Genomic DNA, 57,671 nt, shown 5'->3' with positions numbered 1-57,671 from the left:
CTTAGGGATAATCTTCTCTTAAACGCCTCTTCCTGCTTAGTCCATGATTTTTCCCTGATCGCTTCCTTCTGACTTGCGAAGGCATATAATTTGAGATAAGGTCTTATTCTTCGCAAGCGAGTTATCAAGATGCTCAACTCATTACCTGAACTCATTCACTCATTGCAGGCCAGTCAGCAAATGATGGTCGCACAATTACATCAATTTTGTGAAATTAACTCAGGCACTGATAATCTTGCAGGATTAAAAACAATGCATCAAGCGTTGCATTCTGCGTATATTCCTATAGCAGATGAAATCCAATCACGACGCATGCCTCCCATGACCACCATTAACATGGCTGGTGAAACAACCACAAGCGTTTTTGGCAATGCTCTTTACATACAAAAACGGCCTGACCTGAAACGACGCATCCTTTTAAGCGGCCATATGGATACAGTGTATAACGCACAGCATTCTTTTCAAGCGTTAACCTATATCAATGAAAACCATTTGAATGGCCCTGGAGTAGCCGATATGAAAGGTGGGCTCGTTGTTATGTTACATGCTTTGGGTGCCTTCGAAAAAACACCATTTGCAGATAAATTGGGCTGGGATGTTATTATTAATGCTGATGAAGAAACTGGTTCAGCAGCCTCTAGCATTCTACTTGATGAAATGGCGCCAAATTATCAAGCAGCGCTCGTCTATGAACCTGCTATGACCGCAGATGGCCTATTGGCAAAAAACCGCAAAGGCAGTGGTAAATTAACGCTCATCGCCACTGGCAAAGCTGCCCATGCAGGTCGAGCATTTCACGAAGGACGAAACGCTATTTGTTATCTGGCTGATGCAATTACTGCCATCCATGCCTTGAATGGCAAAAAAGAAGGTGTAACCATTAACATTGGTAAAATTGCTGGAGGAGAAGCGTTAAATGTAGTTCCGGATAAAGCCGTTGCCAAACTGGATATACGCATTAGTCAGCCAGAAGACGAACAATGGATTCGTGATCAACTGGATCAAATTATTAATAAATTACAGCAGGACGATTATTCACTAACAATCCATGGCCATTTCGGCAGACCCGTTAAACGGGTCACTTCTGCAACTGAACGCTTGTTTAAACGAATTCAGCATGTTGGCAAAGAACTCAACTTAGTTATTGACTGGCAGGACAGTGGTGGTTGCTGTGATGGCAACAATCTCGCACGTCATGGCTTGCCTGTTATTGATACCTTAGGGGTGCGGGGCGGACATATCCATAGCACTAACGAATACATATTGCTTGACAGTCTTGTGGAGCGCGCTACATTAAGTGCTTTATTACTTGTTGACCTGGCACAGGGTGGACTTGAAGAACTGACAGGAAAACAAAACATTTAAATAAGGCGTGATGACAATGATGTTATTTCGCAGCGCAAAAAATACTGATTTACCGGCCATTTATCATTTGGCTAAACATAGTGGCATTGGATTAACCACATTACCAAATGATATGGGCTTATTAAGTAAACGACTGGAATGGTCAACGACTTCTTTCTCCAGGGCAGTCAGTCATCCTGATAATGAATACTATTTATTTGTGCTGGAAGACCCGTCAACCCATCAAGTCGTAGGAACATCAGCCCTTGAAGCGTTTACTGGCCACGACAATCCTTTTTACTCTTACAAATTATCAAAACGTACTCGCGTATGCCATTCTCTGGATATTCGTACGGACTATGAAGTATTAAGTCTGGTTAATGATAACCAAGGATGCAGTGAAACTTGCACACTTTTTCTAGATCCTGATTACCGCCACAGCAGCAATGGTTTATTACTTTCACGCGCCCGTTTTTTATTTATGGCCCACTACCCTTTTCGTTTTACTTCCACAGTCATTGCTGAAATGCGTGGTATTTCAGACGAAGCAGGGCATTCTCCTTTCTGGGATGCAGTAGGTCGTCATTTTTTTCATATGTCTTTTGCAGAAGCAGATAGACTGACTATATCAACCAACAAACAATTCATTGCTGATCTCATGCCAAGAAATCCAGTCTATGTAAAATTAATCGATCCTGCAGCCCAGGCAGTCATTGGCAAGCCACATCAATCAACCGTTCCCGCAATGAATATCCTAATGCATGAAGGGTTTCGTTATAATAATTATGTGGACATCTTTGATGCTGGTCCAACGCTTGAAGCGCCTCGAGAAAAAATTCATAGCGTTGCTGCAAGTCAGGTCATGACCGTTAAAAATATTATTGATGAAGTCAGCAGCAAACGATTTATTTTAGCCAATACCCGACTCGATTTTCGTGCAACAATTAGCCAGGTGATTGTTAATCAACACCAGAATTCCTGCATTGTCAGTAAAGAAACTGCTGAACTACTGCAGGTAGAGAGAAATGATTGCATACGGATTGTTCCCCTCCAACTCGATCAAGCGAGGTTTTAAAACAAACACTATGGACAATGATTCAAAAAAAAATAATTCTTGTCATTATTACGATGGGCATTGGATAAGCGGCTCCGGTGATGCATTCATGTCGATCAATCCGGCCGAAGGCACTTGCGTATGGGAAGGTAGAAACGCTACAACGGAAGAAATCGCTGCAGCAGTTGCTGCAGCACAACATGCCTTAAAACTCTGGAGCAGATTTGATTTCGCCACTCGTACAAATTATTTACAAAATTTTGCCAAACAAGTTGAAATGCGGCGCCAAGAGCTGACCTATTTAATAGCACTTGAAACAGGAAAACCATTATGGGAAGCGGAAACTGAAGTCAATGCGGTGATTGGTAAGATTGGGCTGTCTGTTCAAGCTTATCAAGAGCGCACCTATGAGAAAAAAATAAATACCCCAGACGCTATTGGCCATCTGCGTTATAAGCCGCATGGTGTTGTTGCTGTCCTAGGACCCTTTAATTTCCCTGCGCATTTAAGCAATGGCCATATTGTACCCGCTTTATTAGCCGGAAATACGGTTGTTTATAAGCCCAGCGAATTAACGCCTGCCGTCGCAGAGTTAATCATTCAATGCTGGCATGATAGCGGTTTACCACCTGGTGTTCTTAATTGCATTCAGGGTGATGCCTCTTGTGCTAAGACATTGTTGCAGAAAAATATTCAAGGTGTGTATTTTACTGGCAGCTACAAAACTGGTTTAGCCATCCATCAGCAGTTTAGTGACCGTCCAGGCATTATTCTTGCCTTGGAAATGGGTGGAAATAATCCTTTAGTGATCGATGCCGTAAAAGACCTGCAAGCCGCTTTGTATCATACTTTACTATCTACCTTGATAACCGCAGGCCAGCGTTGTACTTGCGCCAGGAGAGTCATAATTCCGGACACTAAATTTGGTGATGAATTTCTTGAATGCTTCATTCGATTATGTAAAAAAATTCGTGTAGGAACGTTTAAGGATGTGCCTGAACCATTTATCGGCCCTGTGATCCGCCATTCTCATGCTTTGATGCACCTTAAAGCTCAAGAGCAATTGCGAACACAAGGAGGTAATTCATTGCTTGCCATGTCCTTGCTCGCAGATAATACTGGCTTGCTTTCCCCAGGCATTATAGATATGAGTGGTGTTGAAAATCCTTCTGATGAAGAAATTTTTGCACCCTTGGTGCAAATCTACCGTTATCATAATTTTGAACAAGCTCTCGTCCTTGCCAATCAAACCCAATATGGCTTGGCAGCAGGTATTATGACGGATAACGACCAACACTACGAACAATTTTATCAAACCGTTCGTGCCGGAATAATCAACTGGAATCGACCAACGACTGGCGCAGCAAGTAATATGCCGTTTGGCGGCATCGGCCATAGCGGCAACCACCGCCCTAGCGCTTACTATGCCGCCGATTACTGTGCCTATCCTATTGCGAGTCTGGAACAGCCACAATTATCGACTCCCCCCAAATTATTACCTGGCATTGAATTATATTAGAGTGTAAAAGATGTATAAAAGAGACAGGTGCTACAGGAGAGCCCCATGAAAGTATATGAATTAAATATGGATGGGCTTGTTGGTCCCACCCACCATTATGCCGGACTTTCGCTAGGAAATATTGCATCAACGTTTAATGCCTTTACCGTTGCCAATCCCAATTCTGCAGCCTGTCAGGGACTTGCAAAAATGCGCTTATTGCATCACTTGGGAGTAAAGCAGGCTCTGCTACCACCCCATCAACGACCTAATCTTCATTTACTCCATCAATTGGGGTTTTATGGTTCGCCAGCTGAGCAAATAAGCCAAGCGAAAAAAACCGACCCCAATTTACTCAGTGCCTGTTATTCGGCATCAAGCATGTGGACCGCTAATGCAGCAACCATCTCTGCAAGCCTAGATACCCGAGATCATCGTGTGCACTTTACCGCAGCCAACTTAGTAGGAAATCTGCATCGATATCAGGAAGCCGACTATTCTCACCAACTGCTAAAAAAGATATTTGCTAATGAACAATTTTTTCACCATCATGAGCCTTTGCCTAAAACCTTAGTGACTGGCGACGAAGGAGCAGCCAATCATAACCGTTTATGCGCCTCTCACAATACCCCCGCCATTAATCTATTTGTATATGGCAAGCGAGCCTTGCCAGCAAATAACTCCTGTCCTTGTCCACGTCGTTTTCCAGCGAGACAAACATTGGAAGCATCACAAGCCGTCGCACGTAAGCATCAGCTTAACCTGCAACAAACCTTATTTGTTTGCCAGAATCCTGAAGTGATTGATCAAGGCGTATTTCACAATGATGTGATTGGTGTGGCCAATGAATCGCTCTTCTTCCTTCATGAAGAAGCTTTTTTACATCAAGCGGATGTTTTAGCAGCGCTGCAACAGCTTGCCAATTTTCCTTTGCATATTATTGAAGTCCGCACTAATCGGATTTCAATTGCAGACGCGGTAAACACCTATTTGTTTAACTCGCAATTGATTACCTTACCTGATGAGCATGGCAAGAAAAAAATGGTACTGATAACACCGATTGAATGTCAACATCATCAACAAATCAAATCATTCATTGATGAAATGCTCGCTGACGACACTAACCCTCTTATTGAAGTCCATTATCTCGATCTTAAACAAAGCATGCGCAATGGAGGAGGACCTGCTTGTCTACGTCTACGTGTTCCATTAAATGAACAAGAATTAGCAGCCATGCATCAAGGTGTTTTGGTTAATGATACACTGCTCGATGATCTGGAAAGCTGGGTACAGCGGCATTACCGCACGCAATTACACGCCGACGATCTGGCTGACCCGACATTAATTGATGAGTGTTTTTCAGCACTGGATGAATTAACAGCTATACTTAATTTGGGCAGTATTTATCCGTTTCAACTGGAAAACACCGTTAAAAGCTGTTTTTAATTCGTTGCTTGCTTGAATATGGTCATCATGAACAAGATGAGGTGGAAAACACTGGGCGGACGATGCATTTATCATTCTCCGAATGGAATTAACGTTTATCAAAATCCATTATATCGTTGGCTAACTTTGGACAGTAATGCAGTACAAACTTTAATCAATCGTCGTCATCCCGAAAGACCTGCACTTGATTATATTAAACCATTGACCATCAGTGTGCGTGCCCAACCAGCCAATTGCTGTTTATTAGGATTAGGAGGTGGAGGCGTTGCTCATGCTTTGTCCTCTTGCCTTATTGATTATCATCTTGATGTGGTAGAGCATAACCCTGAAGTTATTAGGCTTGCCAAAACATACTTTATGATGGATCGATTAGCTAACTTAAACGTTATTCGGCGGGATGCAAATATATTTATGCAGCAAAACCAAAAAATCTACAATCATTTAATGGTTGATCTGTTTGATGCTCATTCTTTTCCCCAACATTGCAATCACAGTCATTTTTTTGCCCACTGTCGAAGACTCTTACTTCCCCACGGCACACTTGCCGTTAATTTAGCAAACCTACGTGAACAATGGCCGATATTTCAACATATTCGCACGCATTTCAATCAATCAGTCCTATCCCTACCGGTAAAAGGAACAGCAAATATGGTGATCCTCGCATCTTGTGCAAATACTATTCTTCCACTGATAGATCTGCTAAAAAGCAGCCAACGATTAAAACAATTATCATGGGATTCAAATTGGGGATATGTTGCCGACATTTAAAAGCTTCCTTAATTCCGTGGCAACACGTTCTATATTTCCATTAAATCTTTTTCTTTTTCTGCTAAAATCACGTCTACATCGGCAATGTATTTATCCGTCAATTTTTGGATTACCTCATTCCCACGACGCTCATCATCTTCAGAAATTTCTTTTTCTTTAACCAACTCTTTAAGTTGATTATTTGCATCTCGTCGAATATTACGAATAGAAACTCGCCCCTGCTCCGCTTCGCCTCGAACCACACGAATCATTTCTTTGCGTCGTTCTTCGGTCAAAGGAGGCATAGGTACCCGAATTGCAGCCCCAGCCGTCGCGGGATTTAAACCCAAATCTGAAGTTAAAATCGCTTTTTCAACCGCCGCTACCATGGATTTATCCCAGGGTGTAACCAATAAAGTTCGCGCATCACTAGCAGTCACATTCGCAACCTGATTCAACGGCGTGAGACTGCCGTAATATTCAACCTGAACATGGTCCAACAAGCTGGCATTAGCCCGGCCAGTTCTAATTTTAGTCATTTCATGTCGTAATGACTCAATGGTTTTCTGCATTCGTTTTTCCGCATCCTGTTTGATCTTATTGATCATGATTTGCTCCTATTATGGTTCCAATGCGCTCACCGGTAACAATTTTACTTAAAGCATTTGGTTCTGACATGTTGAAGACTTGTAATGGCATGCCATGATCTTGACATAAACAAATAGCGGTAGCATCCATAACTTGCAATCCTTGACTTAATACGTCCCTGTAAGTCAAAAAATCATAACGAATCGCTTGAGGATTTTTAATTGGATCAGCTGAATAAACTCCGTCTACTTTCGTTGCTTTCAATACAACATCTGCACCAACCTCAATCGCGCGTAGACAAGCGGCAGAATCCGTTGTAAAAAATGGATTTCCAGTTCCTGCAGCAAAGATCACGGCATGGCCATTACGTAAATGAGTCATTGCTTTGCGGCGATGATAAGGATCAACAACACCTAGCATAGGGATTGCCGACATAATTCTAGCCGGTAAATCAATGCGCTCAAGAGAATCTCGTAAAGCCAACGCGTTCATCACTGTGGCCAACATCCCCATGTGGTCGCCCGTTACCCGGCCAAGACCAGCTTCTGATAACGCTTTACCACGGAATAAATTTCCACCACCAATCACCAAACCAACTTCTACACCCATTTGAATAAGTTCTGCAACATCATTGGCTATCTTATCCAAAATGGATGGATCAATACCAAATTGCGCCTTACCCATTAATGCTTCACCACTGCATTTTAAAATAATACGCTTGTATTTCAGGGTTGGTTGATTGTTATTTATCATTGTTCACGAACCTGAGCCATTACTTCAGCAACGAAGTTATCTTCTTTCTTTTCAATGCCTTCACCCACCTCATAACGGGTAAATGAGAGAACTTCAGCATTTTTTTCTTTAAGCAACTGACCCACTTTTTTGTTCGGATCTTTAACAAAAGGCTGGCCAAGCAAACTGACTTCATCAATAAACTTACTAATACGTCCCTCAATCATTTTGTCAATGATTTCTTGTGGTTTGCCACTTTCACGTGCTTGTGCGGTGAAAATTTCACGCTCATTTGCAATGGCATCTTCTGGAACCTGATCACGACTTACCACCAAAGGACGACTGGCAGCAATGTGCATTGCAATGTCTTTAGCCAAAGATTCATCACCATGTTTCAACGCAACCAACACACCAATACGAGTTCCATGTAGATAACAGCCAATAACCCCATCACACTGCATTTGTTCAAGGCGACGTAATTTAATGTTCTCGCCGATTTTTGCTACCAATGCTTGTCTTGCTTCTTCAATCGTATTTTGACGCCCAACAAGCATTTCTTTAGCTAAGGCATTGACATCTGAGACTTGCGTACTCAATGCGGTTTCGGCAACCTGGTTAGCAAATTGTGTGAAATTATCATCGCGTGCAACAAAATCTGTTTCACTATTCACCTCAAGCATTGCCGCCTTTTGTCCGTCGGCAGAACGTGCAATAACAATCACCCCTTCGGCAGCCACTCGATCAGCTTTTTTATCCGCTTTGGCTTGCCCGGCTTTACGCATTTCAATGATTGCTTGCTCAATATCCCCATTGGTTGCGACCAGGAATTTTTTACATTCCATCATTCCTGCGCCAGTACGTTCACGTAACTTCATTACCAATGCAGCACTAATTGTCATATTCATTTCTCCATAGATTATCATGGGTCAACCTGGATTAAGGCACATGCAAAGGCCTTCTGTTTGGGAAATAGGGGTTGCTCAATAAACCCAATCTGCATAGTATTCAGGCTGAACTGCTCTCGCAGTTAATAACTGCGAGAGATATATAAAGGGCGCAATCAATCATGTCCCTCATTTAAAATTATTTAGCCGCTTCTTTCGAATCTTTTTCGGTCGGGACTTCAATGAATTCCGCATCAGAAGACAAGCCACCAACCGTATTACCTCGTTGAGCGTCAATGATAGCATCTGCTACACAACGAACATAAATTTCCACAGCCCTCATGGAATCATCATTAGCAGGAATAATGTAATCAATGAGATCTGGATCATTATTGGTGTCAACGATACCAATGACTGGGATTCTTAATCGTCGTGCTTCTTCAACAGCAATATGTTCAAATCCTACATCAACAATAAACAGCGCATCGGGCAAACCACCCATATCCTCTATACCACCCAAACTGCGCTCCAGTTTTTCCAACTCACGAGATAACATCAAGGCTTCTTTTTTAATCATGGTTTCAAAAGCACCATCATCTCGCATTTTTTTTAATTCTTTCAGACGAAAAATAGATTGGCGAACGGTTTTATAATTCGTTAGCATTCCACCCAACCATCGATGGTCCACATAGGGCATTCCACAACGTTTTGCATGTTCACGAATACTATCTTGTGCAGCTCTTTTTGTGCCAACAAACAGAATTTTTGCTTTATTTGCTGCCAAACGACCGATGAAATTCAACGCATCGTTCATCATCGGCATGGTTTTTTCCAGATTAATGATATGGATTTTATTTCGAGAGCCAAAAATATACTCAGCCATTTTTGGGTTCCAAAAACGGGTGCGGTGGCCAAAATGAGCACCGGCCTCTAGTAATTCGCGCATACTTAAATTCATTCTAATTTCTCCAGGGTTAAGCCTCCACGCTTCCCATACGGCACCCATCTTAATTAACAGGATAATTAATCAGGCGGGACCCTACCGCATGTGCCGAAACGTGTGTGTCGTTAAAAAGCGCAGGAATAATATCATAACTACCAATTATCATCAATTTACTTTGAATAATAATAAGCAACTTGTAATGATCTGGAAACTTGGAAAATTTTATAAAATGTCTATACTCTAGTGAGTGCCTATTTCAGGACAGTAACACTTACTAACTAAGTTTAAGGAAGATTAAAATGATTAAAAAAATGATTTTGTTACCTGCGTTGGCGTTATCCCTAACATTCAGCGTCCCCAGCTTTGCTGATCAACATGAAAACGGTCAATGTCCTTGCATGCGTATGCAAAAAATAAGCCAAGAGCTAAATCTGACTGCTGATCAAAAAGAAAAGATCAAAGCCATTAAAGAAGAAGCTCGAAAAAGCCTGCAAGCAAATAAAGAAGAAATGATATCCATTCGTACCCAAGTAAAAGAACTTATCAAATCAGACAAGATAGATGAAGCAAAGCTCAACAAGCTGCTTGAGCAAAAAAAAGAAATTCTGGCCTCTAAAATGAAAACAAAAATCATGATGAAGAACCAGATCTATAATGTCCTTAATGCTCAACAAAAAGCCAAGTTCTCCGCTATGATGGATAAGTGGGAAAACAAGTGGAAAAATAAAATGAAAAAAATGAATGAAGAAGAGATGGATGACTAAATGATAAATTTGTTCATCGTTTTAACAAACGATGAACAAACGCCTCCTCCATGTTATTTGCCTTAAATTTCAATTTTTTGAAAAAACATACCCTTTAGAGCTTGTTAACAACTCCGCTGATTATGCTATTATTTAAGAATTTATGGATCCCACTCATGGCTGTCACAATAAAAACCCCTGAAGAAATTGAAAAAATGCGGATTGCTGGTCGTCTTGCCGGTGAAGTTCTTGAAATGATAACGCCTCACGTGCAAGAAGGCATAACGACGGATGAGCTTAACTCAATATGCCATAACTACATCGTTCATGAACAGCAAGCTATCCCGGCGCCCCTAAATTATAATGGATTTCCAAAATCAATATGCACTTCCATTAACCATGTTGTTTGTCATGGTATCCCTGGAAAACGAGCATTAAAAAATGGTGACATCATCAACATTGATGTCACCGTAATAAAAGATGGATACCATGGAGATACCAGTAAGATGTTTTTTATTGGCTCACCCTCTGTGAAAGCAAAACATGTGGTTAAAGTTGCACATGAGTGTCTTTTTATTGGAATCAACATGGTAAAACCCGGGGTACGTCTAGGAGATCTTGGACATGCCATTCAGCAACATGCGGAAGCTCATCGTTGTTCTGTGGTTCGTGAGTATTGCGGCCATGGCATTGGGCGTATCTTTCATGAAGATCCGCAAGTATTGCATTATGGAACACCAGGAACGGGAGAAATGCTGCGACCTGGCATGACATTTACTATAGAACCAATGATTAACGTGGGTAAACCCCAGACTCGTTTATTGCCTGACAACTGGACCGTAGTCACTAAAGATCACAGTTTATCGGCACAATGGGAACATACTTTATTAGTCACGGAAGATGGCGTTGAGATTTTGACCTTGCGTAATGAAGAACGGGAATCGTTACAATTGGCTTCACTGTCTTATGAAACATGAGGCTCGTTTATTAAAACAAGACATCAAACGGCTTAAGGATGAGCTAAGTGTTAATTTTTATCAAAAAATACATATTAAGTCGATCACCAATAAACTGGTTACCTACCTTGATAAATTATTATTAATCCTTTTTCAAAAACATAAACTCGATAAAGAAGGACATTTTTGTCTTCTTGCTCTAGGCAGCTATGGTCGTCGTGAATTACAGTTGCACTCCGATATTGATTTATTGTTGTTACACCCTATCCATATTTCTGACATGCAGTTACAGCAAGCGCAATCATTCATCCAGGACTGTTGGGATATTGGCTTGGAAGTCAGTCACCAAATGACCACCGTAGATGCCTGTGCTCATCTTGCAAGTGGCGATCTTACTGTGATTTCCAGTATCCTGGATATGCGTTTGATTTGTGGTCGGGGCACCCTCATGGAAGAGTTAAGGTATCAAACACACCCACTTCATATGTGGACCAGTCATGATTACTTTTTTGCCAAAATGCAAGAACAAGCGCAACGTTATGAAAAATATGGTGAAACAGCCTACAATCTGGAGCCCAATGTTAAAAACGGCGCTGGGGGATTACGTGATATTCAAATCATATCCGGCATTGGTAAGCGACATTTCGACATAAAAAAACTCAAGGATGGTATTCACTATGGATTTATAACGGCAAAAGAATATGAAGAATTAATGTATTGTCAGCATTTTCTCTGGCGAGTTCGCTTCGCTCTTCACATCTTAGCCGCTAAAAAAGAAGATCGCTTATTATTTGACCATCAAATTAAATTGGCAAGTTTGTTTAACTATAAAGATAATTCTCACTCCTTGGCCATTGAACAATTCATGAAAGCCTATTTTAAAGTAATCAAGCGCAGTCGAGAACTGAACGAAATGCTGTTACAGTGGTTTTCTGAAACCATTGTTCATCAACAAAAACAAAAACTAGTACCACTGGATGATAACTTTCAATTATCAAATAATTACATTGAAGTTCGTCACACCAAACGATTCAGTCAAAAACCAGAAACTTTACTACAGATTTTCTTGTGGATTGCAAGAAATCCAGCGATTGAAGGGATACGTGCAAATACTATCCGTTTAATTCGTCAACATCTTTATCTTATAGATAAACGATTTAACGTTTCCCCTAAAAACATTCAAACATTTATGGATATTCTGAAAACAGAAAACAATCCATACGAAGCGCTGCAGCGAATGAATCGCTACGGAGTATTAGGGCATTATCTGGATTGTTTTGCCATGGTCACCGGCCAAATGCAATATGATCTATTTCATGTATATACGGTTGATCAGCACACCCTCTTTGTTATTCGTAACCTTGGACGTTTTCTTGATGCTCAATACGCTCGACAATTTCCGTTGTGCGCTCAACTCATGATGAATCTACAAAAACGTGAAATTCTTTATCTGGCAGCTCTTTTTCATGATATTGCTAAAGGCCGTGGCGGTGATCATTCTGAATTAGGGGTCGTTGATGCCTCTGATTTCGCAATACGCCATCACTTAAATACAGATGACCGTCAATTATTAATATGGTTGGTACGCAATCATTTATTGATGTCACAAACCGCACAGCGGCAAGACATTTATGATCCCAAAACCATTCAACAGTTTTGTAATTTGCTGCCAAAAGCAGACTATCTCGAATACCTTTATTTGTTAACCGTTGCAGACATTTGTGCAACAAATCCAAGTTTATGGAATGCATGGAAAGATTCTCTATTAAAAGAATTATATTATGCGGCCAAAAGCGCTATGGAACATGAAAAAAAATTGCTGGATGAAGCGGCTTTGGTTCATTTACGCAAACAGCAAGCTTTGGCTATTTTAACTGAGGAAAATACATCGCCAACTTCTGCTCAAAATCTATGGAATCATTTTAAGCGAAAATACTTCCTGCATGAATCGCCAGCAATCATTGCCAGGCATACGAAAGCCATACTTTCTTGTCAGCAATTTCCTTTAGTACTCATTATGCCTCATCATAGTGATGGCGGCACAGAAGTATTCATCTATATGCCACATCGCGATGAGCGATTTACAATTACCACCACCGTACTCAATAATCATCATGTTACCATTCAGGAGGCAACCATTCTAACGTGTGATAATCATTTTGACTTGGACACTTACATCATTCTTAATGAAAAAAATCAGGCTTTTCTTGATAAGCACCAAACTGCCAACATCCAACGTGCATTGGTTCAACACTTAGCCGATAAAAATCATATGCCAAAAATTTCATCCCGCAGATTATCCCGCATTCAAGAACATTTTAAGATCAAACCGCAAATCACATTCAATGACGACACAGAACATCAAAATACACGCATGTTTTTAATTACTGGAGACAAGCCAGGTTTGTTAGCACGAATTAGTCACATTTTTTTAAATGAGAACATTCACCTGCACAATGCAAAAATTGCCACGGCTGGCGAGCGTGTCGAAGACATGTTTTACCTAAGCAATCAGGGTGGACAACCATTATCAAAAGAACAACAAAGCCGTTTACGCCAAAAATTAATCGACGAACTCAGCAACCATTAACCATATCATTCCTCTCCTTATCATTCCTCTCCTTATTTAAGGGAAGTTAGGAGGGATTTTTGCGTCGATCCTTAAAAAAATCGGTCAATAAAGCAGCAGCCTCTTCTTGTAAAAGGCCTTCATCAACCTGAATCGCATGATTTAAAGGGTGTCCCTGTATCAGGTTATAAACTGAACCTGCCGCACCGGCTTTAAAATCTCGGGTTGCAAAAACCAATCGCCGTATCCGTGAATGCACCAATGCACCCGCGCACATACTGCATGGTTCTAAAGTAACGTATAAAGTGCTGTCCAATAACCGATAATTTTTTAAATAAGAAGAAGCTTTCCGAATGGCAATGATCTCAGCATGTGCCGTCGGATCATGCGTTTGAATCACTTGATTCCATCCACAACCAAGCAACTGATTATTCTCGCTAATCAATACTGCTCCGATGGGGACCTCCCCTTGTGCTTTTGCTTTCAAAGCCATATCCATAGCCTGTGACATCCAGAATACATCTTGATTCACCACGGCCAATTATTCCCATTCAATAGTTGCTGGCGGCTTTCCTGATATATCATAAGTCACCCTTGAAACGCCATTTACCTCATTTATAATTCGGTTGGATACCTTTGCCAGGAAGGCCCAAGGTAACTGCGCCCATTTAGCCGTCATAAAATCAATGGTTTCAACAGCCCGCAAACAGATAACGTATTCATATCGACGTCCATCACCCATGACACCAACACTTTTTACCGGTAAAAATACCGCAAACGCCTGGCTCACTTTATGATAGAGATCAGCCTCATGCAATTCCTCAATAAAAATGGCATCCGCCTGACGTAAAATGTCTGCATAGACTTTTTTCACTTCTCCAAGAATTCGAACACCCAGTCCCGGTCCAGGGAAAGGATGACGGTAAACCATATTGTAAGGTAAACCTAATTCCAACCCAATTTTCCTTACTTCGTCTTTGAATAATTCGCGAATCGGTTCAAGTAAGTTCAGATTCATAATTTCAGGTAATCCGCCAACATTATGATGCGACTTAATAACTTCTGCCCCACCACGAATATGAGTGGCAGCAGATTCAATAACATCAGGATAAATCGTACCTTGTGCTAACCAGCTAACGTCTTTAATCTTTGCTGCTTCTTCTTCAAATATTTCTATGAACGTTTTCCCTATTATCTTTCTTTTGGTTTCAGGACAGCTTATGCCCTCTAAGGCAGATAAAAATTTTTCTTCGGCGTTTACAGCAATGATGTGAACCCCCATGTGTTGGCCAAACATAGTCATCACCTGTTCCGCTTCATAAAGCCTCAATAAGCCTGTATCGACAAAGACACAAATCAGTTGCTTACCAATGGCACGATGCAACAAAGCAGCCACTACAGACGAATCCACCCCACCGGACAAACCAAGTAACACTTTTCTATCACCAACTTGCTGACGAATTTTATCAATCGCTTGTTCAATAATATTATCAGCGGTCCAATTGGTCTTTGCTTTACAAATATCTATCACAAAACGCTCTAAAATTCGCATCCCTTGCAAGGTATGCGTCACCTCAGGATGAAATTGCAACCCATACCAATGACGTGATTCATCGGCCATGCCTGCAATAGGGGCGTTTGTGGTTTCACAAATCACTTCAAATCCAGGCGGAAGTTCAGTTACTTTATCACCATGACTCATCCAAACATCGAGCACAGCTTCCCCGGCCGACGTTGTTCGGTCTTCAATGTGGTTCAACAGTTGACTATGTCCATGAATGCGAAGTTCTGCATGACCAAATTCTCGCAGTTTAGAGGATTCAACTCGCCCGCCTAATTGTACCGCCATGGTTTGCATGCCATAACAGATGCCTAATAATGGAATACCGGATTGAAATACCCATTCTGGAGCGTGAGGATTTGCATCATAAATCACCGTAGAAGGTCCGCCGGACAAAATAAAGCCGCAGGGAGCAAGTTTCTGCAAATGAGCCACATCAACATCAAATGGATGGATTTCGCAATAAACCCCCATTTCACGGACACGGCGACCAATCAGTTGGGTATATTGAGAACCAAAATCAAGAATGACTAATGGTTTTTGTTTAATATCTTTCATAAATCTCAGTCTATAGAGTTTTGTTAAGCCAGGAGGTGAACTATTTTTTAATTATTCTCCTAGCCCTTTCTTAATAAGGGCCAGGAGTTTTTTGCAGCAATGCTATTCGTCAATTTGATAATTAGGAGCTTGTTTGGTAATGCTCACATCATGGACATGGGATTCACGGATACCTGCATGAGTCACCCGAACAAATTCTGCTTTTTCATGCAATAAATTGATAGTACCGCAACCCGTGTAACCCATGCAGGAACGCAATCCGCCCAACATTTGATGAATGATGGTTTGTACTGGACCTTTATAAGGAACACGTCCTTCAATCCCTTCTGGTACAAGCTTCTCAGTCCCCTGACTCATATCCTGGAAATAACGATCACTTGAACCTTGCGCCTGAGCCATAGCCCCAATGGAACCCATGCCTCGATATCCCTTATAGGTACGCCCTTGATAAAGCTCAATTTCCCCTGGTGATTCTTCTGTCCCCGCAAACATACTACCAAGCATCACCGTATGAGCTCCTGCGGCCAATGCCTTACAGACATCCCCTGAAAATCGAATGCCACCGTCAGCAATAACGGGTACTTCCCCCTGAATACCGGAGGCAACATTAGCAATGGCAGTAATTTGTGGCACCCCAACACCGGTCACTATCCTGGTTGTGCAAATAGAACCGGGACCAATGCCAACCTTAACTGCATCAACACCTGCCGCAATTAAATCGCGAGCCGCAGCAGCGGTAGCGATATTACCACCAATCACTTGCACCTGAGGACAATGTTTTTTAATCCACCGAACCCGATTAAGTACGCCTTGAGAATGACCATGGGCTGTGTCAACCACAATAACATCAACACCTGCATCAACCAAAGCCATGACTCGGTCATCTGTCCCTTCGCCCACGCCAACGGCCGCACCCACACGTAATTGTTCGGAGCTGTCTTTACAAGCATAAGGGTTTTCTTTTGCTTTTTGAATGTCTTTAACAGTAATCAAACCTCTAAGACAAAATGCATCATTGACCACCAGTAACTTTTCCAGTCGATGCTTGTGTAAAAGACGACGAATTTCTTCGCGGCCTGCCCCTTCTTTGACAGTAACCAAACGTTCTTTTGGCGTCATCACCGCTGAAACAGGTAACGATAAATTGGTTTCAAAGCGAATATCACGACTGGTCACTATACCAACCAAATGCTCATCATCCACGACAGGAACACCGGAAAAGTTGTGTTTTGCCATCACATCCAATAATTCCTTAACACTCAAGGTTGGCGTTACAGAAACAGGATCTCTAACCATGCCGCTTTCAAATTTTTTCACCTTTCTTACCTCTTCCGCCTGAGAAGTAATACTCATGTTTTTATGAATCACCCCTATTCCACCTTCTTGAGCCATGGCAATAGCCAGACGTGCTTCGGTTACGGTATCCATGGCAGCGGAAATAAGCGGCATATTTAGCTCAATCTCTCTTGTCAAACGTGTTTTCAAAGAAACATCTTTTGGCAATATCATAGAATGGGCAGGAACTAACAAGACATCATCAAACGTTAATGCTTGTTGGATGATAGAGAGAGGCATACTACCCTCCGGCAATTTAGTTAACCGAACATTATATAATAATTATTGCTTCAAATAAATAGTTTTGCACTAATTTTTTACTATGCGACGCTTTTAATTTACTTTTAAATTTAATAAATTAAAGAGGCATCCAGACGTCTTTTTAAAAGAAGAAACAAAATGGAAGGATATATTTAGAACAAAATAAATTAAAAATAACCACAACATCCTATATTGAAAACTATTTTACCAATAGATGGTTGAATAAACCTGGGAAGAACGTGTAAACTGAGACGAGTTTATTGCTTTTGTCAACTGAAGGGAAGGGTTAAGCGTTGGCTAAGATTATTGTAGTTACTTCTGGTAAAGGGGGCGTTGGGAAAACGACGTCTTCGGCGGCATTTTCATCTGGCCTTGCCCTGCGAGGACACAAAACCGTCGTCATTGACTTTGACATAGGCCTCAGAAATCTTGATCTTATTATGGGTTGTGAGCGTCGTGTGGTTTATGATTTTGTCAATGTCATTAATGGTGACGCCACATTAAAACAAGCTCTGATAAAAGATAAACGGCTGCCAGAACTCTATATCCTGCCTGCCTCACAAACACGCGATAAAGATGCCTTAACACTAGAAGGTGTTGAAAACATATTAAATGAATTATCCAAGGAATTTGATTATATTGTTTGTGATTCTCCTGCAGGTATTGAAACAGGCGCTTTAATGGCCATGTATTTTGCCGATCATGCCATTGTAGTCACCAATCCCGAAGTATCCTCTGTGCGGGATTCCGATCGGATTTTGGGGCTTTTATCCAGCAAAACAAAACGTGCGAAAGAAAGCAGCGCCCCCATACAAGAACATCTCTTGTTGACTCGTTACGATGCCGATCGCGTTATCAAAGGCGACATGCTTTCAGTAGAGGATGTCAAAGAAATTTTAGCCATCCCATTAATTGGGGTCATTCCTGAATCCAAAGCCGTGCTTAAAGCCTCTAATACGGGTGTTCCAGTCACACTTGATGAACAAAGTGATGCCGGTCTTGCCTACCAGGATGCCATTGCTCGCTTCTTGGGTGAAGAGCGGCCGATGCGGTTCATCAATACGGAACGCAAAGGAATATTGCGCCGTTTGTTCGGAAAAAACAAGGAGGATATCCCAGCATGAGTATCTTTAATTACTTACGCAAGCGTAATACGACGGCAAAAGTCGCTAAAGAACGCCTGCAAATCATCATCTCGCACGAGCGCACCCAAAGAAATACGCCCGATTATTTACCAAAATTGCAAGAAGAAATTCTGGCCGTCATTGCGAAATACATCCCCATCAGCCATGATCAAGTCAGTGTCAATCTAGAACGCATGGGTGATAATGCAGTGCTTGAGCTAAACGTCACTATGCCGGATGAAGCGTTAGCATAACTGTAGTACAGATTTGTTTCATTAATTCACTAACCTGAGATTGCTATCTCAGCGGTTCTTGCTCCCCAATACTTTCCAAAAAACAAACACAATCCTATTTTTATCTAGAAAAAACCGTAGCCTGGATAGCGCAAAGCGATATCCGGAAATTATCATGCAATTATACCTATAACACCACCACATGTGCCGAATAAAAAATAATAATAGCGAAATAAATTGGTAAAAAAGCAAATTTAATACTAAATTAGTATTAAATTAATTATCAAATTGAGTATTTATTATGCCATCACCTACTCCTAAGAAAGATTGCCTAAAAGAGATCGTACGAAATTTTTTAACCGAACTTGATAAACTGGACTATATTGATAGGGTTACAACTCAAAGGAATTTTGATGGTTCTGCTTTTTTAAACAATGCCGATGTAACCAGAATAAGAGCAAGGAAAGCCGTTGTTGATGAATTGTTTTTACCAACGGTAGAACAAATACTTGACCTAAAAAGTCCAGATCCTAGCCGTGGTACTGAAATGCTTTTTAGAGTTGGAACCAAAACCGATGCTAAAATTGCGCAGCTAAATGAGATGATTGATGCCATGGACGAGGAAAAAGCCGGGAAAATTCTTACGGACTTTTTAAAAAGAACCGAACCTATTGTTAATGCCCAGGATGTAGAAAGAGATAAATATCAAGATAGGTCAGCAGGCATGACTCAAGATCAAAAGAAAAGTGCCCTCAAGGAACATTCATTTAGTGACAATTGGGTTTTTAACTTTTTAGCAAAGCTAGTAAAAACAGTGCGGGAGACCCTCGGTATCAAAACATCTTCTGAAAAATTGTTAGATGAATCCAGAGAAGCGGCATCCGAATTAACAACAAAATCATCGCCAAGCGTTTCATAATGGCATCCACAAAGATGCCAACCAGGTATTCTTATCTTATGCCTGGTAATTATGCAATTTCGACTGATGCCACGTCTTCTTCACTTGAGTGCTTTTTTCCAGCTTTCACTCCTGTCGATTGCCGGGCCAATTCTTCCGTACTGAAATCATCAACGGCAATGACTTGTTGCCTAGCCAGCTCTGCTTCTTTTAACTGCCGCGCTTCTTGTGCATTGAGGATGCCTTTTGCTTTTGCCTCTTCAATTTGTTCAAGCAACGTCAAGGAATGGATGAGTTTTTCACGCACGCCTTGCGCTACTTTCTTTTCCAGCGCTTCTGCTGCACATAATTTATGGAATGCTTCTTCCAATTGCCCCAAAGGACATTGCTGGCTTGGCTCAGCAAACACCAGTCGGGTTAGACGTGTCCGGGTTTCATTAGGCTCAATCAACAAACGTGCCACTGCCTGGCCTAGTTTATCGCTTGGTTTTGCTCGTTGGCCTCCTAACGGCTGTAAAATCAATCTTAAAATAATTCGTCCCCAACGTCGCGGAAAATTGGCAATGACGCCCTGCATGGCTGTCTCACATTCATGCAATAAATATTGGCAACACCATTCAACCAATGGCAAATCAGCAGCCGGTTCCCCATCTTGCTGAAATCGATTTAAAACCGCTGAAGCAACATACAAATAACTCAGCATATCCCCTAAGCGAGCAGATAATGTTTCTTTTCGCTTTAATGTCGCTCCGAGAGTCATCATGGAAAAATCAGCCAGAAAAGCGAGATGACTGCTGTACCGGTTAATCCATTGATAATGGCGTTTTATCTCTGTCATCGCTGGTGCCCTGGTCCAGCGGGCATCGGTGAAAGAAAATAACAAAGAGCGGGTAAAATTTGCCAACATGAATGCGGTATGTCCCCATAATGCTTGATCAAATGCGGCTAAATCATTTGCCTTAAGGCTTTCCATTTCACGGAACACATACGGATGACAACGAATAGCACCTTGCCCAAAGATGATTAGGCTGCGGGTCAGGATGTTAGCCCCTTCCACGGTAATGCTGATGGGAGCGCCTTGATAACCCCGACCCAAATAATTATTGGGACCAAGACAGATGCCTTTACCCCCATGAATATCCATGGCGTCAAGTGCTGTTGCACGCGCCCATTCAGTCGTATGATATTTCAGGATTGCACCTGCAACTGCTGATTTGACCCCATGGTCAATAGCGGCAGTGGTCATGGCTAAAGCAGCGTTGATCATGTATGTTTTTCCAGCGATGCGTGCCAGTGCTTCTTCAATGCCTTCGAATTTCCCAATCGGTTGATTAAACTGCTTGCGTACACGCGCGTAAGCACCGCTGGCCAAAGAAACGGCTTGGGTACCACCTGCAGCGCTTGAGGGCAATGATATGGCGCGTCCCGCACTTAAGCACTCCATTAACATGCGCCATCCCTGACCAGCCATTTTTTCACCACCAATGAGATACTCAATAGGCACAAAAACATCTTTCCCTTGCGTTGGGCCATTGAGAAATGCAATATTTAAAGGAAAATGACGGCGACCTTTAATAACACCTGGCGTGTCTGCAGGAATTAAAGCGCAACTAATACCGATGTCATGTCCTTTACCCAAGAGATTTTCCGGGTCAAACAAGCGAAATGCCAAACCAATAACCGTTGCAACTGGGCATAATGTAATGTAACGCTTATCCCAATTTAAACGAATTCCCAACACGTCTTGCCCATCAATGCGCTCACGGCAAACGATGCCCAGATCCGGGATGGATGCAGCGTCTGAGCCAGCATTCGGGCCAGTCAATGCAAAACATGGAATGTCTGTACCATTCGCCAAACGAGGCAAATAATAATTTTTTTGCTCTTCTGTACCATATTTTAAGAGCAATTCGGCCGGGCCTAAAGAATTAGGCACCGAAATGGTAGACGCCACCGTCACGGAACGACTATACAGTTTCACTAAAACCGACATCTGTCCTGTTGCTGAAAATCCAAGTCCACCATAACGTTTGGGAATGATCATTCCCAGGAAACCATGCGTTTTTATGAATGTCCACATTTCTGGTGGCATATCCGTGCGATTATGAGTAATGTCCCAATCGTCAATCATGCGGCATAACGTATTCACAGGTCCACTTAAAAAAGCCAGCTCATCATCGCTTAATGGTTGAGCAGGAGCGGACCGCAAACGACTAAAATCTGGAGCACCACTGAATAGTTCCCCTTCCCAACCAATCGTACCTGCTTCCAATGCTTCCCGCTCGGTGGCAGACATTGCCGGCATAGCTCGCCGGGCGACACGAAATAAGGGACGGGTTAATAATACTTGGCGAAGCGGTCTAATTAACCCGATGAGGAACAGTGCAAAACCTAGCCATAACCCAGCCTGGACAAGCAAGCTGGGAGAACCATATTTCATAACCAAGAATGCAAATATTGCATAACTGATGGACCATACAGCCATGGATGCTTGTTTCATAAGCAACAAATAGACTGCACCTAAAACCATCATGATCAATAGACTATGCAGCATGGTTTCTCCCTTAATAATTATCCCATGGTCTGGTTAATGCAAAGCAGTAACCGCACTGGTAACATCCCGGACAGCACTTCGTATTATCTAGGATACATTTATATCCACTTCACTATTTGAATAATGCATCCACCGCTTTAACCACTAAATCGGCCGTTTTTTTAGGATGCTCCATCGGAAACATATGAGTACCACTTATTTCGTAAGTTTTAATATTGTAATGCTTTTGCATGTAACGCAAGTCCATACGGTCAATAATATTGCTTTTACTGCCGTGGATGAGTACTGCCGGAATTTTTAATTTTCCCTCATATTCATAAAGCATATGAGGAATGGTACGATAAATTTGATATTCTATATGACGGTCAAATCGCAATGAATAGCCTTTCTCATCCTGTTGCATACCATAATCAATATAATCCTCAAGACATGCATCCGTAAAGTGTTTAAATAATTTTCTGCTTCTAAGATAAGTTAACGCCTGTTCTTTGGTTTGCCAGTATTGGCGTCGTCCGCGAGTACGAAAAGCAGGAGTCACATGATCAATCATTCCTAATGTTTTTGAAAGTCTTAATAAACCTGATTTAAAGCGGCCTATGATCGGAGAATCCAATAAGATCACCGCCCTAAATAAAGAAGGTTGTGCAACTGCTGCTCTAAAACTTAATACCCCACCTAGTGAGTGGCCCAATGCAATAACCGGATGCGAAGTCTGGTGTTGAACACTGGCAATGACTTCATCAACCAGATGATGCCAGTTTTCAGTCACCGGAAATTCCGGCGTATGCCCAACGCGATCAATGTAGCAACAATCAAAATGAGTTTTCAAATGAAGAAACAGTTGCTGATAACAAGGTGAGGGAAAGCCATTCCCATGAGCAAAATGCAACAATTCTCTCATGAAATCACCATTTTATTTCGTTCACTTTTTATCGCAATAACCCCATAGCAATAATAGATTGCCAATAATCCGATAGAAAAAACACCCATGCCTGGAAACATTAAATTGCCAGCAAACGCTATCATCAGAAAAAGTACAATTTGTGGGGTTGCAGCCACTGCAAACAGACGACAAGATTCTTTGTATTTAATTTTTACATTAAATAAAACCTGAGCGAAAACCTGGCCCAGAAAAGCCAAGGTTAAGGTTAAAACAAGATAAATGGAATAAAAAATACTGAACAACAAAAAATAAATAAGAAACTCTGCCATCCATTTAATCCGTGAAATCACCGTGGACTTCATCACTTCTTGCCCAACAAAAACTTCATTTTCATAGTTAGAAAAAGATTGTTCATAAAAACTATTTGTAGGCATTTGTGTGTCTGAATTGAAAAAAAAGCGTGGCCTCGGTGGTCTAAAATAAAGTTTATTTTTAGTAATCAATACATTTAGCTTCGGATAATTTCGGGTTAATTTAGGTAAATCAGCTTTTGTACTCATCGTATCTACAATTAATACAATTTCACCTTGTTTATTTTTTATTGTGTACGGCATTGGTTTATCAAAAGACGCTTGACCATCTTGAATATAAAGCGGTGGTAACTCTTCCAAGGGGAAAAGGACTTGTTCGTCAAGAAACTGCCTAAAATCCACAATAATCCGTATTGATAAAGGAACACAAGCAATCATTAAAACCAGGAATAAATAAGTAAGGCCAAAACCGTGCCAACGTTTAGAGACATCCACATAGAGTCGGCGGGAATAGAAAGACATATACATCGCATGCCAATAACGAAAAATTGGCGCATCAATGGTACGCAACTGCTGAGTTCTTTTACCCATTCCATCCCCCTAGATAAAGGCCAGTCTGTTGACAAAACAGACTGGCCTTATTCAATAGTATATCAAACGTTAATTGATTATCAGTTGGCAATGGTACGTCGTCCAGTACACGAATAGTACAAGAAACCTTTCCAACGTTTGTTATGACTTTCAGAAACCTATCTGACCCCACATCATCAATAAATTCAATTTGTGCCAGCACCTGACCTTTTTTTTGTGGTAATCCAACTTTAATATGCTCAGGCCGTACCCCTATCATAACATTCTGCCCACAGGTTACTTGTACGTTTAGATTGGGCAAAGGAAGCTCAATTCCAATTGTTGTTATGATTTTTTGACAGGATAAGTCTATTTTGCCCGGCAAAAAATTCATTGGGTAATGACCGATAAAACTTGCCACAAACAACGTTGCTGGATATTGATAGAGTTCTTGCGGTGTTCCTACCTGCTCTACCTTGCCATGATTTAAAATAGCCACTTTGTCTGCTAATGTCATTGCTTCGGTCTGGTCATGAGTCACATATAGACAAGTAGTACGTAACTGCTGATGCAGTTTTTTTATTTCATAACGCATTTCTGTGCGCAATTTTGCATCAAGATTGGATAATGGTTCGTCAAATAAAAAAACAGCAGGTGAACGTACAATGGCACGTCCCATAGCTACCCGCTGGCGCTGCCCTCCTGACAACGCTCCTGGTTTGCGGTGAAGATAATCTTTTAATTGCAATAATTCGCTTACTTCTTCCACACGCTGACGAATCAGTGTTTTTTTCATACCACGCATCTTCAAACCATAGGCCATATTGGCAAAAACCGTCATGTGTGGATAAAGAGCATAATTCTGAAAAACCATAGCCATGTCTCGCTGAGAAGACGGAATTTGGTTCACACACTGTTCATTAATTAAAATACGACCATCATCGACCGTATCAAGTCCGGCAACCAGCCTCAGCAAGGTTGATTTTCCGCTGCCTGAAGGTCCAACCAAAGCAACAAATTCGCCCCTTTCAATCGTTAAATTGATGTTATTTAAAACGATATGATCATCATAATATTTATCAACAGACGCTATGCTTACAGTAGCCATTAATCAATTAATCCTCTTTCAAACCAACGTTGGAATAGGACAACAACCAAGCAAGGGGGCAATAAAGCAATTAATGCAACCGTCATAATGTAATGCCATTGTGGAATTTGATCAGCAACCCCTGCTAAAGAACGAATGCCCATGACGATGGTTGCCATATCAGGATTGGTTGTAATCACCAAAGGCCAAAGATATTGATTCCACCCATAGACAAACATGATGATAAACAAAGCAGCCAACTGCGGTTTTGAGAGCGGCAATAAAATATCAACAAAAAAGCGAATAGGGCCTGCTCCATCCAATTTTGCAGCATCTACTAATTCTCCAGGAATGGTTTTGAAAAATTGACGGAATAAAAAGGTCGCGGTGGCTGACGCCATGAGCGGCAAGGTCAAGCCAGTAAAGGAATTTAATCCGCCCATGTATGCTACCACCTGAAACGTAGGCACAATCCGCACTTCAACAGGCAACATCATCGTTAAAAAAATTAACATAAAACACAGACGCTTAAAGGGAAATTTAAAATACACCAGCGCAAAAGCAGACAAAAGAGCTAAACTAATTTTACCTGCGGCAATCAATGTTGCCATGATAAAACTGTTTATAAGCATTTTGATGATAGGCTCTCCTCCCGTTGCAGCCAAACCTTCAACCATGACCATCTTTATGTTTGCTAATAACGATGCCCCAGGCCAAACAGGAATGGGAGCTTGCATCATGGCGACACCATCATGACTGGCAGCCACAATGGCAAGATAGAGGGGCAGAAACATCAACCCAATGTAACCATACAAAACAATATAAGAAAGGAACTGCGTAAAAATACGCTTTAAAAACTTGCCATAAGATAACCCGCGTGGTTTGAATGCAAAATCACGAAACACAATCTTATCAATCAGCCTATTTTTAAAACCATCTACATCACCATTTTTATAATATGGAACACCTGCATCTTTCATGCTTCGGACTAAAGAGACACCTAAGGACTGAGCAAATAATTTACCAATAAATAATATCCAGCTCATTGATAATGAACCTTTCTTTCAAGATAACGAAATTGCAATAAAGTCAAACCAACCACGATGAGCATCAATATAACCGACTGGGCTGAAGAACTGCCAGGATCCATGGCAACAAATCCATCTTCATATACTTTATAGATTAAGGTCGTTGTACTGTATTCCGGACCGCCATTGGTGATGATCTGGATAATACCAAACGTATCAAAAAACGCGTAAATAAGATTCATGGTCAGTAAAAAAAAAGCCGTGGGCGATAATAAAGGGAAAATAATTTGCCAAAATATTCGCCAAGATGATGCACCATCCATCATGGCCGCCTCAATAAGGGGAGAAGGGATCAATTTTAAGGCGGCAAAAAAGAAAAGAAAATTATAACTAAATTGTTGCCAACTGGCGGCCATAATAATGACAAATAACGCCTGCTTTGCATGAATAAGATAATTAAAATCCACACCAAATTTATTCAGCAGGCAAGTCATCCATCCCAATGCTGGATGAAATAAAAAGCGCCATAAAAGCGCCGCCACCGCTGGGGCGACCGCATAAGGCCAAAGAAGTAATGACTTATAGAGTTGTTGCCCTTTATGGCGCCTATTAACCATGACTGCTAAACTCAACCCTAGAGACATGGTTAATAAAGTAACAGAAACTGCGATAATCAGAGTTACACTAACTGCTTTTAGATACTCGCGACTGTTTAATAAATCGATAAAATTAGCCAGGCCTGCAAAACGCTGATGCAAACCAAATGCATCGCTGAAAAATAGCGATTGCCACAAGGCCTTGCAAGCTGGCCAAATAAAAAACAAAACAGTCACCAACAACTGTGGAATAATAAATAACAATGCTGTTTTGGAATGCTGCGTATATTTTGTCATTAAGTAACCAGTGCTGACCTCATCTCATTGCCAATCAAAGTCAGAACCTGTCTTCACAGTCGCCAGGCTGAGATGAAATGTGCTGGTTTTAGAGGACCGTAGCGCAGCATACATAGAAGTATGTGAGTAACGGACCGCAGAAAATCGGTGCATTTCAGCCAGCATAGTAGACTGTGAAGACAGGGTCTCAAATCACATTTCAGCAGATCTTATCTCAGCTTTTCTTAAAGTCCTCTGCAATAATTGCGTATAAATTGGCGGATTATTCGCTAACTGCACGATAACTGTTGCCGTCAAGCAAGTGACCATTAATGGAAGAATCAACAAATAATTTTGTGTCATTTCAACCACAAGAATAATTCCCGTGACAGGTGCCCGGACCGCGGCAGCAAATAATGCCCCCATACCAGCAACCGCAAACATGCCAGGATGCACCGTCATGTCACTCATAATGATCTGAAATAAGTAAGAAGCAGCCAAGCCAAGAAGCGTCCCCAAGGCAAGCATCGGTGCAAAAATCCCGCCGGGGACCCCTGTACCATAACATAAAAGCGTCATAACAAAGCGTATAACTAACAAAACACATAACACACCAAACGCAGGCCTCATGGTCAATGCTTTTTCAATGATCCCATAACCACCGCCCACCGCATCAGGATAAACGTAGGCAAGATAACCAACGACCAAGCCAATCAGCAAAACATACACATCCCGAGTCAAACTACTAAGCTTATCCAGATTATTCAGTGTTTTCATGAGCCATATGTTAAATAGAAGCCCAACAAAGCCAACCACAATTCCAAAAATGAAAAAAAGCCATAAAGACTTTAGGCTAGGCAATTCAAAAACACTCATAGGAATGGCAGGATGGGCCCCCATCATCATATGTAAGACAACAGTGGCAGAAACACAACAAATTGCAACCGTTTTAAAATTGGTGAAGGAGAAATTAAATTCATTCCTCATTTCTTCCAGAACAAAAAGTACCCCAGCTAATGGGGCATTGAATGCTGTGGCAAGACCAGCAGCAGCCCCTGCGGCAATCAAAGCATCTCGCCTTTCGCGAGCTATGTGAAACCATTCACCAAGCATTTCTCCCAAATTACCACCAATTTGAATGGTGGGACCTTCCCGTCCAACGACCATTTTTGCTGAAATAGACAAAACACCGCCAATAAACTTCACCGGCAAGAGTCGACGCCAGAAAATGGGGCGCTCATGCAATAAAGTCCCTTCTATTTCTTGTACACCACTACCAGAAGCTTCTGCAGCAATCCACTTCACCAAGCTCCAAGAAATAAAAACCATGGCCATCGTCGTCAAAGCAGATACCATACTTACCGGCCAGTCATGGGCCTTGGCAAAAGCAAACCACCATACCAAGACGTCATGACACCAGACAATCCCCAGTTGCAATAGAGAACCCACAAATCCTGTGAGCACACCCAATAAAATAGCCAGAGCATATAGAATAAGAATTTTATCGCGCATTGTTTTTAACCATCTCCATTAAGTTACTGATGATTTTTAAACCCGCCTGTTTTGGCATAGAAAGTATTGTTTCAGGATGAAATTGTACGGCTTGCACAAGCAATGTTTTATGGGATATAGCCATAACAATACCATCCTCGCTGACGGCCGTCACTTCAAATTCACCAGGCATTTTATCAAGCCGTGCATAAAGAGAGTGATAACGCCCAGCAGTAAACGTGTCATCCAAGCCAGTAAAAAGCCCACCCTCAACCAACACCTTAATAACAGAAGATTTCCCATGCACAGGATAAGCCAGTACATCCAAGATTCCACCAAAATGCTCTACAATTCCTTGTAAACCCAAACAAACGCCAAATAATGGTATATGTTTTGTCAGCACCGTGCGAATGGTGTGTGATAAATTAAAGTCTTCTGGCTTTCCTGGACCAGGCGACAAACACACCAAATCATAAGACTCTTTTTGCAAATAAGTTAAGGCATACTTACTACGTACCGTAGTCACTTCTGCACCAGTCTGCCGAATATAATTTGCCAGCGTATGAACAAATGAATCCTGGTGATCGATAAGCAGCACCCTTTTCCCTGTACCATATAATGGATTCCAAGCAGCTGATTGATGCTTCTTTTGCGATTGAGACAATAAATCGATGAACGCTGAAGCCTTCAGACGCGTTTCCTGCTCTTCTGCTTGAGGGTCAGAGTCATAAAGCAACGTCGCACCCACACGAATTTCAGCGATCCCCTGTTGAATTCGCATCGTTCTTAATACCAAACCCGTATTAATATCGCCATTAAAATTAAACCAGCCCACAGCACCACCATACCATCTTCGCGGTGATTTTTCATATTGCTCAATAAAATTCATGGCCCATAATTTGGGCGCTCCAGTAACCGTCACCACCCACATATGCGTTAAAAACGCATCGAGGGCATCAAAATCATCGCGTAAATAACCTTCAACATGATCAACGGTGTGAATTAAACGGGAATACATTTCAATCTGACGACGCCCTATTACACGAACCGTTCCTGGTTTACAGATACGTGATTTATCGTTTCGATCAACATCCGTACACATGGTTAACTCGGAACATTCTTTCTCAGAATCGAGCAATGTCTGGATATTTAGCGCATCTTCTATCGCGTCTGCACCACGCTGTATTGTGCCAGAAATAGGGCAAGTTTCTACGCGTCTACCTTGAACCCTCACATACATTTCCGGCGACGCTCCCACTAAATATTCCTCTTCCCCTAAATTAATGAAAAATCCATACGGAGATGGATTGATCCGACACATCCGTCTAAACACAGAAGAAGGCTTTTCTGGCGCATGCCTATAAAACGTCTGACTTGGAACAACTTCGAATAAATTACCACAGGCAAAGTGTTCTTTAGCAGTTTCAACGATTTGCGCATATTCCCCGGGTGCATGATCACCATCCATTGACGGTTTTCGTAATGGCTGATAAGGATTATACTCTCCTTCACGAGGTAATCCCTGCGTTGTTTTACCTTGAAACTGAAACTCGTAACGTCGGATAAACGCTTCTTCTTTACGATGATTGACAATAAAAATTTCATCAGGCAAATAAATCACCATATCCCGTTGGTCATCGTCGCGTTTTTTACAACGCTCTACGGCTTCAAACTGAAAAATCAAATCATAGCCAAATGCTCCATACAGTCCCAAATACGATTCATTATCTGCTTTAAACAATGCAAGGATATGACGTAGTATTGTAAATACCGAAGGCTGGCGACTACGCTCTTCTTCATTAAAGACTTTTTTTCCCGACTTTACTCGTAACAAATAAACTATTTCTGATTTTTTGACGATTTCTATTTCATTTGAAAGTTCTAAAAAATACACTAGAATGGCAAGCAAAACTTCACCCCGTTTGTTTAAACCGGTTAAGGTCAACTCATTACCATGGCAAGTAATCACAAGAGGCGGATTATAAAAACCAATATCCCAACAAGTATAACGTCCAGGGTATTCAAAACTTGAAGCGAACAAAGCGCCTCGATGCGAATCGAGGCGTTCCAGAAGAGGTTCGATTGCATTCGAATAAGGAAGAACCTGCTGCTCATATTCAATATGAACACCACCGGTCGTTTTAACTTGATGTAACATCGATCAACTGCTCTTTCAAAATTGAATAATGCATCATGTTCTATCATGTTATTGTATCTATTGGAATTAAAAAATCACCAAACATTCGGCTCTGTAAGCCTAGATCATTGTAACTTTATACTCAGAGAGTATAATTGTCTCCTGCTTTAAAATGGCATTGAGGTCAATCATGATCACATCAAAAAATGAATTAAATCAAATTGCCGAGCTTGCATGCATCGAACTGAGTCATGACAACCTCACTCAGTTAACTGAGGATATTCAGGCCATTATGAATTTTGTCGAACAGTTACGTACCATTAATACAGAACACTATTCTCCCATGCTCCATCCGCTTGATCTGCATCAACCACTGAGAAACGATGAAGTCAAGGAAGAGAATTGCGTTGCCGAATTGGAAACCATCGCTCCTTTATTTGCTGAAAATCTCTACCTGGTTCCCAAAGTCATTGACATAGGAAAATAGGTTTATGCATAGAAAATCACTACGTGAACTCAGCCATGCCTTGCATCATAAAGAACTGTCCAGCGTCGAACTGACACGTCATTATTTAAGGCGAATCGAGCAGAAACGTTCCCTAAATTCCTTTATTCATGTTGATGAGCAATACGCTCTATCCGCTGCCGCTATCGCTGACGCATTAATTCATCAAGGGAAAGCAAAACCACTAACAGGCATTCCTTTAGCCCATAAGGATATTTTTTGCACGCAAAGAATGCCAACCACTTGTGGCTCAAAAATGCTGGCAAATTTCCAATCACCCTACCAAGCTACCGTCGTACAGCGCCTGGCGGCTCAAGGAACCATTTTGCTTGGCAAGACCAACATGGACGAATTTGCCATGGGGTCAGCCAATGAAAACAGTTATTTTGGTGCTGTCAAAAACCCCTGGGATGAGCAACGCGTTCCTGGCGGTTCATCAGGAGGATCTGCCGCAGCCGTTGCAGCATCGCTTGTCCCTTTTGCCACAGGTTCAGATACTGGCGGCTCCATTCGGCAACCTGCTGCTTTCTGCGGTATTTCCGGTCTAAAACCCACCTATGGATTAGTCTCTCGTTTTGGTATGGTGGCTTTTGCCTCCAGTCTTGATCAGGCTGGGCCATTGGCCCATAGTGCTGAAGATCTCGCCTTCATTCTGCAAGTCCTTGTGGGACATGATGAGCATGACTCAACGTCGATTAATCGCCCAGTGCCTGATTATATCAACGCAGTAGACACTCCTTTAAAACCGCTTCGCATTGGTCTGCCAAATTGTTTCTTTCAGCCTCAAATCGATGCTGAAATTCAACAGGCTATTCTCGATGCAGTTGATGTCTTTAAAAAAGCAGGTTGTAAAATCATCGAGATGGACCTTCACCTACAACCCTTATGGGTGCCTTGTTATTATGTCATTGCTTGTGCAGAAGCCTCTTCTAACTTATCACGTTACGATGGGATTCGTTTCGGTTATCGCACGCCTAACGCTGAAAATCTATCTGAGTTGATCACTCATTCACGCAGCGAAGGATTTGGGCTTGAAGTCAAGCGACGTATTCTTACTGGAACCTATGTACTCTCTTCGGGGTATTTTGATGATTATTATGTGCAAGCACAAAAAGTAAGACGCATGATACAAGAAGAGTTACTTCAGGCTCTAACGAATGTAGATGTCATTCTTGGACCAACCACTCCGACGTGCGCTTTCAGATTAGGTGAAAAAGTATCCGATCCAATTCAACGCTATCTGGCAGATGTATTTACCGTAGCAGCCAACCTGGCCGGTCTTCCCGCATTATCTATTCCCGCAGGCTTTAACCGGGAAAAACTGCCTATAGGGATGCAAATTATGGGATCGCATTTTAGTGAGGAACAACTATTAAATCTGGCCCACCATTATCAAAAAAGCACCGACTGGCATCAAACCAAGCCAAAGGAGTCTATATGAGCTGGGAAACGGTTATAGGCCTTGAAGTGCATGCACAATTAAAAACACAATCAAAATTATTTTCTGCCACTGCAACCCGTTATGGTGCACCACCTAATTCCCAAGCCAGTTTTATTGACGCTGGATTGCCAGGTGTTTTGCCAGTACTAAATCGTGAAGCCATCCAGATGGCCATAAGATTTGGCTTAGCCATAGAAGCAGAAATCAACAATTTTTCCTATTTCGAACGAAAAAATTATTTTTATCCAGACCTTCCCAAAGGATATCAAATCAGTCAATATCGCCGTCCGATCATTCAGCATGGACATCTTGCAGTGTTGGTTCCAGATGGCTCCGAAAAAATGATTATCATCGAGAGAGCTCACCTGGAAGAAGATGCCGGTAAATCTCTGCACGACGTCAAACACGAATACACAGGTATTGATTTAAACCGTGCAGGCACACCATTGCTTGAAATTGTCACCGCACCTTGTCTTTCTTCCGCAAAAGAAGCGGTTGCGTATTTAAGAACCTTACATCAATTATTACGTTTTTTAGATATTTGTGATGGCAATATGCAAGAAGGATCATTTCGCTGTGACGTTAATATCTCTTTACGCCCCAAAGGCAGTGCCACACTAGGAACACGAACTGAACTTAAAAACCTAAACTCATTTCGCTTTATTGAAAAAGCAATCGTTCATGAACAATTTCGGCATCAAGATCTTTTGGAAACTGGCCAACCTATTACACAAGAAACAAGGCTCTACTCACCTGAGACAGACAGCACCCACTCCATGAGAAGTAAGGAAAGTGAAAAAGATTACCGTTATTTTCCCGATCCCGATTTACTGCCCATCGTTATTAACGAGCACAATTTGCAGATGATTAAGCAAACCATGCCGGAATTGCCAAAATCGATCCGGCTTCGCTTGCAAAACAACCATAATCTCCTGCAAGATGACATTGACTTTCTAATATCCTCTCCTGCGCTCGTTACTTTTTTCGATGCAGTGATAGGAAAAACAAAAGCCTCGGCTAAAACACTAGTAAACTGGCTAAAAGGCTCTTATTCGGCCGCCTTGAAAGAAACAGGAGGTTCATTTAATCATCCTCCCGTTAGCGCCAATCAATTAGCTTGTTTGTTAGACCACTTAGAAAATCATATTATTTCTGCAAAAATCGCTAAAACGATTTTTAGCCAGCTGATGGTTGAAGATACAACGGTAGATGACATCATTGCCCGAGAAGGATATCAACAAATTGGTGATCAAGCTGTGCTTGATGAAATCATTCGTAACATAATCGAGCAATATCCACAACAAGCCGCGGATTATCAGGCTGGTAAGACTAAACTACTTGCATTTTTTGTAGGTAAGATCATGCAAGAAACCCAAGGGAAAGCAAATCCTGCCCATGTGAATGAATTACTGCGACAATATTTAAAATAAAGCTTTTTGGTGCCTGTATTTCGCGACATAAAAACATGATATTTTTATGTCGCGCTTATCTTAGTTATAAGGTTTGACGATAACGGTTGTGCCAATATCCATAAAATTTTCATTTAACCATTTTGCAGCGCTGGGCAATACCCTCACACACCCATGGCTGGCATTATAATTAGGTACCTCATAAGCACCATGAATTGAATAACCACCGTTAAAATGCATGCAATACGGCATTCTAGCACCACCATTTGTTTCTATAGGATAAATACTGGAAGTACAATCCTCACCTTTTTTTGAATAAACTCTGAACGTTCCTGTTACTGTACGACATGGACGCCCAACATCTTCACAAAAATCTTTTCCGCCAGATGCACTGCCGGTTTTAACTCGATTCCCCTGGGCATCATAGGCAGCCCATGCAGTTGCTTTTGGATCAAAAACAAATACTTTTCTGCCAGTTGCCGGGCGTTTCTCTGGGAAATAGCTGCTTCCCTTATTATCCATCGTGTAATGCGTGGTGTAATGCGTGTAGCCAGCATCATCGACAACAGCAGTAGAGGGATCTACTGGTGCACATGCAACAGCAGATAAACAAAAGGGTAAAACAATGAGTTTATGTTTCATGAGTCAATCCTCCCTGTTTTTTTATTTATCGGGCGGATTTAGAATAAATTTAGAACTTTTTACAAAAAAAAATATCTAATTGTTTTTATTATGATCTTTTTGTGTGCCGGAAAATTTTTCTCTCATTGTTTGGGGAAGCATCACTAGAATGGCTTCCAGTAATTGTTGATCGCTACACTCAAAGCAGCCTCCTCGTGCTGGCATAGCGTTTAAACCTTCATCTGTATGTTTAAATAAAACATCAAGCCCCCTTTTAACTCGTGGTTCCCAGTCACTGGTTACTCCAATGCGAGGAGCACCGACTGGAATGCGTGGTTTTCTATCATGACAATGAATACAAAAGTGATGAACAATGTGTTCTCCTGCATTGTTTGAACCAGAAATTTCTTTTAAAAAATCCTGTGGATGATGAGAACTGCCCCAAGTGATCGATGCAATATTCATCATCAATAATAAAAATCCCCATTTTTTAAGGAAAGACATGATTCTCCTTTGTTTATTTTGTAAAATGAACAATATCGCTCATTTTTAAATCAAGGTGCGTCACATTGGTATCTCAAGCGGACTTAATTTACGAATGTTGGCCAGGAATTGTCAACTGCTCTAAAAAAATAATAAGATGTCCTAATCGAGCTTGCGCATGAAATCATAAAAAAACATCAATATGATTATTTTTTAAGCACAAAGATATATTTATGATTCATTTCATGTTATATTAGTGCTCTTTATAAATAACTAACAAAAGAAAAGTCTCCAGGAGAAAGAAAATTAACGTTTCATCTGATTTTCATCTATTTCTGCAGCAAATTGACACAAATTATCGTCAACAGTTAGCCGTTCTGCCTTTATTTAACCGAGCCATTACTTCCACGTGGGATGATAATCGGAAAAAATACTTTGCTGCGGTTTTTTATCATCTTAGGGGTTATTTTATTGATTTTATGTGGTACGTTGCCAATTTTACAGAAGATGAAGAAATAAAAGATATTATTTTACAAAATATTCAAGAAGAGCTTGGAACAAAAAGCAGAACCTCTCATGAAAAATTATATGCGCAATTTGCTGAAGAATGTGGTGTTAATATTCATGATGAAATTGTAAATAAAACTCATTACCTTCCATTTGCAAAAGAATTTAATCAGGAACATCTGCGTTGGCTCACGCAACATGATAAGCATTCGCATCTAGCCGCATTTTCCGCTTACGAGCGGTTAGACAACATTGATTACCCTCTTCTCACCGAATTTGCTTATTCTTTGGACTTATCCGAAAAAGCAATGAAATTTTTTAAAGTCCATGTGTATGTTAAGCATTTTGAATCAACGCAGGATCACTTAATAGATATCTGGCAAACCTCTCCTAAAACAGTGCGAGAAGCGTTTAACTTTATTTACTCTCATCAACTAAACATGTGGCAAACGCTTTCCAATGCCATCATGGCTTATAGCTGACGCCTTGTAATAGCTCAAAAGACATGTCAAAATCTTGGTGAACAGTTGAATGGGGCTGAGCAGTTACGAGGCTTTAAACAATCAAAATAGACTTTCCTTGCGAAACCCTACTGCAGCGAGTTTTGAAGAAAGTCTAATCTATTTTTGGAAATTTCAGAATAAAATGAGCAAATTGATTAAACTTACCTCTGCAGTAAATATCACCACCGGCTGTTTGCATCAACATCTTACAATACGCCAAACCAACCCCCGTCCCTCCTTTACGATCAGAGTAAAATGACTCAAAGATTTTTTCAGCTTGTTTTGGATAGATGCCTTTCGCCGTATCCATAATATTAAGGTAATTAAAATCATCCTCTTGCTTGCCTTTGGTCAACCAAATAGAGATATCCCCTTTCCCCGTCTCTTCTATACAATCCAAGCTATTTTTTAATAAATTCCAGATAAGATTTTTAAAAGCAACCTCTTCAATCCATGCGGAAAAATCATCCGTTAAATCTGTCTTTATCAACAATTTTTGTTGTTCTTTCAGCGGATATTCATTAAGCGTTTTTTCTAATAAGGCCTTAATGGGCTGGATGGTGAAATATTTTGTATCAAACTTTTCGTGTTGAATATTATTTAATTGCATACTAATCAATTGGTTACCCATTTCAATGCCGCGAATAATTTTGTCAAGACTCTTTTTTAAATCTCTTTGCACTTCTGATTGATGCAATTTTTCAACAATCATTTCTTGCAATTCAGCTTGTAAATGAATGCTAGCAAGTGATGTGCGTAAATCATGGGCCAGACTACCAGCCAAAAGGCGCATCCCTGAAATCCGGCTGTCATGCATAATTTCCCTATCTCTTGCAAATAAAGCACCAATGATGATCGCGGCTGCAAATGTGGTCGCCAAACCATACAATGAAATATCGCCAGGTATGTATTCCATGACATGTTCCGCCATATAAAAATAAATAAAAAAGGCCAGGCTAAACCCTAAAATTAATAGTAAAAGGGCATCGAGAACTCGAGTGACCAATAAGAGAAAAAATACAGCGGAAACACAATTCATCAACCAAATCGTAGATGCGTTATGTAGAAAAGTTAAATACGAAAAAAAGAAGGGCAGGCAAAATAAAAGGGTAATATACCAAAGGATTGGAAGAAATTTCAGCCAAGACGATGGCCAAAAACGATTGGAAACAAGCAATGCACACAAAACGGTTGCAATCATCCGAAAAACAAATTCTTCAGTTGATAATGGATTGTCTATTCTCCAAATAATGCCAAATAAAGGGAAATTGATCATCATCACCACAGCAAATAAGTTAATTTGCTGACCGGCGTCTTCTGTTTGTTTCACCAAATAATGATAGAAAAAGAGTAAATACTCCTTTAATGTTCTCATATAATTCACATTTTTTATCTTGCAAGATCAATAGTCATTCGCATGGCTGCACCTTATTCACGCCAATCTTGTGGCTAAATAATGTGATCAATGCGCCGGCTAGTACAATGATAATACCCATAGTATGTTGGGGTGTCAGTTTCTCACCAAGAAGAAGAACACCAAAAATAACAACAAAAATAGGTTCCAATACTGATAATATGGACGCTTTTTCTGAATTTATATACTTTAAACTATACAAAAGTAATAAAATAGGGATAGCCGTTGCAATAATCCCAATACCAATCAAATTTCCCCATATGGCTAATGAAATTGGTATAACAAAGGTATGGTTAACCAGTGTAACCAGTAAACAAGTTGTCATCGCGCCAACCGATACCATGAGGGCAGACATATTAGGAGAAATACGACTTTGTTTACTGGCAACAATATAGCAAGCATAGAAAAATGCTGAAATGACTCCAAGAATAATTCCGCTCAAATCCAGTGCTATCTCATGCATATCAACAAACAATACCATCCCGGAAAGAATAGTCAGTGTTGCTAAATAATAAATTCGAGGCATCTGTTGCCCATAGAAAAAATAATTAAGCAACATCACGATAACAGGATATGTAAAAAAAATAACCATGGCCAGGCCTGAACCAATATATTGACTAGCATAAAAATACAACATGGTGGAAAAACTATAAAAAGCAGCTCCCGTGACAAACGCAAATAAAATATTGCCCCAAGAATCAGTAATCCCTCTAAGGTGAGGCAATAAAATAAGTATCATTATGAGGCTTGAAATAAAAAACCGCCAAAACAACATATTGCTCACAGAAACATGAGCGTTCATCACACTTAAGCCAAAATACCCAATAAAACCATATAAAAAGCCAGACAAAATGGCATAAAATGAGCCGCGGTATTCTGTGGAAATCATAATAATACTCAAAAATAAACAAATAAAATAACATTCCTTTTCCCTAGTACTCTGTCTCGATACTTCTGTCCTTATCGTCATCCTCCACATACGCAGAGGATGACAACATGAAAGAAGCCAATAGTAAGAAGGAAAAATTAATGACAATTTTATCTTTTTTTCTATCTTTTTATCAATATATAGTTAAATTGTGAATCAAAACATCAAAAAAAATACCAACAGGACTTACGAAAAACCCCAAAGTTAAGGCAAAAAGAAATATTGATGAGGAAGTTTAGATGAACTAAATGACTCAATCAAAATGTCTTTTTAACGCAGAGATTAGGTTTTTTTGTAAGTCCTGACCAAGAATCAATTAAATGGCCATCCGACAAATCCCTGTAAATCAAATGATTGCAATGAAGGGTATACTTTATCTGCTTCGCTTAAGTAATCTGGTGCACCAATACCGACAGCAAACATTCCTGCCGCCTTGATTGCTTTAATCCCAGATTGAGCATCTTCAACGCCGACGCACAAATTGGCCGGCACATTCAAAGACTCGGCGACGGTTAAGAAAATTTCAGGATGTGGCTTATTATTTTTAATTAAAGTTGCATCGGCAATGTAATCAAAATGATGACGAAGTTCTAATCGCTCCAATACAAAAAAAGCATTTTTACTTGCTGATGCCAGACCAATCGACAATCCCTGCTGACGTAGTTCGTTCAAAAGCTCTTCAGCACCCGGCAATACATCCTTTGGGGTCATCGTAGTGACCAAAGAGCGATAACATTGATTTTTTTGCTCGGCGAGTAACTGTTTTTCAACAGCGGTTTTTTTTATTCCACCTTTTGCTAAAATCATATCCAGTGAAGTAGCGCGATCAATACCCTTTAAGGCTTCGCAATCCGTTTCATTCAAAACGATGCCTAACGTCGCCGCTAATTGCCTCCATGCCATAAAATGATAATCTGCCGTATCCGTTATCACGCCATCCAGATCAAAAATAACCGCTTTTACTTTCATGTAAACGCCTCAACTGAGTAAAAAACAACCTGACTTGGATGCTCAGGACTTAATAGTAATTGTTGATCAAAATGCATAAGGACTAACTCCGAACCATCAAGCAACTGATAACACGTTTTATCTGCAGTAACCGATACAGATAAACGTTGTTGACGGTAACGTATATTGAAACGATACCCTTGCCAATTGTTCGGCAGATAGGGTCGAAAAAATAAGCCCGTTTCCCTGACTCTCAGACCCGCGAAACCATGAACAACACTGGCCCAAGAACCCGCCATACAGGCAATATGCACACCATGTTCACTATTTCCATGGTGATTATCCAGATCCATTCTTACCGTATCTTCGAAAAATTGATAAGCTTTGCAATAATCACCTGTTTCAGCGTACGCAATGCTGTGTATACAGCTTGATAAACTAGAATCGTGCGTTGTTAAAGGCTCATAATAATTTAAATTGCGCTTTTTTTGCTCTGTAGAAAATTGCTCATCAAGCAAATACATAGCCAGCATCACATCAGCCTGCTTTAAAACTTGATAACGATAGATAACTAACGGATGAAAATGCAACAACAACGGATATTTATCGGCAGGCGTATTGGCAAAATTCCATACCGCTTTATTGAGAAACGCATCATCTTGCATGTGGATACCAAGCCTCTCATCATAAGGCAAATACATATGCTCTGCTGCCTCTTCCCAAGCATTAATTTCATCAGCTGTTAACTGAATTTTGGATGCCAGTGGCTGAAATTCATCATTATTTTTAGCAGCCAACCTTTTTGCGACAGTGACCGCATAACGCAAATGCATCTGAGCCATCACATTTGTATAAAAATTATTATTCACCACCGCCGTATATTCATCGGGACCAGTGACAGCATCAATGCAAAACTTGCCATGATAACGAGCGTTGAAATGCCCAAGATGCAACCACAGACGAGCCGATTCAAACAGCATTTCCGCCCCTCCTTGCCATAACAGTGACTCATCATCCGTTGCCCGCATATAACATCGCAGTGCATAAGCAATCGCAGCGTTAATATGATATTGGGCGGTGCCCGCCGGGAAAAAAGCAGAACACTCTTCACCCCCTATCGTACGCCATGGATAAAGTGCTCCTGTATTTAACGACATTTGCCGTGCTCGTTGTTTTGCTTGTGGCAATGTACTGATTCTGAATTCGATAAGTTTTCGCGCAACATCCGGCTCTGTATAGCAAAGGGTAGGGATAACATAAACTTCCGTATCCCAAAAATAATGACCATCATAACCAGGGCCAGTCAATCCCTTTGCACCAATATTGGCAGCTCCATTTCTGCCTACGGATTGATACAGATGAAATAAATTAAAACGAATTCCCTGCTGCAGCTCAGAATGACCTTCAATGACAACATCAGCATCTCGCCAAAAAGATTTAAATTGCTTGCAGTGCTCTTCTAATGCCAAATCAAAACCGCCTATGGCCTTGTTTTCAACATGTGCTTGTAAATTAATTAATAAAGTATTTGATTCATCGTCTTGCGTTTTACTATGTCGGTAACCTACCCACTTATAAAAGGTCAGACTTTGATTTTCATTTAACATAAGTTGGTACTGATGCGCAAGACATTCGCCGTTGGCAGAAGTCATCTCCAACCATGTTGTTTCCCTCGGTAAAATATCCAAAGTAGTTGAGGCCACCATAAAATCAGTCCCTGCGATTTTATGCAATAAGCCATTCATTTGTGGCTGTTGTTTGCTTTCCAGCAGTATTAAGCTGTCAGCAATCGACATACAACCAACACGTGGGTCATCTTTGTTATCCTGAAACTGATAATTAGCGTCCAATGCGGAAGTAAGCTGAACAGAACCAGTAAAATTTTTGGCCGTTACTTCGTATTCAATACACATGAGATATGGATCAGCCAGAGAAACAAAGCGGCGACTCTTCAACTGAAGCTGCTTCCCAGACTGGGTTGTCCAATGTTGAACGCGGGTTAATACACCGGTATGCAAATCAAGCTGGCGATAACCATACGTATGGCGATGACAGGCACGCAAACATTCACCATCTACAGTCAGTGTTATGCGCTTACCATTAGGAACCTGAATCATTTTTTGATTATGGGTCGCAAAACCATAAGCAGATTCGCCGTATAAGATAGGCTCTTGCTGGTAAACACCATTTAAATAAACACCTTCACAACTTGGAATATCTTCATGTAATGCCTCCTCATAACTACCCCGGCTGCCAATATATCCATTAGCTTGTGCCATAAGCGTTTCCAACAGCAATTGCTGCTCCGGGCGAAAGCGCTCGGCCTTGATATGCCAGGGTTCTATGGTAAAACCGGTTTTTTTCGAGTGGTCAGTCATATCAGAAACACCTTCTTTTGCATGCATCAAAAAAATCATAGGGCCATCAAATAAAACAGGATCATGTTACTTCGTTTCAAATGGATTGCAATATGAATTGATCTCGTTAAACTGAATAACACAGAACTTACGAAAAATCCCACGGTCAAGGCAAAAAGACATTTTGATGAGGGAGTTTAGACAAACTAAATGACCGAATCAAAATGTCTTTTTAACGCAGAGATTGGGATTTTTCGTAAGTTCTGTAAGAGATGGCCAAACGCAGCAGGGAGGAAGAATTATGAAACAATGGCCAATGATTCTGGCTTTAATTCTTACCTACATCATCTTTGCTATTTTGTTAAACAGCGTTGGTGCTGTTATTTTACAAGTCATTCATCATTATGGCGTAAGCAAACAACACGCCAGTACTTTGGAAGGATTCAAAGATTTACCCATTGCAATCATATCCTTTTTATTTGCCTCTTTTTTACCACGTCTGGGATATAAATCAGCATTACAAATGAGCTTATTTTTAGTAGCCTTCGCCTGTTTTGCCATGCCGTTTATTCCAACGTTTCTAACCACTCAAATTCATTTTCTCATCTTAGGTGTAAGTTTCGCTTTAGTAAAAGTTTCAATCTATGCCAGCATCGGCATCATCACCCGCAATCAACAACAACATGCTTCTTTACTGAATACCGTAGAAGGGTTTTTTATGGTTGGCGTATTATTGGGTAATTGGCTTTTTAGTCTATTTATTCACGATTCAGGAAGTGGTAATAACGAATGGTTAACTGTTTATTGGTTGCTAGGCGGGTTATGTGTAATCAATTTGTTCTTACTGCATTCAACGGCCATGCCAAACGTAAAAATGCCTAACTTCAACACGTTTTTATACGATTTTAAACGCATGCTTAACCTCATTGCTCATTCGCTTGTTCTTGTCTTTATTCTATCAACATTTATTTATGTACTCATAGAACAGAGCATTAGTACTTGGCTGCCAACTTTCAATCATGAAATATTACAGTTTCCTCGAACAATGAGCGTCCAAGCGGCTAGTATTTTCGCAGCCTCTTTGGCCTTGGGACGTCTCCTTGCGGGAATTTTATTGAGAAAAATGCCCTGGTATCACTTGCTCACAGGTTGTGTGCTTGCCATGGCCGTTTTAATGATAGTTATCTTACCAGCGACCCAAGACATAAGCATACCATCACCAATCACTTGGCAAACGGCACCATTAGCCACATTTTTATTACCATTAGTTGGCTTTTTTATGGCTCCCATTTACCCTGCTATCAGTTCGGTGATGTTATCTACTCTTCCTAAATCCCAACACGCTGCGATGACCGGTCTAATCGTCATTTTTTCCGCCTTGGGAGGCACAACAGGAAGTCTTCTTACTGGCAACTTATTTAATGCATTTGGTGGACAAAAAGCATTTTATTTATTGTTACTACCACTCACCCTGCTGTATTTTACGATCCATGGTTTTCGTCATTATAGTCAACGAACGGTCATAGGATAGCCAACTTTCCATAGATAGTCCATTTTTTAAAAAGGGATCCACTGCCTAAATTACATTAATGCCTCCCTTTTTATACAGGGAGACCATGAATTACTATTTGGTTTTACATAATAACCAGTTGGTATAAGCAATAGCAAGCGCTGAGACAAGTAAGGTCAAATGAATAACCACTTGCCACAATACAGCATCGTTGCCTTGTTTAACCGGATCAATAAAGGTTCGCAGCAAATGAATGGAAGATATACCGATTAAAGAAAGGGCAAGCTTAATTTTCATAGCACCAGCATCCAGATGATCCAGCCACTCAGGCTGGTCAGGATGTGTATCAAGATTCAGACGTGATACAAAGGTTTCATACCCACCCATAATCACCATGATCAGTAAATTGGCGATCATGACGACATCAATAAGATCCAGCACACCCAGCATGATTTGCGTATTATCCGCTGAATTAATATGAACCATCAAGTGAAATAACTCCATAACAAAACGGTACACATAAGCAGTCAAGATAAACATCAAACCAAGGTATAAAGGCGCCTGCAACCAGCGTCCCATAAAGATCAGTTGACTGATATTTTGTGCAAGTTTATTAGAGCTTTTATTTTTTAAATAGGCATCTTGAAAAGATTCTTTTTCCATGGTGTTTGGCTGAAACTCAATCATTAGAAGTCAGACATTTTAATTCTTGTCAATAAAACACACAATGGGTATTTTTTATGAACCCAAATAATAGATCTATAATTAATCAAATAGCCCATAAAATAGATAAATATTATGCCTAAAGACATCACTGTAATTGGGTATTTTGTCGAGCAGGGAAATGGACATGGCAAATCCATCGAACATGGCTCAGAAGATATCTTATATACTTCTGATCTGGTAGGATGCATTGCTGTTTTAATCGTAGATGAAGAGAATTGTTATTTCATCCACAGTGATTCAAATCTTGCTAACGGTAAAGGTTCTGTCAGTTTAAAAGATGCTCTGCAAGAATTAGGCCTATCAAAAAACAGGCACTACCGCATTGGTCTGATAGGAGGAGAATCTGAAGACGCATTAACCCACAAGCAAAGAGCCATCGAAGCCGTTTTACCTGATATTGAAGTGATCTATAGACACGCGATGGCAGACAGTGCCTATTTAACAGGAAATGGTTGTATGGCCCATACCAAAAGAGCGCTCGCTGAAAAACTTGGCGTTGATAGCATTACGCTTGATGAGCAACCAAAGATCAGATTGAGCTTATAATGGTCAACAAAGGATAATCCTTACATTCTTGGCGAAGCAGCACTGGCTATAGTAGCCCTTGCGGCTAATACATCATCATCCAATGATTCAGAAAAACCACCATCCAAATCCCTTATAATAAGTAGTAATTCACGATTCGCTTCAAGGTATTTAATTAAAACCCCAGCGGTCTCTTCATCTTCAGGATAGGAAACTGTTTTTCTATATAAAGCGGCAAGCGCTTCTCCATTAGCGGTTATTTCTCGTTCTATTTCATCCACTTCATCATGTGATGTGGCTTCTTGCAGCCGTTGTTGATAACGTTCTTTAACAGGTTTTAACAAACCTACGACTTTTTCAAGCTCTAAAACATCATGAATAAATTTGTTTAAAACATCTTGTTGTGCCGTTGATAAATCACTGAATAAATCGCTTCGGCTTAACCGTTGTTTGGCTTCTCGAATACTGCGGGTAAGCTCGCCATTATCTTGAAACAATTCCATGACCGCCATTAAATCTCTATCTTCAACAACATGCTGGCTTAAAGCCCCTGCAATTTCTTCATCCATACCCTCCATCACTCGCAGCTTTAAATCAAACAGTTCTTTTTCCATGGCTATAATTCGTCGAACGATGGTAATAAACGCATCAGAAGAATCTGCAGAAGCAAGCCCTTCTTTAAATTCATGCACTTGTTCCTTATAATTTTGCACATAAGGTATCAGTGCGCGCATACCGCCAATGATTTGCTCGGCTATGAGTTTTTTATCGCGGGAAAGTGTATCTATTGGACTAGGCATGGTCATTTCCTCTATTTTTCCATGATGTTGCAATCATAGAATTAAAAATGAATCATGTTGATTAATATAGTACAGATAAAAAGATTTTGCTAAAAATACCTTCACTCCCTTTTATATTTTCGCATTAACTAACAAGATGCTCTCTCTAAATCACCTCTATATTTTCTAAAAAATGATCTTCGTGCTTTACATAAAGGCAATATGGTCTAAATTTATAATATACATGGTGATTGGGAGAATAGTGATGCCTGCCCCATTTTTTGTTTTCTTAAAAAAAACACATAACTTACCAAAAGTAACGTCCTACGATGCAGAGCACTCGCCAGAAGCTGCGGAGTTACAACGCCTGATTGATGCAAATGATACAGCCGAATACAGTAAAAGACTTAGAGAGTTTCAAGAGCTCGGTAAAACCTTTCGCCTAACGGATATGTGCGTTTATGAGACACGGGATGAACGTGAACGAATCGATGTAAGGATTGCCTTGCAAGTCAAGGGCCATAGCATTACCTGGTATTTTTGGGTTCCTGATGGCAAGGACCAATATCCCCAGGATTTTAGAGACCGATTATATGGAGCAGCCGCCGAATGCCACACTAAAGTTGAGCGGGGTTGTGACTTATATTATCGTGGCAGTAATGCCTTTCATGTCAAAACCATGCATCATCTTGAAATAGAAGCAGGCCATAATCATAACCATTACCGTATCCGCGACAATCAGCCTGTAACACCCAAAGACTTAACAGAACACCTCCAAGCATTTAAAACGCATGAAGTGCATGATGCGTTTTTTGAACCTGGTGAAATTGATGCGTTATGTGAACGCTTTGCTGCATTTTATGAACGATGGACCCATAAAGAAGACGGCGAATTATCCCCAGAAGAAGAATACATGTCACAACCTTCTCAGAGATTAAATACGGCTGATGTGCTGGAATTTAGCATGTTTGGCTTGCAACAGGAACCCTGCCGCATTAGCGTCGATGAATTAAGCATAGACTTTGAAAGCGCAAGAAAAAGAATTGAAGACCTTATTGCACACGGAGGCGATACAGAAAGAGAAGCACTAGCAGCTCAAATCCAGCGTATGGAAGAAGAATTTCGTGCACTTCTTGAGTATCGCGCGATAGGTGGAAGCCGTGGTCTGGGTTCCGAACGCGCAATGACCAGGCAAGTTGAAGGCTCTGAATTACCCACCATCGAAGTGGTTGCAGAAAAAGATGACTCAATTGGCGCTATTCCAACAATACCTGCATGGGCAGTAAAAGCCAGGGAAGCCGTAGAAAGAGCAAGGCTTGAAGTGGAAGAAGCAGCCCGCAAAGCAGCGGAACTGGCTGAACGATCCGGTGAGCGAGCATTAGATGAGCGATTAAGGGGTGACGGCCGTGAACACATCGAGCATGAAGACCGAAGAAGTCCACCGGCTAGGGATACGTCTCCAGGCCATTCACGACACACCCTATTTCCTCCAGCCGAAGCAGAAAGAGAAGTAACAGATGGCGTTGCTTCGGCAACACCCGGTGATGATGAAAGCCCATCTCCCCCTTAACAATCATTGCAAGAATTTATAAATGATTTTTTTTTAAGCAATTTAATGGTATGCTGTTTTAAAGTTTTTTAAGGAGAATTATCAGAAATGTCAAAAACAAGCCGGAATAGTTCTCCAAGCGTTATACCACTCATCAAAGGAGGGGAAGTAGACAGCAAGCCAAGCCTCACAACACCAATCAGTGAAACGACCTCTTCGCATCTTTCTAAAGAGATGATTGATGACATCATTTCACAATCAAGGGCTTTTCTTGAATCTGCTACCATTGAGGACATCAAGGAAAGCTATGTAATCGAATGGTTAACTTATGCATTTCATTCTTCCGTAAAAACAAAAGACGATGCTCTCGTAAGAAATATATCCAGCGTAATGTTTGAATTGGCTAAAAAAGATGTGGATACGTTACTTTTTCTGCTGGGGAAAAAATTTGAAGCCGGCAAGTTCAACGGCCAAACCATTTTATTTGTATGGATGAATGAGCTTTATTCTTCAACCTTTGATGCAAGAAATTCTTCGAATATTATAGCCATCAATTATATTCTATCTTATGTACTACGGCATGCTACATCGACATTCGCCGACGCACTTGTCCAACCGGTTGAAACGGGGAGAGAACAAGGAAAAAGTCCACTTATTTTAATGCTACTCAGTTTGCTGCAGACAGCACAAACCTCTTTTAACCAGCCATCAACCAAACATATTGCAACATTGCTCTTATCATGCATGACAAAATATCCTACAGAAATCAGCAATGCTCTGGTTCAACCCATTAACAAAGGACCTTTTGTTAACAAACATGGCCTTTATTTATTGGCAAACACGCTTAGATATTCTGCAAAGGACAATCCTGAAACGACTAAAATTATCTGCGATGTCATTAAGCAAATGATTGGCCTCGTAGCTTCCGATTTATTAACAAATGCGCTGCTGACCACAATAGATAAAGGGCCACAACAAGGTTTACTTCCCTTACATCTCATCCTAAGAAGTCTTGTTTCAGCCGCCTATGTAGACAGAAACGAAGAAACAACTAAAATAATGGTTGACTTATTGGAGGAATGCTTCAGTAAACTGGATTCTGAAGAAATCAATGAAGCATTATGTGCGAGCATTAATAGTGGAGATTCTACGTACACTGGCAAGAATGGCGTTCAAATGTTAGTTGAAACACTGGTTGCAGGCTTAGAACATCACCAGGACATGTCTTCTCTTATGGTACTTGTGTCTCGCCTATTCAATTCTAACCCTCAACTCATGATGCAGGCTTTAATTGACCAAAGCGATCAAAAACCACCTTGCCTAGAGTTCATGATAAGAAAACATGATGACCCAAACAGCCCGGACCTTGTTTCTTCTCAATTAGAGCTTATTCTTAGCCAGCTTACACAGACGCTACCCCCAGAGATGCAGAACTTATTAGAGGCTAAAATTACAAGCATTCGAGCCTCTTTTACAAAAGACGGAGAAGCTGCTGGTGCTGCTGAAAGTGTTCGTTTCTCAAGAGACAGATTCTTCCTTGCCTCACCCACAACGTCGGTAACGTCCGCTAAACACGAAGAGAACGAAGACAATCCTTCTCCGTCTATCTGACGATAATTAAATCCTATCCTTTAAAAAGGAGATAGAAATCCTCCCGCCTAACCGCCTTTTAAAAAAGGGCAGTTAGGCAAAAGTCGCCCTATTTTACTCACTTAACTGCCGTAATGCAGAATACATCAAAAGGGCTGAGTTGGCAGCATCAATGCCTTTATGACCATGTTGCCCACCAAGTCGATCCCAGGCTTGGGCTTCGTTTTCAGTGGTCAACACACCAAATATAATGGGTATGTCATAGGTCAAAGCAACTTGTTGGCAGCCATCACTGACCTGTTGACAAACATAGTCATAATGAGTTGTTTCCCCACGAATGACTGCTCCTAATGCGATAATAACGTCACAATGCGCCTGTTTTGCCAAACGCTGGGCCACCATAGGAATTTCAATCGCACCAGGGACTTCCACGACAGTAATATCTTCTTGGTTAAAACCACACTCCAAAAGTCGCTTTATCGCACCTTGCATGAGTTTGTGAGTAATATCCTGATTAAAATTACTAACCACAATAGCAATGGGAAAAGATTGACCTCGCTCGTTTACAATACCTTTAATATGTCTCATCCTTACTTCTCTCTCCTGCAAGACTATTCAACTGCTAAAAAATGACCAAGTTTTTCTTTTTTTGTTTTTAAATAAGTGCGATTTTCATTGGTTGGTTCAATATCAAGCGAAATACGCTCACTCACTTTAATGCCATAATAGGAAATTGCTTCTACTTTTGCCGGATTATTAGTCAATAATCTTAAGACATCAATACCAAGATGTTTCAGGATTTGAAATGCAATCGCATAATTACGATTATCAACAGGTAAACCAAGCTGTAGATTCGCTTCCACGGTATCAAAACCTTCTTCTTGCAATGCATAAGCCTTTAACTTATTTGCAAGACCTATTCCCCTGCCTTCTTGTCGCAGATAAATCAAAACGCCGCCTTCTGTGGCAATTAATGCCAGTGCTTGTTGTAATTGTGAGCCGCAATCGCATTTACAAGAGCCAAATACATCCCCGGTGATACACTCCGAGTGAATACGTACCAAAGGGACTTGATTATTAAACAGCGGCGCTTTGATCAAAGCAAAATGTTCCGCATTATCAAGCCAGTTTTCAAAGACAGTCATGGTAAAATCACCATGCTTTTGTAATGGAATCCGGCTGGTTGCAACGGCTTGAACCAACTGCTCATGACGAATACGGTATTGAATCAAATCCTTAATCGTAATCATCGGGATACCATGCTCCTGAGAAAACATCGCCAGTTCATCCCTGCGACTCATGGTTCCATCTTCATTAATGATTTCACAGATAACGGCAGCAGGCGTAAGACCTGCCAGCTTCATCAAATCAACACTGCCCTCGGTCTGCCCTGCACGCTCAAGAACTCCGCGTGGACGAGCGCGCAAAGGGAAAATATGTCCAGGTGAAATGATATCCGCAGGACCACTGTTTGGATCAATCGCTACCTGAACCGTTCGGGCGCGATCTTTTGCGGAAATTCCCGTAGACACACCATGAGCAGCTTCGATTGATATTGTGAAAGCGGTGCCAAACGGAGAACGATTATTATGGGCCATCATTGGCAGCTTCAATTTATCAACCAATACATCGGCCATTGGCAAGCAAATCAAGCCGCGGCCAAATCGAGACATAAAGTTAATGGCCTGATCAGAGGCATAATCAGCAGCAATCACAAGATCGCCCTCATTCTCACGATCTTCATCATCCACCAAAATCACCATCCGACCATTTCGAAGTTCAGTGATCGCATGGCTAATTGTGGTAAAAGGATTTGTCATAGTTTAAACCTCATCTCATAACAGAAGATTGTGTCAATAAATTTAATTGATGCGCCACAATGCGAGTTAAATAATCAAACTCCACATTCAAACGATCACCAACATAACGTTTTGCTAACGTTGTATTCGCAAGAGTATGTGGAACCAATAATATACTCAAGCATTGATTTTTAACGGCATTAATCGTCAAACTGACACCATCCAGTGTAATACTGCCCTTAGGCAATAAAAACTTCAGGTGCTCAGACTCAAATTCCCCAACAACGATCTCAACATATTCACCAACTTGAGTGATGGTTTGCAAACGGATCATCCCATCGACATGACCACTCACATAATGCCCTCCGAAACGTCCAGTAGCCACTAAAGCACGCTCAAGATTAACTAAATCTCCAGCACGAAGCTCCCCTAACGCCGTTCGGGCAAGTGTTTCTGGTGAAACATCAAACGCAAGATATTGTTCAGCAGCAGACAATAGTGTCAAACAGACGCCATTTACAGCAATACTTTCACCGTCTTGCAGATTATTAAATTGCGAGTCAATTAATAACCGCTGACCACCGTCGCCATTGATGTTAGCAATCACAGCACCCTGCTGTTCAATCAAGCCGGTAAACATAAATCCTCCTCAGCCTGCCATACAAGCGATGCTATCATATTATCCCCCATAGGATGCCATGTGACGGTCCTGGCCCGCCTGAAAATATCCCCACAGGGATAACCCGTAGTAGCATCTTCGCCCAGCAAGCCAGGAACAATGTAAATATAGCTTTGTTGCACAAGGCCCAATCGATGCAATGCACTGAATAAACGTCCACCAGCTTCAACCCAGACATCATGATATCCTACTTTTCCTAAATGCTTGATAACGGCATTCAAATCAACCTCACCATTTTGAGCCGGCACAGCATGATAAAAACTCTGGGGACAACCGTCATGAATTTTATAATGGTCAGCATGATAGATATAACATTGTTTCGCTGTAGCAAACATTTTGGCGTGTGGATTCAATAAACCTTTGCCGTCAATGATCGCAATTGTTTTACTGGTTTCCATATCAGGTAAACGTACGTTTAATAAAGGATCATCCTGATTAATTGTTCGAGCAGTCGTTAAAATCACATCACTTTGTAAACGCTTTTTATGAGTAAATTCAGCACAAAGTGAATTGGATAAAAAAGTTCTTTTACCATCTTTGCCAGCAATTTTACCATCTAGCGTTTGAGCAATTTTTGCAGTCACCCACGGCAACCCAGTTAATATCCAATGACGATAACTTAAATAGAACTCATCAATTTCAACCAGAGGGTAATGAATAACCTCAATTTTTTCCCCCCGCAATCGTTCAGGCGTGTTATTCGCCGCAACAATCGGATTAGGATCCGAGTATCCATAGACAACCCGCTTAACCCCGTATTTAATAATGGCATCGACACACGGCGGTGTTCTGCCCCAATGATTGCATGGCTCCAACGTTACGTATACTGTTATATCAAGGAGGTTTGCGGGAAGTTGGTTTAATAGCAATTGTTCAGCATGTGGCGTTCCTGCACCAAGATGATATGCTTGTGCTATAATTTTCCCATTTTGTACTGCAATGGCTCCTACACTTGGATTGGGGGCACAAAACCCACGTCCAAGACGTGCCTGTTCGAGAGCGGCAAGCAGAAACTGTTTGTGCATGTTCAAAAACCCTTGAAATGAGCGTGCATGATAACAAATTATTCAATTTTTGAGTAGACTATGGCCTTGTCGAAGCGTATTCAGCAATTTACAATCATCTTAAAAACAATAATCCTACCGTTTTCTATTTTTGTTCATTGTCCTAAAATGGCCTTATCACTAAAACAAGGCGGTTCTTTTTATTTCAAGATGAAGCGATACTTTACTTTTTTTCTAAGCCTATTACTTTACCATACCTTATGGGCAGCCTACTCCCCCTATTCAACAACAGAATTAGAAGAGCTCGAAAAAGAATTTATCCAACAAATCAATCAATCCGATAGCGTATTACGCCATCCTTTGGCTAACCAGTATATTAATCACCTTGGAAAAACGCTGGCGCGCAACTCTCAATTACCTATCCCTTATTTTTTTATTGTTAAATCCAATGAAATCAATGCATTTGCTGGACCAGGCGGTTATATTGGTATCAATTCACAGCTTATTCTTGCCACAGAAAACGAAAGTGAACTTGCCGCTGTCATGGCTCATGAAATGGCGCATGTACGCCTGCATCACTTGTATCGCATGATTCAACATCAAAAACAAATGCGTATCCCAGCGCTTGCTTCCATTCTGGCAGCAGCAGCGCTTGGCGTTGTTAATCCTGTTCTAGGGAGTGGAGCACTTATGGCCTCGCTTACTGGAATTGCCCAAGATAATATTAACTTCACCCGTGCCAATGAAAAAGAAGCCGATAGAATTGGCATTGATATGCTTATAAAATCAGGACTTGACCCGCGTGGCATGGCTGCATTTTTTAAAAAAATGCAGCAAAGTTCACGCTATTATTACACCGCCAATATCCCTGCTATTTTACGTACTCATCCATTGGATGAAGACCGAATTGCCGAGGCAGAAAATCGCAGCCTGTCTTTGCCGCAAAAGCATTATATCGATAGCTTTGATTATCATTTATTTAAAGAATTAGTCAGAACATCCGTTGCAACCGACAATAAGCAACTGCTTGATTACTACCAACAACACTGTCAGAAAAACAACAATATCAAAGCCTGTCAATATGGTTATGCTTTAGCCCTGCTTAATATAAATAACTATGAAAAAGCGGAAAACCAATTAAATCCTTTGCTCCAATATGAACATGATAATTTATTTTTTGAAATTGCAATGGCCCAAGCTGAACTTGGCCGTCATCAGAATGTGCGTGCTTTAACGAGGCTGGGTGAACTGCAAGCAAATTATCCCGACAACTACGCAAGCCTGATAAGCTATGCTCAAGGATTAATGAATGCTGGCCAAGCAGAAAAGGCAGCCAATCTCTTGCTTAAAGGCAGTCGAATGTTTAAGCAAGATTTACCGCTTTGTCAATTGCTTGCTCAAGCGCAAGCCAAGGCTCACCGCAAAGATTATGCTTATTTTACACAAGCACAGTGTGAATTATTGCAAGGTCGTCATCACAGTGCCATAAATCAATTAAAATTAGCTCAAAAATTATCAACAAACGATCGTTTGTTAAAGGCAAGAATCACTGCCAAAATTGAAGAAATCAAGTTCCTCAAGGAAAAATAATGGCTTTATAAATCCCCCTAGTAGCCTCTTTTATGAAAAGGGAGGCATTAAGGAGAAGCTTAATGGTTTCAATTCATATCCTAAGGTTCCCCCCTTTTGTAAAGGGGTAGGGAGGATTTTTGCAAGCGCCCATTGAGCCTCAAGACCTTTTAGATTAAAGCCGCTTCAGTCATTGCAGCCTGTATGCCCAACTTGTCAAACAATAATTTATCCTTCTCTCGTTGTGGATTTTCTTCCGTTAATAATTTATCGCCAATAAACACTGAGTTAGCACCAGCATAAAAACACAATGCTTGCAATTCATCGCTCATTTCCGTGCGCCCTGCCGTCAAACGAATAGCACTTTCAGGCATTAATATTCGTGCTGTTGCGACGGTACGTACAAGCTCTATATTATCTACTGGCTCAGCATATGCCAGCGGCGTTCCCTGAACAGGAATCAAACGATTGATAGGAACGCTTTCTGGTGGCTCTTCCAGATTTGCCAGCGTAAACAGAAATTCGATGCGATCGCTGCGGGTTTCCCCAAGTCCTAAAATCCCACCACAACAAACATGGATTCCAGCTTTTCGGACATGTTCCAACGTCTGCAATCGGTCGCTAAATTTACGAGTGGTAACAACCTTATCGTAATAACTTGGCGACGTATCGATATTATGATTGTAATAATCCAAACCTGCTTCTTTTAATGCTTGCGCTTGTTCTTCAGAAAGCATGCCGAGCGTCATACAAGTTTCCATACCAAGGTTTTTAACACCCGCAATCATGGCTTGTAACTCCGGCATCACCTTGGTTGGCGGACAACGCCAGGCCGCTCCCATACAAAAACGTTTGGCTCCTCCTGCTTTTGCTTCACGCGCTGATGCCAGAACTTGTTCGACTGACATCAATTTTTCTTTTTCAACGTGCGTTGTATGGTGACCGCTTTGGGAACAATAACCACAGTCTTCCGGACAAGCGCCTGTTTTTATACTTAATAACGTCGCTAATTGTAGCGCATTCGCTTGATGATGCTGGCGATGAATGGTATGCGCTTTATGCAATAAATCATTGAATGGCTGTTCATAAATTTGAGCCACGTCCTCAAGGCTCCAGGATTGCGTGCGTTCGGTCATATTGGCTCCCGTATTTTAACTTCTTATAATCGCATTAATTGAGACTGAAAACTGAACATGATAGAGTGACGCCACGTATTGTCAACCAAATTTATTTTTATGGTTAACGCTGATCTCATTCAACGAGACTTAAAACACATCTGGCACCCTTGTTCACAAATGAAAGATTTTGAACAATGTGCACCTTTAGTGGTGCATCATGCCCAAGGTAGCTATCTTGAAACCAACCGCGGTCCAATCATTGATGCCATCTCCAGCTGGTGGTGTAAATCCTTAGGGCATGGTTTTCCTGAAGTAACCATGGCCATCCAAAACCAATTAACTCGTTTCGAGCATGTCATTGGCGCAAATACCACTTACCCAGAGATTGTTAAACTCGCAGAAGAGCTTGCAATACTTAGTCATCGCCAACATGTATTTTTTGCCAGTGACGGCTCAAGTGCCGTTGAAATTGCAATGAAGCTTACCTTGCATGCCAATCAGTTACGTGGACGTCCAGAACGCGATCAATTTATCTCATTAAAAAACAGTTATCACGGTGAAACCCTGGCAACCTTAAGCATCAGTGATTTAGGACTTTATAAAAAACCATACAGTCACTTTGGCCTCAACTGCCATTTTTTACAACACATTCCTTATGTAACGGGTGAACATGATCCAATGTGGCAAACTTGCGATTCAATGTGGGAACAAACCCTAATCGAACTTGAAGCAATAAAAGAAAAAGCGTGCGCCCTCATTGTTGAACCACTGATTCAGGGAGCCGGCGGCATGCGCTGCTATAGTGCAGATTTCTTACGTAAACTCGCTTTATGGACAAAAGAAAATGATGTTTATCTGATTGCCGATGAAATCATGACTGGCTTATGCAGAACGGGAGAATGGCTGGCGTGTGATCATGCCAAAATCAATCCTGATCTGGTTTGTCTATCAAAAGGATTGACTTCCGGCACTTTACCATTAAGTTGCGTTATGATTGATAACGCCATCTACCAACTCTTTTATGATGATTTTGACTGTGGTAAATCATTTTTGCATTCTCACACCTATAGCGGAAATCCATTAGCGGTGAGTGCCGCTCTGGCAACCATCAACGTCATGCATCGTGAAAATATCAACCAAAAAGCTAAGACCCTTGGTCTATGGATGCAACAGTATTTTACCGACATCGCTAAAGAGACAGGTAAAATAAGTAACATTCGCTCACTTGGCGCTTGTGTTGCGGGCGATCTGGAAGAAAGAGGCAATCAACGAATCGGCTTTAAAATTTACCAAGAAGCACTAAGCCTTGGAGCATTAATACGCCCTTTAGGAAATACACTGTATTGGCTTCCTCCGTTGACAACCAACCAAGAAACCATTGAGAAATTGGCAGAAATTACATTAAACTCAATCAAAGCTGTTTACTGATCACAGAGAATGTATGAATACCATCCATGAAAAGTGGGCAACTGCTCATTTGTAAACAGGGGATCAGCATGAATAAGTCTTATCTTATAATATTTTTATCATTTTTTTTCTTTCTTTTTTCAACAGGATGGGCACAAGAAGCCGTTATCCTGAAAGGTGATGACAGCTACTGGCAATGCAGTGCTTATGATCAAGAAAATAATCAATGGATAGCAAAAAGTCCTTATGAACGTACTGCGATTAATAAGGCTTATGATGCTTGTAAAAAACAAAGCCGAGCACCAAAGACGTGTAAAACAGCAAAAGAATCCTGTGATGCGATTGTTAAAGGAAGAAACATACGTCCCATGTGGCGGTGTACTGCACTAGATAGTATGGCTAAAGCATGGATGAGTGACATTTATCGACACCGAGATGATGCAGCCCTAGGTGCGAAAGCCTATTGCCAGCAACGCAGTACCGTACCTGCCAGCTGCTATATAAATTTACTCACTTGTAAAAATCTTAACGCCCAATAGGAGGCATCATTTTGCTTTGCATAGGCTTGACAGGCAACATAGGCAGCGGCAAATCAACGGTAGCGGCTTTATTTGCAGAATTGGGAGTGGATGTCATCAGTGCCGATAACATTGCCAAAAAGCTAACAGGACAGGGACAACCAGCGTTTGCTAAAATTGTTAAACATTTTGGGGAATTAATCAAAGACAAGTCCGGCGAATTAAATCGTCGCCAGCTGCGAGCATTTATTTTCAATGACCCCAAAGAAAGGCAATGGCTTGAAAACCTGCTGCACCCTTTGATACGCCAGGAAATCACTCGCGAAGTCAATCGCTGTCAAGCGTCTTATTGTATCATTGAAATTCCCTTGCTTCCTGATAAAAAAAATTATCCTTACCTTGATCGCATTCTATTTATAAAAGCAGATAAAGAAACACAAATCACAAGGCTCACTGAAAGAGACCAGTGTAGCCGGGAAGAAGCGAAGACTATCTTGGCTACACAGGCAAACATTAGTAAACATCTGGAGATAGCAGACGATATACTCGTTAATGATGGCACGATTCAACAATTAAAAGAACAGGTGCTATCACTTCATCAACGCTATAGTATAGGAAACAAATGAGCATGAAAAAAAAGGACATTGCCATCATTGGAGGCTCTATTGCCGGCTGTGCTACGGCCATTTCGCTGAGGAAACTTGGCCATTCTGTCACACTATTTGAGCGTAGCGAAATTTCCTTACATGACCGAGGAGCAGGAATTGGCATACCTCCCGATTTACTGCAAACCTGCATCGAACAAGACTATTTTGATGCGGATATTCCTTATTACGCACTTAATTCACGTCAGTTTTACACGAACAATGGCCAACCGACAGGAAAATTGTTTTGGCAGCAACCACTCTATTCAACCGGCTTAAATTGGGCCGTTTTATTCAGTCAACTGCGTAAGCGCGTGCCCGATGAAGATTATCATATAGGATTTTTAGTAACAAACATTGTACAAAATAAAAATCAACGGATTACCCTTCATTTTGACCAACAAGAACCGCAAACGTTTGATGTCGTTATTTGTGCCGATGGATACCATTCTTTGGGAAGGCAATTTATTTACCCTGATATAAAACCAATCTATGCAGGCTACGTTGGTTGGCGTGGGGTCCTGCCGGTGGAAAATGAATTCGTTGCACAATCAGACCTGCCTTTCCATCATCAGATCCCTTTTTATTTTTATCCTGGCGGACATGCAGTTTTTTATTATATCCCTAAAATGAACCAGAATGGCTATTTGTTAAATTGGTTACTCTACCAAGATAGGCGCCATTTAGGCATTGACCAGATCTTCAAAGATAAATATGGAATTACTCACCAA

53 protein-coding genes (2 of these 53 cut by a window edge) are annotated in these 57,671 nt (G+C 41.0%); 25 read left to right on the top strand and 28 right to left on the bottom strand.

Annotation, left to right across the window (positions count from 1 at the left end; genetic code table 11):
• The 6 genes from E1O52_RS06180 to E1O52_RS06155 all read left to right on the top strand — a co-directional run.
• On the top strand, positions 1-22 hold the 3' portion of the coding sequence (locus E1O52_RS06180) for an Mth938-like domain-containing protein (RefSeq protein ID WP_133127835.1). 347 nt of this gene lie to the left of the window's left edge; 22 of the gene's 369 nt are visible here — the last part of the coding sequence; its start codon lies beyond the left edge, outside the window; it ends in the stop codon at positions 20-22.
• A gap of 107 nt (positions 23-129) precedes the next feature.
• Positions 130-1,365 carry a hydrolase gene (locus E1O52_RS06175; RefSeq protein WP_133127834.1) on the top strand — a complete coding sequence of 412 codons (1,236 nt, stop codon included), beginning with the start codon at positions 130-132 and terminating at the stop codon, positions 1,363-1,365.
• Positions 1,366-1,381: 16 nt separating this feature from the next.
• The gene (locus E1O52_RS06170) at positions 1,382-2,419 is read left to right on the top strand and encodes an arginine N-succinyltransferase (RefSeq protein ID WP_133127833.1); all 1,038 of its coding nucleotides are present in this window, start codon (positions 1,382-1,384) and stop codon (positions 2,417-2,419) included.
• Between the two features lie 10 nt (positions 2,420-2,429).
• Positions 2,430-3,917, top strand: coding sequence for a succinylglutamate-semialdehyde dehydrogenase (astD, locus tag E1O52_RS06165; protein ID WP_133127832.1), 1,488 nt, complete (start codon positions 2,430-2,432; stop codon positions 3,915-3,917).
• A gap of 45 nt (positions 3,918-3,962) precedes the next feature.
• Positions 3,963-5,342, top strand: a complete 1,380-nt coding sequence (gene astB, locus E1O52_RS06160; RefSeq protein WP_133127831.1) for an N-succinylarginine dihydrolase — start codon at positions 3,963-3,965, stop codon at positions 5,340-5,342.
• Between the two features lie 36 nt (positions 5,343-5,378).
• Positions 5,379-6,110: a spermidine synthase gene (locus tag E1O52_RS06155; protein ID WP_133127830.1), complete on the top strand. Its 732-nt coding sequence runs from the start codon at positions 5,379-5,381 to the stop codon at positions 6,108-6,110.
• Positions 6,111-6,139: 29 nt separating this feature from the next.
• Here the strand turns inward: E1O52_RS06155 and frr are convergent, their stop codons facing one another.
• From frr to rpsB, 4 genes are all read right to left on the bottom strand, one after another.
• Complete coding sequence (gene frr / locus E1O52_RS06150; protein WP_133127829.1) at positions 6,140-6,697, bottom strand: ribosome recycling factor; 558 nt, start codon at positions 6,695-6,697, stop codon at positions 6,140-6,142.
• On the bottom strand, positions 6,687-7,430 hold the full coding sequence (gene pyrH / locus E1O52_RS06145; RefSeq protein ID WP_133127828.1) for a UMP kinase: 744 nt from the start codon (positions 7,428-7,430) through the stop codon (positions 6,687-6,689). The genes frr and pyrH overlap by 11 nt, the downstream gene beginning before the upstream one ends.
• A complete protein-coding gene (tsf, locus tag E1O52_RS06140) occupies positions 7,427-8,308 on the bottom strand; it encodes a translation elongation factor Ts (protein ID WP_133127827.1) in 882 nt (293 codons plus the stop codon). The genes pyrH and tsf overlap by 4 nt, the downstream gene beginning before the upstream one ends.
• Positions 8,309-8,492: 184 nt before the next feature.
• Positions 8,493-9,251, bottom strand: a complete 759-nt coding sequence (gene rpsB / locus E1O52_RS06135; RefSeq protein ID WP_133127826.1) for a 30S ribosomal protein S2 — start codon at positions 9,249-9,251, stop codon at positions 8,493-8,495.
• Between the two features lie 383 nt (positions 9,252-9,634).
• Between rpsB and E1O52_RS06130 the strand changes: the two genes are divergently transcribed.
• The 3 genes from E1O52_RS06130 (at position 9,635) to glnD (ending at position 13,525) form a co-directional block, all read left to right on the top strand.
• Positions 9,635-10,000, top strand: a complete 366-nt coding sequence (locus E1O52_RS06130; RefSeq protein WP_207384182.1) for a Spy/CpxP family protein refolding chaperone — start codon at positions 9,635-9,637, stop codon at positions 9,998-10,000.
• A 155-nt stretch (positions 10,001-10,155) separates the two neighbouring features.
• A complete protein-coding gene (map, locus tag E1O52_RS06125) occupies positions 10,156-10,956 on the top strand; it encodes a type I methionyl aminopeptidase (protein ID WP_133127824.1) in 801 nt (266 codons plus the stop codon).
• The gene (gene glnD / locus E1O52_RS06120) at positions 10,946-13,525 is read left to right on the top strand and encodes a [protein-PII] uridylyltransferase (protein ID WP_133127823.1); all 2,580 of its coding nucleotides are present in this window, start codon (positions 10,946-10,948) and stop codon (positions 13,523-13,525) included. Before map ends, glnD begins: the two co-directional genes overlap by 11 nt.
• A 46-nt stretch (positions 13,526-13,571) precedes the next feature.
• Here the strand turns inward: glnD and tadA are convergent, their stop codons facing one another.
• The 3 genes from tadA to guaB form a co-directional block, all read right to left on the bottom strand.
• A complete protein-coding gene (tadA, locus tag E1O52_RS06115; protein WP_423202716.1) occupies positions 13,572-14,039 on the bottom strand; it encodes a tRNA adenosine(34) deaminase TadA in 468 nt (155 codons plus the stop codon).
• A gap of 6 nt (positions 14,040-14,045) precedes the next feature.
• On the bottom strand, positions 14,046-15,623 hold the full coding sequence (gene guaA, locus E1O52_RS06110) for a glutamine-hydrolyzing GMP synthase (protein WP_133127821.1): 1,578 nt from the start codon (positions 15,621-15,623) through the stop codon (positions 14,046-14,048).
• Positions 15,624-15,725: 102 nt separating this feature from the next.
• On the bottom strand, positions 15,726-17,198 hold the full coding sequence (gene guaB / locus E1O52_RS06105; RefSeq protein WP_133127820.1) for an IMP dehydrogenase: 1,473 nt from the start codon (positions 17,196-17,198) through the stop codon (positions 15,726-15,728).
• Between the two features lie 314 nt (positions 17,199-17,512).
• On the opposite strand from guaB, the gene minD reads away from it, so the two are divergent.
• The 3 genes from minD to E1O52_RS06090 all read left to right on the top strand — a co-directional run bounded on the left by minD (position 17,513) and on the right by E1O52_RS06090 (position 19,495).
• The gene (minD, locus tag E1O52_RS06100) at positions 17,513-18,343 is read left to right on the top strand and encodes a septum site-determining protein MinD (RefSeq protein ID WP_133127819.1); all 831 of its coding nucleotides are present in this window, start codon (positions 17,513-17,515) and stop codon (positions 18,341-18,343) included.
• A complete protein-coding gene (gene minE, locus E1O52_RS06095) occupies positions 18,340-18,597 on the top strand; it encodes a cell division topological specificity factor MinE (RefSeq protein WP_133127818.1) in 258 nt (85 codons plus the stop codon). The genes minD and minE overlap by 4 nt, the downstream gene beginning before the upstream one ends.
• 280 nt (positions 18,598-18,877) lie before the next feature.
• Complete coding sequence (locus E1O52_RS06090) at positions 18,878-19,495, top strand: hypothetical protein (RefSeq protein ID WP_133127817.1); 618 nt, start codon at positions 18,878-18,880, stop codon at positions 19,493-19,495.
• Positions 19,496-19,544: 49 nt separating this feature from the next.
• On the opposite strand, the gene E1O52_RS06085 is transcribed toward E1O52_RS06090, so the two are convergent.
• The 8 genes from E1O52_RS06085 to E1O52_RS06050 all read right to left on the bottom strand — a co-directional run bounded on the left by E1O52_RS06085 (position 19,545) and on the right by E1O52_RS06050 (position 30,428).
• Complete coding sequence (locus tag E1O52_RS06085) at positions 19,545-22,028, bottom strand: acyl-CoA dehydrogenase (RefSeq protein ID WP_133127816.1); 2,484 nt, start codon at positions 22,026-22,028, stop codon at positions 19,545-19,547.
• Positions 22,029-22,140: 112 nt separating this feature from the next.
• The gene (locus tag E1O52_RS06080) at positions 22,141-22,929 is read right to left on the bottom strand and encodes an alpha/beta fold hydrolase (protein WP_133127815.1); all 789 of its coding nucleotides are present in this window, start codon (positions 22,927-22,929) and stop codon (positions 22,141-22,143) included.
• Positions 22,926-23,813, bottom strand: a complete 888-nt coding sequence (locus E1O52_RS06075; protein WP_133127814.1) for a DUF1189 family protein — start codon at positions 23,811-23,813, stop codon at positions 22,926-22,928. The genes E1O52_RS06080 and E1O52_RS06075 overlap by 4 nt, the downstream gene beginning before the upstream one ends.
• Complete coding sequence (locus tag E1O52_RS06070) at positions 23,806-24,900, bottom strand: ABC transporter ATP-binding protein (protein ID WP_133127813.1); 1,095 nt, start codon at positions 24,898-24,900, stop codon at positions 23,806-23,808. The genes E1O52_RS06075 and E1O52_RS06070 overlap by 8 nt, the downstream gene beginning before the upstream one ends.
• Positions 24,900-25,724, bottom strand: coding sequence for a sn-glycerol-3-phosphate ABC transporter permease UgpE (gene ugpE / locus E1O52_RS06065; protein ID WP_341272569.1), 825 nt, complete (start codon positions 25,722-25,724; stop codon positions 24,900-24,902). Before ugpE ends, E1O52_RS06070 begins: the two co-directional genes overlap by 1 nt.
• Positions 25,725-25,921: 197 nt before the next feature.
• Positions 25,922-26,800 (bottom strand): ABC transporter permease subunit, encoded by an 879-nt coding sequence (locus E1O52_RS06060; RefSeq protein WP_133127812.1) that lies wholly within the window; start codon positions 26,798-26,800, stop codon positions 25,922-25,924.
• A gap of 192 nt (positions 26,801-26,992) precedes the next feature.
• Entirely contained in the window at positions 26,993-28,291 is a 1,299-nt protein-coding gene (gene clcA, locus E1O52_RS06055) for a H(+)/Cl(-) exchange transporter ClcA (protein WP_133127811.1), read from the bottom strand.
• Entirely contained in the window at positions 28,281-30,428 is a 2,148-nt protein-coding gene (locus E1O52_RS06050) for an anthranilate synthase component I (RefSeq protein ID WP_133127810.1), read from the bottom strand. Before E1O52_RS06050 ends, clcA begins: the two co-directional genes overlap by 11 nt.
• Positions 30,429-30,597: 169 nt before the next feature.
• Between E1O52_RS06050 and gatC the strand changes: the two genes are divergently transcribed.
• From gatC to gatB, 3 genes are read left to right on the top strand one after another with little or no spacing between them, the layout of a single operon-like run.
• Complete coding sequence (gatC, locus tag E1O52_RS06045) at positions 30,598-30,894, top strand: Asp-tRNA(Asn)/Glu-tRNA(Gln) amidotransferase subunit GatC (protein ID WP_133127809.1); 297 nt, start codon at positions 30,598-30,600, stop codon at positions 30,892-30,894.
• Positions 30,895-30,898: 4 nt separating this feature from the next.
• On the top strand, positions 30,899-32,353 hold the full coding sequence (gene gatA / locus E1O52_RS06040) for an Asp-tRNA(Asn)/Glu-tRNA(Gln) amidotransferase subunit GatA (protein WP_133127808.1): 1,455 nt from the start codon (positions 30,899-30,901) through the stop codon (positions 32,351-32,353).
• On the top strand, positions 32,350-33,783 hold the full coding sequence (gene gatB, locus E1O52_RS06035; RefSeq protein ID WP_133127807.1) for an Asp-tRNA(Asn)/Glu-tRNA(Gln) amidotransferase subunit GatB: 1,434 nt from the start codon (positions 32,350-32,352) through the stop codon (positions 33,781-33,783). The genes gatA and gatB overlap by 4 nt, the downstream gene beginning before the upstream one ends.
• Positions 33,784-33,843: 60 nt before the next feature.
• Here the strand turns inward: gatB and E1O52_RS06030 are convergent, their stop codons facing one another.
• Together E1O52_RS06030 and E1O52_RS06025 are read right to left on the bottom strand one after the other, a co-directional pair.
• Positions 33,844-34,404, bottom strand: a complete 561-nt coding sequence (locus tag E1O52_RS06030; protein ID WP_133127806.1) for a L,D-transpeptidase — start codon at positions 34,402-34,404, stop codon at positions 33,844-33,846.
• Between the two features lie 75 nt (positions 34,405-34,479).
• The gene (locus E1O52_RS06025; protein ID WP_165474723.1) at positions 34,480-34,887 is read right to left on the bottom strand and encodes a c-type cytochrome; all 408 of its coding nucleotides are present in this window, start codon (positions 34,885-34,887) and stop codon (positions 34,480-34,482) included.
• 248 nt (positions 34,888-35,135) lie between these two features.
• Here E1O52_RS06025 and E1O52_RS06020 point away from each other — a divergent pair, with 248 nt between their 5' ends.
• Positions 35,136-35,855 carry an iron-containing redox enzyme family protein gene (locus E1O52_RS06020; protein ID WP_341272568.1) on the top strand — a complete coding sequence of 240 codons (720 nt, stop codon included), beginning with the start codon at positions 35,136-35,138 and terminating at the stop codon, positions 35,853-35,855.
• 133 nt (positions 35,856-35,988) lie between these two features.
• On the opposite strand, the gene E1O52_RS06015 is transcribed toward E1O52_RS06020, so the two are convergent.
• From E1O52_RS06015 to E1O52_RS06000, 4 genes are all read right to left on the bottom strand, one after another.
• Entirely contained in the window at positions 35,989-37,251 is a 1,263-nt protein-coding gene (locus E1O52_RS06015; RefSeq protein ID WP_133127804.1) for a sensor histidine kinase, read from the bottom strand.
• Between the two features lie 34 nt (positions 37,252-37,285).
• Complete coding sequence (locus E1O52_RS06010) at positions 37,286-38,179, bottom strand: DMT family transporter (protein WP_133127803.1); 894 nt, start codon at positions 38,177-38,179, stop codon at positions 37,286-37,288.
• Between the two features lie 351 nt (positions 38,180-38,530).
• Complete coding sequence (gene pgmB / locus E1O52_RS06005; protein ID WP_133127802.1) at positions 38,531-39,187, bottom strand: beta-phosphoglucomutase; 657 nt, start codon at positions 39,185-39,187, stop codon at positions 38,531-38,533.
• Positions 39,184-41,544: a glycoside hydrolase family 65 protein gene (locus E1O52_RS06000; protein WP_207384181.1), complete on the bottom strand. Its 2,361-nt coding sequence runs from the start codon at positions 41,542-41,544 to the stop codon at positions 39,184-39,186. The genes pgmB and E1O52_RS06000 overlap by 4 nt, the downstream gene beginning before the upstream one ends.
• 280 nt (positions 41,545-41,824) lie before the next feature.
• Here E1O52_RS06000 and E1O52_RS05990 point away from each other — a divergent pair, with 280 nt between their 5' ends.
• Positions 41,825-43,054 (top strand): MFS transporter, encoded by a 1,230-nt coding sequence (locus tag E1O52_RS05990; RefSeq protein ID WP_133127800.1) that lies wholly within the window; start codon positions 41,825-41,827, stop codon positions 43,052-43,054.
• 93 nt (positions 43,055-43,147) lie between these two features.
• Here the strand turns inward: E1O52_RS05990 and E1O52_RS05985 are convergent, their stop codons facing one another.
• The gene (locus tag E1O52_RS05985) at positions 43,148-43,696 is read right to left on the bottom strand and encodes a TIGR00645 family protein (protein WP_133127897.1); all 549 of its coding nucleotides are present in this window, start codon (positions 43,694-43,696) and stop codon (positions 43,148-43,150) included.
• A 135-nt stretch (positions 43,697-43,831) separates the two neighbouring features.
• Here E1O52_RS05985 and E1O52_RS05980 point away from each other — a divergent pair, with 135 nt between their 5' ends.
• Positions 43,832-44,305 carry a hypothetical protein gene (locus E1O52_RS05980; protein ID WP_133127799.1) on the top strand — a complete coding sequence of 158 codons (474 nt, stop codon included), beginning with the start codon at positions 43,832-43,834 and terminating at the stop codon, positions 44,303-44,305.
• 20 nt (positions 44,306-44,325) lie between these two features.
• On the opposite strand, the gene E1O52_RS05975 is transcribed toward E1O52_RS05980, so the two are convergent.
• Entirely contained in the window at positions 44,326-45,084 is a 759-nt protein-coding gene (locus E1O52_RS05975) for a hypothetical protein (RefSeq protein WP_133127798.1), read from the bottom strand.
• Between the two features lie 244 nt (positions 45,085-45,328).
• Between E1O52_RS05975 and E1O52_RS05970 the strand changes: the two genes are divergently transcribed.
• Positions 45,329-46,633 carry a hypothetical protein gene (locus tag E1O52_RS05970; RefSeq protein ID WP_133127797.1) on the top strand — a complete coding sequence of 435 codons (1,305 nt, stop codon included), beginning with the start codon at positions 45,329-45,331 and terminating at the stop codon, positions 46,631-46,633.
• Between the two features lie 87 nt (positions 46,634-46,720).
• Positions 46,721-48,223: a hypothetical protein gene (locus tag E1O52_RS05965; protein WP_133127796.1), complete on the top strand. Its 1,503-nt coding sequence runs from the start codon at positions 46,721-46,723 to the stop codon at positions 48,221-48,223.
• Between the two features lie 93 nt (positions 48,224-48,316).
• Here E1O52_RS05965 and ribH read toward each other — a convergent pair whose 3' ends face one another.
• Genes ribH through ribD form a run of 4 tightly spaced genes read right to left on the bottom strand, consistent with a single transcriptional unit; the run spans position 48,317 to position 51,705 of the window.
• Positions 48,317-48,790, bottom strand: a complete 474-nt coding sequence (gene ribH, locus E1O52_RS05960; protein WP_133127795.1) for a 6,7-dimethyl-8-ribityllumazine synthase — start codon at positions 48,788-48,790, stop codon at positions 48,317-48,319.
• Positions 48,791-48,813: 23 nt separating this feature from the next.
• The gene (ribB, locus tag E1O52_RS05955; RefSeq protein ID WP_133127794.1) at positions 48,814-50,022 is read right to left on the bottom strand and encodes a 3,4-dihydroxy-2-butanone-4-phosphate synthase; all 1,209 of its coding nucleotides are present in this window, start codon (positions 50,020-50,022) and stop codon (positions 48,814-48,816) included.
• 10 nt (positions 50,023-50,032) lie between these two features.
• A complete protein-coding gene (locus tag E1O52_RS05950) occupies positions 50,033-50,641 on the bottom strand; it encodes a riboflavin synthase (protein WP_133127793.1) in 609 nt (202 codons plus the stop codon).
• The gene (gene ribD / locus E1O52_RS05945; RefSeq protein ID WP_133127792.1) at positions 50,626-51,705 is read right to left on the bottom strand and encodes a bifunctional diaminohydroxyphosphoribosylaminopyrimidine deaminase/5-amino-6-(5-phosphoribosylamino)uracil reductase RibD; all 1,080 of its coding nucleotides are present in this window, start codon (positions 51,703-51,705) and stop codon (positions 50,626-50,628) included. The genes E1O52_RS05950 and ribD overlap by 16 nt, the downstream gene beginning before the upstream one ends.
• 60 nt (positions 51,706-51,765) lie before the next feature.
• On the opposite strand from ribD, the gene E1O52_RS05940 reads away from it, so the two are divergent.
• The gene (locus E1O52_RS05940) at positions 51,766-53,274 is read left to right on the top strand and encodes a M48 family metalloprotease (protein ID WP_423202715.1); all 1,509 of its coding nucleotides are present in this window, start codon (positions 51,766-51,768) and stop codon (positions 53,272-53,274) included.
• A gap of 149 nt (positions 53,275-53,423) precedes the next feature.
• Here the strand turns inward: E1O52_RS05940 and bioB are convergent, their stop codons facing one another.
• Entirely contained in the window at positions 53,424-54,389 is a 966-nt protein-coding gene (gene bioB, locus E1O52_RS05935) for a biotin synthase BioB (protein ID WP_133127791.1), read from the bottom strand.
• Between the two features lie 99 nt (positions 54,390-54,488).
• Between bioB and bioA the strand changes: the two genes are divergently transcribed.
• The 4 genes from bioA to E1O52_RS05915 all read left to right on the top strand — a co-directional run.
• Positions 54,489-55,799 (top strand): adenosylmethionine--8-amino-7-oxononanoate transaminase, encoded by a 1,311-nt coding sequence (gene bioA / locus E1O52_RS05930; protein ID WP_133127895.1) that lies wholly within the window; start codon positions 54,489-54,491, stop codon positions 55,797-55,799.
• Between the two features lie 68 nt (positions 55,800-55,867).
• Positions 55,868-56,317, top strand: a complete 450-nt coding sequence (locus tag E1O52_RS05925) for a hypothetical protein (protein ID WP_133127790.1) — start codon at positions 55,868-55,870, stop codon at positions 56,315-56,317.
• Positions 56,318-56,328: 11 nt separating this feature from the next.
• Positions 56,329-56,922 (top strand): dephospho-CoA kinase, encoded by a 594-nt coding sequence (gene coaE / locus E1O52_RS05920; RefSeq protein ID WP_242602177.1) that lies wholly within the window; start codon positions 56,329-56,331, stop codon positions 56,920-56,922.
• On the top strand, positions 56,919-57,671 hold the 5' portion of the coding sequence (locus E1O52_RS05915; protein ID WP_133127788.1) for an FAD-dependent oxidoreductase. Its footprint extends 480 nt past the window's final position; 753 of the gene's 1,233 nt are visible here — the first part of the coding sequence; its start codon is at positions 56,919-56,921; its stop codon lies beyond the right edge, outside the window. Before coaE ends, E1O52_RS05915 begins: the two co-directional genes overlap by 4 nt.

It is taken from the genome of Legionella nagasakiensis (genome assembly GCF_900639915.1).
GTDB lineage: Bacteria > Pseudomonadota > Gammaproteobacteria > Legionellales > Legionellaceae > Legionella_A > Legionella_A nagasakiensis.
The sequence above is the reverse complement of the archived record's forward strand: the minus strand, read 5'-3'. Positions and strand labels throughout refer to the sequence as shown.

Bases quoted from the DNA above. Each gene is read 5' to 3' on its own strand.
- E1O52_RS06175 (WP_133127834.1), top strand. From the start codon at position 130: ATGCTCAACTCATTACCTGAACTCATTCACTCATTGCAGGCCAGTCAG.
- E1O52_RS06170 (WP_133127833.1), top strand. From the start codon at position 1,382: ATGATGTTATTTCGCAGCGCAAAAAATACTGATTTACCGGCCATTTAT.
- astD (WP_133127832.1), top strand. From the start codon at position 2,430: ATGGACAATGATTCAAAAAAAAATAATTCTTGTCATTATTACGATGGG.
- astB (WP_133127831.1), top strand. From the start codon at position 3,963: ATGAAAGTATATGAATTAAATATGGATGGGCTTGTTGGTCCCACCCAC.
- E1O52_RS06155 (WP_133127830.1), top strand. From the start codon at position 5,379: ATGAGGTGGAAAACACTGGGCGGACGATGCATTTATCATTCTCCGAAT.
- frr (WP_133127829.1), bottom strand. From the start codon at position 6,697: ATGATCAATAAGATCAAACAGGATGCGGAAAAACGAATGCAGAAAACC.
- pyrH (WP_133127828.1), bottom strand. From the start codon at position 7,430: ATGATAAATAACAATCAACCAACCCTGAAATACAAGCGTATTATTTTA.
- tsf (WP_133127827.1), bottom strand. From the start codon at position 8,308: ATGACAATTAGTGCTGCATTGGTAATGAAGTTACGTGAACGTACTGGC.
- rpsB (WP_133127826.1), bottom strand. From the start codon at position 9,251: ATGAATTTAAGTATGCGCGAATTACTAGAGGCCGGTGCTCATTTTGGC.
- E1O52_RS06130 (WP_207384182.1), top strand. From the start codon at position 9,635: ATGCGTATGCAAAAAATAAGCCAAGAGCTAAATCTGACTGCTGATCAA.
- map (WP_133127824.1), top strand. From the start codon at position 10,156: ATGGCTGTCACAATAAAAACCCCTGAAGAAATTGAAAAAATGCGGATT.
- glnD (WP_133127823.1), top strand. From the start codon at position 10,946: ATGAAACATGAGGCTCGTTTATTAAAACAAGACATCAAACGGCTTAAG.
- guaA (WP_133127821.1), bottom strand. From the start codon at position 15,623: ATGAAAGATATTAAACAAAAACCATTAGTCATTCTTGATTTTGGTTCT.
- guaB (WP_133127820.1), bottom strand. From the start codon at position 17,198: ATGCCTCTCTCTATCATCCAACAAGCATTAACGTTTGATGATGTCTTG.
- minE (WP_133127818.1), top strand. From the start codon at position 18,340: ATGAGTATCTTTAATTACTTACGCAAGCGTAATACGACGGCAAAAGTC.
- E1O52_RS06090 (WP_133127817.1), top strand. From the start codon at position 18,878: ATGCCATCACCTACTCCTAAGAAAGATTGCCTAAAAGAGATCGTACGA.
- E1O52_RS06085 (WP_133127816.1), bottom strand. From the start codon at position 22,028: ATGCTGCATAGTCTATTGATCATGATGGTTTTAGGTGCAGTCTATTTG.
- E1O52_RS06080 (WP_133127815.1), bottom strand. From the start codon at position 22,929: ATGAGAGAATTGTTGCATTTTGCTCATGGGAATGGCTTTCCCTCACCT.
- E1O52_RS06075 (WP_133127814.1), bottom strand. From the start codon at position 23,813: ATGGGTAAAAGAACTCAGCAGTTGCGTACCATTGATGCGCCAATTTTT.
- E1O52_RS06070 (WP_133127813.1), bottom strand. From the start codon at position 24,900: ATGGCTACTGTAAGCATAGCGTCTGTTGATAAATATTATGATGATCAT.
- E1O52_RS06060 (WP_133127812.1), bottom strand. From the start codon at position 26,800: ATGACAAAATATACGCAGCATTCCAAAACAGCATTGTTATTTATTATT.
- clcA (WP_133127811.1), bottom strand. From the start codon at position 28,291: ATGCGCGATAAAATTCTTATTCTATATGCTCTGGCTATTTTATTGGGT.
- E1O52_RS06050 (WP_133127810.1), bottom strand. From the start codon at position 30,428: ATGTTACATCAAGTTAAAACGACCGGTGGTGTTCATATTGAATATGAG.
- gatC (WP_133127809.1), top strand. From the start codon at position 30,598: ATGATCACATCAAAAAATGAATTAAATCAAATTGCCGAGCTTGCATGC.
- gatA (WP_133127808.1), top strand. From the start codon at position 30,899: ATGCATAGAAAATCACTACGTGAACTCAGCCATGCCTTGCATCATAAA.
- gatB (WP_133127807.1), top strand. From the start codon at position 32,350: ATGAGCTGGGAAACGGTTATAGGCCTTGAAGTGCATGCACAATTAAAA.
- E1O52_RS06030 (WP_133127806.1), bottom strand. From the start codon at position 34,404: ATGAAACATAAACTCATTGTTTTACCCTTTTGTTTATCTGCTGTTGCA.
- E1O52_RS06025 (WP_165474723.1), bottom strand. From the start codon at position 34,887: ATGTCTTTCCTTAAAAAATGGGGATTTTTATTATTGATGATGAATATT.
- E1O52_RS06015 (WP_133127804.1), bottom strand. From the start codon at position 37,251: ATGAGAACATTAAAGGAGTATTTACTCTTTTTCTATCATTATTTGGTG.
- E1O52_RS06010 (WP_133127803.1), bottom strand. From the start codon at position 38,179: ATGATTTCCACAGAATACCGCGGCTCATTTTATGCCATTTTGTCTGGC.
- pgmB (WP_133127802.1), bottom strand. From the start codon at position 39,187: ATGAAAGTAAAAGCGGTTATTTTTGATCTGGATGGCGTGATAACGGAT.
- E1O52_RS06000 (WP_207384181.1), bottom strand. From the start codon at position 41,544: ATGACTGACCACTCGAAAAAAACCGGTTTTACCATAGAACCCTGGCAT.
- E1O52_RS05990 (WP_133127800.1), top strand. From the start codon at position 41,825: ATGAAACAATGGCCAATGATTCTGGCTTTAATTCTTACCTACATCATC.
- E1O52_RS05985 (WP_133127897.1), bottom strand. From the start codon at position 43,696: ATGGAAAAAGAATCTTTTCAAGATGCCTATTTAAAAAATAAAAGCTCT.
- E1O52_RS05980 (WP_133127799.1), top strand. From the start codon at position 43,832: ATGCCTAAAGACATCACTGTAATTGGGTATTTTGTCGAGCAGGGAAAT.
- E1O52_RS05975 (WP_133127798.1), bottom strand. From the start codon at position 45,084: ATGCCTAGTCCAATAGATACACTTTCCCGCGATAAAAAACTCATAGCC.
- E1O52_RS05970 (WP_133127797.1), top strand. From the start codon at position 45,329: ATGCCTGCCCCATTTTTTGTTTTCTTAAAAAAAACACATAACTTACCA.
- E1O52_RS05965 (WP_133127796.1), top strand. From the start codon at position 46,721: ATGTCAAAAACAAGCCGGAATAGTTCTCCAAGCGTTATACCACTCATC.
- ribH (WP_133127795.1), bottom strand. From the start codon at position 48,790: ATGAGACATATTAAAGGTATTGTAAACGAGCGAGGTCAATCTTTTCCC.
- ribB (WP_133127794.1), bottom strand. From the start codon at position 50,022: ATGACAAATCCTTTTACCACAATTAGCCATGCGATCACTGAACTTCGA.
- E1O52_RS05950 (WP_133127793.1), bottom strand. From the start codon at position 50,641: ATGTTTACCGGCTTGATTGAACAGCAGGGTGCTGTGATTGCTAACATC.
- ribD (WP_133127792.1), bottom strand. From the start codon at position 51,705: ATGCACAAACAGTTTCTGCTTGCCGCTCTCGAACAGGCACGTCTTGGA.
- E1O52_RS05940 (WP_423202715.1), top strand. From the start codon at position 51,766: ATGGCCTTGTCGAAGCGTATTCAGCAATTTACAATCATCTTAAAAACA.
- bioB (WP_133127791.1), bottom strand. From the start codon at position 54,389: ATGACCGAACGCACGCAATCCTGGAGCCTTGAGGACGTGGCTCAAATT.
- bioA (WP_133127895.1), top strand. From the start codon at position 54,489: ATGGTTAACGCTGATCTCATTCAACGAGACTTAAAACACATCTGGCAC.
- E1O52_RS05925 (WP_133127790.1), top strand. From the start codon at position 55,868: ATGAATAAGTCTTATCTTATAATATTTTTATCATTTTTTTTCTTTCTT.